General features: G+C 67.8%; 59 protein-coding genes and 1 pseudogene (1 of these 60 only partly in view). 31 read left to right on the top strand and 29 right to left on the bottom strand.

The genetic code is table 11. The annotated features are described in order from the left end of the window. On the bottom strand, positions 1-509 hold the 5' portion of the coding sequence (locus tag ACWDMM_RS16995) for an EXLDI protein (protein WP_195080966.1). The gene continues 22 nt to the left of window position 1, outside the view; only the first 509 of its 531 coding nucleotides appear in the window; it begins with the start codon at positions 507-509; its stop codon lies off the left edge, out of view. 137 nt (positions 510-646) lie between these two features. On the opposite strand from ACWDMM_RS16995, the gene ACWDMM_RS16990 reads away from it, so the two are divergent. The 6 genes from ACWDMM_RS16990 (at position 647) to ACWDMM_RS16965 (ending at position 6,336) form a co-directional block, all read left to right on the top strand. Continuing rightward, positions 647-2,335 carry a thiamine pyrophosphate-binding protein gene (locus ACWDMM_RS16990; RefSeq protein ID WP_449938256.1) on the top strand — a complete coding sequence of 563 codons (1,689 nt, stop codon included), beginning with the start codon at positions 647-649 and terminating at the stop codon, positions 2,333-2,335. 48 nt (positions 2,336-2,383) lie between these two features. Next, complete coding sequence (locus tag ACWDMM_RS16985; protein WP_357109700.1) at positions 2,384-3,043, top strand: SRPBCC family protein; 660 nt, start codon at positions 2,384-2,386, stop codon at positions 3,041-3,043. A 28-nt stretch (positions 3,044-3,071) separates the two neighbouring features. Beyond that, the gene (locus ACWDMM_RS16980) at positions 3,072-4,085 is read left to right on the top strand and encodes a 3-oxoacyl-ACP synthase III family protein (protein ID WP_449938408.1); all 1,014 of its coding nucleotides are present in this window, start codon (positions 3,072-3,074) and stop codon (positions 4,083-4,085) included. Continuing rightward, positions 4,082-5,131 carry an aminotransferase class I/II-fold pyridoxal phosphate-dependent enzyme gene (locus tag ACWDMM_RS16975; protein WP_449938253.1) on the top strand — a complete coding sequence of 350 codons (1,050 nt, stop codon included), beginning with the start codon at positions 4,082-4,084 and terminating at the stop codon, positions 5,129-5,131. Before ACWDMM_RS16980 ends, ACWDMM_RS16975 begins: the two co-directional genes overlap by 4 nt. A 344-nt stretch (positions 5,132-5,475) precedes the next feature. Then, positions 5,476-5,895, top strand: a complete 420-nt coding sequence (locus ACWDMM_RS16970) for a hypothetical protein (RefSeq protein ID WP_449938250.1) — start codon at positions 5,476-5,478, stop codon at positions 5,893-5,895. A 60-nt stretch (positions 5,896-5,955) separates the two neighbouring features. Continuing rightward, positions 5,956-6,336: a hypothetical protein gene (locus ACWDMM_RS16965; RefSeq protein WP_449938247.1), complete on the top strand. Its 381-nt coding sequence runs from the start codon at positions 5,956-5,958 to the stop codon at positions 6,334-6,336. A gap of 115 nt (positions 6,337-6,451) precedes the next feature. On the opposite strand, the gene ACWDMM_RS16960 is transcribed toward ACWDMM_RS16965, so the two are convergent. Continuing rightward, positions 6,452-6,859 (bottom strand): SdpI family protein, encoded by a 408-nt coding sequence (locus ACWDMM_RS16960; protein ID WP_195044020.1) that lies wholly within the window; start codon positions 6,857-6,859, stop codon positions 6,452-6,454. A 163-nt stretch (positions 6,860-7,022) separates the two neighbouring features. Here ACWDMM_RS16960 and leuS point away from each other — a divergent pair, with 163 nt between their 5' ends. Next, on the top strand, positions 7,023-9,869 hold the full coding sequence (gene leuS / locus ACWDMM_RS16955) for a leucine--tRNA ligase (RefSeq protein WP_195080972.1): 2,847 nt from the start codon (positions 7,023-7,025) through the stop codon (positions 9,867-9,869). Positions 9,870-10,093: 224 nt separating this feature from the next. Here the strand turns inward: leuS and ACWDMM_RS16950 are convergent, their stop codons facing one another. Continuing rightward, positions 10,094-10,783: an SDR family oxidoreductase gene (locus tag ACWDMM_RS16950; protein ID WP_449938243.1), complete on the bottom strand. Its 690-nt coding sequence runs from the start codon at positions 10,781-10,783 to the stop codon at positions 10,094-10,096. Positions 10,784-11,011: 228 nt separating this feature from the next. Here ACWDMM_RS16950 and ggh point away from each other — a divergent pair, with 228 nt between their 5' ends. Further along, positions 11,012-12,349 carry a glucosylglycerate hydrolase gene (gene ggh / locus ACWDMM_RS16945; protein ID WP_195080974.1) on the top strand — a complete coding sequence of 446 codons (1,338 nt, stop codon included), beginning with the start codon at positions 11,012-11,014 and terminating at the stop codon, positions 12,347-12,349. Between the two features lie 73 nt (positions 12,350-12,422). Continuing rightward, positions 12,423-13,160, top strand: coding sequence for a glycoside hydrolase family 25 protein (locus ACWDMM_RS16940; RefSeq protein WP_195080975.1), 738 nt, complete (start codon positions 12,423-12,425; stop codon positions 13,158-13,160). Positions 13,161-13,264: 104 nt separating this feature from the next. Here the strand turns inward: ACWDMM_RS16940 and ACWDMM_RS16935 are convergent, their stop codons facing one another. The 5 genes from ACWDMM_RS16935 to ACWDMM_RS16915 form a co-directional block, all read right to left on the bottom strand. Next, a complete protein-coding gene (locus tag ACWDMM_RS16935; RefSeq protein ID WP_357109716.1) occupies positions 13,265-15,331 on the bottom strand; it encodes a PhoX family protein in 2,067 nt (688 codons plus the stop codon). A gap of 227 nt (positions 15,332-15,558) precedes the next feature. Next, positions 15,559-16,359, bottom strand: coding sequence for a hypothetical protein (locus ACWDMM_RS16930; protein WP_195080977.1), 801 nt, complete (start codon positions 16,357-16,359; stop codon positions 15,559-15,561). 92 nt (positions 16,360-16,451) lie between these two features. Beyond that, complete coding sequence (locus ACWDMM_RS16925; protein WP_357109719.1) at positions 16,452-16,982, bottom strand: lipoprotein LpqH; 531 nt, start codon at positions 16,980-16,982, stop codon at positions 16,452-16,454. A 389-nt stretch (positions 16,983-17,371) separates the two neighbouring features. Beyond that, on the bottom strand, positions 17,372-17,575 hold the full coding sequence (locus ACWDMM_RS16920) for a DUF397 domain-containing protein (RefSeq protein WP_280412159.1): 204 nt from the start codon (positions 17,573-17,575) through the stop codon (positions 17,372-17,374). Beyond that, a complete protein-coding gene (locus ACWDMM_RS16915) occupies positions 17,572-18,456 on the bottom strand; it encodes a DUF5753 domain-containing protein (protein WP_449938236.1) in 885 nt (294 codons plus the stop codon). The genes ACWDMM_RS16920 and ACWDMM_RS16915 overlap by 4 nt, the downstream gene beginning before the upstream one ends. A gap of 253 nt (positions 18,457-18,709) precedes the next feature. Between ACWDMM_RS16915 and ACWDMM_RS16910 the strand changes: the two genes are divergently transcribed. The 6 genes from ACWDMM_RS16910 (at position 18,710) to ACWDMM_RS16885 (ending at position 22,767) form a co-directional block, all read left to right on the top strand. Next, complete coding sequence (locus ACWDMM_RS16910) at positions 18,710-19,189, top strand: DNA-directed RNA polymerase subunit beta (RefSeq protein WP_449938234.1); 480 nt, start codon at positions 18,710-18,712, stop codon at positions 19,187-19,189. Between the two features lie 4 nt (positions 19,190-19,193). Continuing rightward, the gene (locus tag ACWDMM_RS16905) at positions 19,194-19,415 is read left to right on the top strand and encodes a hypothetical protein (protein WP_195080981.1); all 222 of its coding nucleotides are present in this window, start codon (positions 19,194-19,196) and stop codon (positions 19,413-19,415) included. Positions 19,416-19,500: 85 nt separating this feature from the next. Then, entirely contained in the window at positions 19,501-20,037 is a 537-nt protein-coding gene (locus tag ACWDMM_RS16900) for a hypothetical protein (RefSeq protein WP_195080982.1), read from the top strand. A gap of 420 nt (positions 20,038-20,457) precedes the next feature. Next, positions 20,458-20,934, top strand: a complete 477-nt coding sequence (locus ACWDMM_RS16895; protein ID WP_449938230.1) for a hypothetical protein — start codon at positions 20,458-20,460, stop codon at positions 20,932-20,934. A gap of 4 nt (positions 20,935-20,938) precedes the next feature. Further along, positions 20,939-21,526, top strand: coding sequence for a hypothetical protein (locus ACWDMM_RS16890; protein WP_357109734.1), 588 nt, complete (start codon positions 20,939-20,941; stop codon positions 21,524-21,526). Between the two features lie 236 nt (positions 21,527-21,762). Then, positions 21,763-22,767, top strand: a complete 1,005-nt coding sequence (locus ACWDMM_RS16885) for a serine/threonine protein phosphatase (protein WP_449938227.1) — start codon at positions 21,763-21,765, stop codon at positions 22,765-22,767. A 134-nt stretch (positions 22,768-22,901) separates the two neighbouring features. Here the strand turns inward: ACWDMM_RS16885 and ACWDMM_RS16880 are convergent, their stop codons facing one another. The 4 genes from ACWDMM_RS16880 to ACWDMM_RS16865 form a co-directional block, all read right to left on the bottom strand. Beyond that, positions 22,902-23,450 carry an Imm21 family immunity protein gene (locus tag ACWDMM_RS16880; RefSeq protein ID WP_449938224.1) on the bottom strand — a complete coding sequence of 183 codons (549 nt, stop codon included), beginning with the start codon at positions 23,448-23,450 and terminating at the stop codon, positions 22,902-22,904. 113 nt (positions 23,451-23,563) lie between these two features. Next, positions 23,564-23,968: a hypothetical protein gene (locus ACWDMM_RS16875; RefSeq protein WP_357109743.1), complete on the bottom strand. Its 405-nt coding sequence runs from the start codon at positions 23,966-23,968 to the stop codon at positions 23,564-23,566. Between the two features lie 57 nt (positions 23,969-24,025). Further along, on the bottom strand, positions 24,026-24,826 hold the full coding sequence (locus ACWDMM_RS16870) for a MerR family transcriptional regulator (RefSeq protein ID WP_357109746.1): 801 nt from the start codon (positions 24,824-24,826) through the stop codon (positions 24,026-24,028). Next, on the bottom strand, positions 24,819-25,355 hold the full coding sequence (locus ACWDMM_RS16865) for a VOC family protein (protein WP_195080988.1): 537 nt from the start codon (positions 25,353-25,355) through the stop codon (positions 24,819-24,821). The genes ACWDMM_RS16870 and ACWDMM_RS16865 overlap by 8 nt, the downstream gene beginning before the upstream one ends. A gap of 251 nt (positions 25,356-25,606) precedes the next feature. On the opposite strand from ACWDMM_RS16865, the gene ACWDMM_RS16860 reads away from it, so the two are divergent. Further along, on the top strand, positions 25,607-26,638 hold the full coding sequence (locus tag ACWDMM_RS16860; RefSeq protein WP_195080989.1) for a fused (3R)-hydroxyacyl-ACP dehydratase subunits HadA/HadB: 1,032 nt from the start codon (positions 25,607-25,609) through the stop codon (positions 26,636-26,638). A gap of 418 nt (positions 26,639-27,056) precedes the next feature. Here the strand turns inward: ACWDMM_RS16860 and ACWDMM_RS16855 are convergent, their stop codons facing one another. Further along, positions 27,057-27,314 carry a hypothetical protein gene (locus tag ACWDMM_RS16855; protein WP_195080990.1) on the bottom strand — a complete coding sequence of 86 codons (258 nt, stop codon included), beginning with the start codon at positions 27,312-27,314 and terminating at the stop codon, positions 27,057-27,059. 31 nt (positions 27,315-27,345) lie between these two features. Between ACWDMM_RS16855 and ACWDMM_RS16850 the strand changes: the two genes are divergently transcribed. Continuing rightward, positions 27,346-27,498 carry a hypothetical protein gene (locus ACWDMM_RS16850; protein ID WP_195080991.1) on the top strand — a complete coding sequence of 51 codons (153 nt, stop codon included), beginning with the start codon at positions 27,346-27,348 and terminating at the stop codon, positions 27,496-27,498. Here the strand turns inward: ACWDMM_RS16850 and ACWDMM_RS16845 are convergent, their stop codons facing one another. The 4 genes and pseudogenes from ACWDMM_RS16845 to ACWDMM_RS16830 form a co-directional block, all read right to left on the bottom strand. After that, positions 27,499-28,227 (bottom strand): hypothetical protein, encoded by a 729-nt coding sequence (locus ACWDMM_RS16845; protein ID WP_449938218.1) that lies wholly within the window; start codon positions 28,225-28,227, stop codon positions 27,499-27,501. It lies immediately after the preceding gene. A gap of 91 nt (positions 28,228-28,318) precedes the next feature. Then, complete coding sequence (locus tag ACWDMM_RS16840; protein ID WP_195080993.1) at positions 28,319-28,762, bottom strand: hypothetical protein; 444 nt, start codon at positions 28,760-28,762, stop codon at positions 28,319-28,321. Positions 28,763-28,993: 231 nt separating this feature from the next. Beyond that, entirely contained in the window at positions 28,994-29,311 is a 318-nt protein-coding gene (locus ACWDMM_RS16835) for an Lrp/AsnC family transcriptional regulator (protein ID WP_323124628.1), read from the bottom strand. A gap of 9 nt (positions 29,312-29,320) precedes the next feature. Then, positions 29,321-29,446, bottom strand: a pseudogene (locus tag ACWDMM_RS16830) (Lrp/AsnC family transcriptional regulator); the annotation flags it as partial. A gap of 136 nt (positions 29,447-29,582) precedes the next feature. On the opposite strand from ACWDMM_RS16830, the gene ACWDMM_RS16825 reads away from it, so the two are divergent. After that, complete coding sequence (locus ACWDMM_RS16825) at positions 29,583-30,539, top strand: DMT family transporter (protein WP_449938215.1); 957 nt, start codon at positions 29,583-29,585, stop codon at positions 30,537-30,539. Positions 30,540-30,578: 39 nt separating this feature from the next. Here ACWDMM_RS16825 and ACWDMM_RS16820 read toward each other — a convergent pair whose 3' ends face one another. Beyond that, entirely contained in the window at positions 30,579-30,941 is a 363-nt protein-coding gene (locus tag ACWDMM_RS16820) for a hypothetical protein (RefSeq protein WP_357109759.1), read from the bottom strand. A gap of 153 nt (positions 30,942-31,094) precedes the next feature. Here ACWDMM_RS16820 and ACWDMM_RS16815 point away from each other — a divergent pair, with 153 nt between their 5' ends. The 5 genes from ACWDMM_RS16815 (at position 31,095) to ACWDMM_RS16795 (ending at position 36,682) form a co-directional block, all read left to right on the top strand. Then, entirely contained in the window at positions 31,095-32,438 is a 1,344-nt protein-coding gene (locus ACWDMM_RS16815) for a hypothetical protein (protein ID WP_357109797.1), read from the top strand. After that, positions 32,438-33,454: a hypothetical protein gene (locus ACWDMM_RS16810; protein ID WP_449938212.1), complete on the top strand. Its 1,017-nt coding sequence runs from the start codon at positions 32,438-32,440 to the stop codon at positions 33,452-33,454. The genes ACWDMM_RS16815 and ACWDMM_RS16810 overlap by 1 nt, the downstream gene beginning before the upstream one ends. A 1-nt stretch (position 33,455) precedes the next feature. After that, on the top strand, positions 33,456-34,976 hold the full coding sequence (locus ACWDMM_RS16805; RefSeq protein ID WP_357109763.1) for a tetratricopeptide repeat protein: 1,521 nt from the start codon (positions 33,456-33,458) through the stop codon (positions 34,974-34,976). Continuing rightward, positions 34,973-36,229 (top strand): CHAT domain-containing protein, encoded by a 1,257-nt coding sequence (locus ACWDMM_RS16800; protein WP_449938210.1) that lies wholly within the window; start codon positions 34,973-34,975, stop codon positions 36,227-36,229. The genes ACWDMM_RS16805 and ACWDMM_RS16800 overlap by 4 nt, the downstream gene beginning before the upstream one ends. Positions 36,230-36,439: 210 nt before the next feature. Further along, positions 36,440-36,682 carry a hypothetical protein gene (locus tag ACWDMM_RS16795; protein ID WP_195080999.1) on the top strand — a complete coding sequence of 81 codons (243 nt, stop codon included), beginning with the start codon at positions 36,440-36,442 and terminating at the stop codon, positions 36,680-36,682. Here the strand turns inward: ACWDMM_RS16795 and ACWDMM_RS16790 are convergent. From ACWDMM_RS16790 to ACWDMM_RS16765, 6 genes are all read right to left on the bottom strand, one after another. Then, complete coding sequence (locus tag ACWDMM_RS16790) at positions 36,679-37,089, bottom strand: nitroreductase family deazaflavin-dependent oxidoreductase (protein WP_323124621.1); 411 nt, start codon at positions 37,087-37,089, stop codon at positions 36,679-36,681. The two genes, ACWDMM_RS16795 and ACWDMM_RS16790, sit on opposite strands and share 4 nt — an antisense overlap. 98 nt (positions 37,090-37,187) lie before the next feature. Next, the gene (locus ACWDMM_RS16785; protein WP_449938207.1) at positions 37,188-38,027 is read right to left on the bottom strand and encodes an alpha/beta fold hydrolase; all 840 of its coding nucleotides are present in this window, start codon (positions 38,025-38,027) and stop codon (positions 37,188-37,190) included. 33 nt (positions 38,028-38,060) lie between these two features. Further along, the gene (locus tag ACWDMM_RS16780) at positions 38,061-38,357 is read right to left on the bottom strand and encodes a hypothetical protein (RefSeq protein WP_067796121.1); all 297 of its coding nucleotides are present in this window, start codon (positions 38,355-38,357) and stop codon (positions 38,061-38,063) included. A gap of 99 nt (positions 38,358-38,456) precedes the next feature. Further along, a complete protein-coding gene (locus ACWDMM_RS16775) occupies positions 38,457-39,182 on the bottom strand; it encodes an amino acid ABC transporter ATP-binding protein (protein ID WP_195081002.1) in 726 nt (241 codons plus the stop codon). Next, a complete protein-coding gene (locus ACWDMM_RS16770; RefSeq protein ID WP_195081003.1) occupies positions 39,183-40,979 on the bottom strand; it encodes an ABC transporter substrate-binding protein/permease in 1,797 nt (598 codons plus the stop codon). Between the two features lie 143 nt (positions 40,980-41,122). Beyond that, positions 41,123-41,917, bottom strand: a complete 795-nt coding sequence (locus ACWDMM_RS16765; RefSeq protein ID WP_195081004.1) for an LLM class F420-dependent oxidoreductase — start codon at positions 41,915-41,917, stop codon at positions 41,123-41,125. Positions 41,918-42,034: 117 nt separating this feature from the next. On the opposite strand from ACWDMM_RS16765, the gene ACWDMM_RS16760 reads away from it, so the two are divergent. The 3 genes from ACWDMM_RS16760 to ACWDMM_RS16750 all read left to right on the top strand — a co-directional run bounded on the left by ACWDMM_RS16760 (position 42,035) and on the right by ACWDMM_RS16750 (position 45,595). Continuing rightward, the gene (locus ACWDMM_RS16760) at positions 42,035-43,321 is read left to right on the top strand and encodes a PucR family transcriptional regulator (RefSeq protein WP_449938203.1); all 1,287 of its coding nucleotides are present in this window, start codon (positions 42,035-42,037) and stop codon (positions 43,319-43,321) included. 124 nt (positions 43,322-43,445) lie between these two features. Continuing rightward, on the top strand, positions 43,446-44,432 hold the full coding sequence (locus ACWDMM_RS16755; protein ID WP_195081006.1) for a phosphotriesterase family protein: 987 nt from the start codon (positions 43,446-43,448) through the stop codon (positions 44,430-44,432). Positions 44,433-44,512: 80 nt separating this feature from the next. After that, on the top strand, positions 44,513-45,595 hold the full coding sequence (locus ACWDMM_RS16750) for an ABC transporter ATP-binding protein (RefSeq protein WP_195081007.1): 1,083 nt from the start codon (positions 44,513-44,515) through the stop codon (positions 45,593-45,595). Positions 45,596-45,610: 15 nt separating this feature from the next. Here the strand turns inward: ACWDMM_RS16750 and ACWDMM_RS16745 are convergent, their stop codons facing one another. Continuing rightward, positions 45,611-46,141 carry a winged helix-turn-helix transcriptional regulator gene (locus tag ACWDMM_RS16745; RefSeq protein WP_195081055.1) on the bottom strand — a complete coding sequence of 177 codons (531 nt, stop codon included), beginning with the start codon at positions 46,139-46,141 and terminating at the stop codon, positions 45,611-45,613. Positions 46,142-46,240: 99 nt separating this feature from the next. On the opposite strand from ACWDMM_RS16745, the gene ACWDMM_RS16740 reads away from it, so the two are divergent. Beyond that, on the top strand, positions 46,241-47,413 hold the full coding sequence (locus tag ACWDMM_RS16740; protein WP_449938201.1) for a thiolase family protein: 1,173 nt from the start codon (positions 46,241-46,243) through the stop codon (positions 47,411-47,413). A 99-nt stretch (positions 47,414-47,512) separates the two neighbouring features. Here the strand turns inward: ACWDMM_RS16740 and ACWDMM_RS16735 are convergent, their stop codons facing one another. Beyond that, on the bottom strand, positions 47,513-47,851 hold the full coding sequence (locus ACWDMM_RS16735) for a hypothetical protein (protein ID WP_195081009.1): 339 nt from the start codon (positions 47,849-47,851) through the stop codon (positions 47,513-47,515). A 36-nt stretch (positions 47,852-47,887) separates the two neighbouring features. After that, a complete protein-coding gene (locus ACWDMM_RS16730; RefSeq protein WP_195081010.1) occupies positions 47,888-48,286 on the bottom strand; it encodes a hypothetical protein in 399 nt (132 codons plus the stop codon). A 106-nt stretch (positions 48,287-48,392) separates the two neighbouring features. Between ACWDMM_RS16730 and ACWDMM_RS16725 the strand changes: the two genes are divergently transcribed. Then, positions 48,393-49,367, top strand: coding sequence for an o-succinylbenzoate synthase (locus ACWDMM_RS16725; protein WP_449938198.1), 975 nt, complete (start codon positions 48,393-48,395; stop codon positions 49,365-49,367). A gap of 113 nt (positions 49,368-49,480) precedes the next feature. Here ACWDMM_RS16725 and ACWDMM_RS16720 read toward each other — a convergent pair whose 3' ends face one another. After that, complete coding sequence (locus tag ACWDMM_RS16720; protein WP_195081012.1) at positions 49,481-49,993, bottom strand: TIGR04338 family metallohydrolase; 513 nt, start codon at positions 49,991-49,993, stop codon at positions 49,481-49,483. Positions 49,994-50,105: 112 nt separating this feature from the next. Beyond that, entirely contained in the window at positions 50,106-50,951 is an 846-nt protein-coding gene (locus tag ACWDMM_RS16715; protein WP_195081013.1) for a DUF2786 domain-containing protein, read from the bottom strand. A 122-nt stretch (positions 50,952-51,073) separates the two neighbouring features. Between ACWDMM_RS16715 and ACWDMM_RS16710 the strand changes: the two genes are divergently transcribed. The 3 genes from ACWDMM_RS16710 to ACWDMM_RS16700 are packed head-to-tail and all read left to right on the top strand — an operon-like array spanning position 51,074 to position 54,338. Further along, a complete protein-coding gene (locus tag ACWDMM_RS16710) occupies positions 51,074-52,375 on the top strand; it encodes an ABC transporter substrate-binding protein (protein WP_195081014.1) in 1,302 nt (433 codons plus the stop codon). A gap of 44 nt (positions 52,376-52,419) precedes the next feature. Further along, complete coding sequence (locus ACWDMM_RS16705; RefSeq protein ID WP_195081015.1) at positions 52,420-53,445, top strand: carbohydrate ABC transporter permease; 1,026 nt, start codon at positions 52,420-52,422, stop codon at positions 53,443-53,445. Further along, positions 53,445-54,338 (top strand): carbohydrate ABC transporter permease, encoded by an 894-nt coding sequence (locus ACWDMM_RS16700; RefSeq protein WP_323124623.1) that lies wholly within the window; start codon positions 53,445-53,447, stop codon positions 54,336-54,338. The genes ACWDMM_RS16705 and ACWDMM_RS16700 overlap by 1 nt, the downstream gene beginning before the upstream one ends. Positions 54,339-54,471 lie beyond the last annotated feature (133 nt).

Raw genomic sequence — 54,471 nt, 5'->3', positions numbered from 1 at the left:
TTCGGCCCTTCGGCCACGTCGGCCACCCGCCGGTAGAGCTTGTCGGGCAGTCGGCCCTTCAGCTCGTCGAGCGAATCCACCACGACGAAGACGAAGTCACCCCAGTCCTGCTGCCCGACGCCGAGCAAGCGGCGCCAGCTCTTCGGATCGCGCCAGTCCTTGAGCCAATTCGTGCCCACCTCGGCGGGGTATTCATCCCAATTCGAATACTGGGCGTGCATCACGAATTTGCCCTTACGGCTGCGATAGACCTGGACGTGCTCGATCCGCGTATCGTTTACCTCGTGCCACTCCCCGAGCAGAGTGCCGGAGAAGCGGACCTGTCGCACACCGTCGCGACCGACCTTGAGCACGATCTCGTCATAGCCCTCCAGCCGGCCCTCCTCGAGTTCGATGAACCGGCGCAGCGCCGTGACCACCGCCCCCGAGAGGTTGCCGCCGACCAACTCCTGCGCGCGCTGGAAGAGCGGGAGGTCGTCATCGGCAACGTAGATCGTCTTGTTGGGCATGACCCAACTATACGTAGATGTATACGTACACGCAAGATCGGTCGCCGCCTCTTCTGATCCGCCGTTGAACCGATCGGCGACCGCAGCCGTATCACTCGTGTACGCAGTCGAGGTTTCGTCAGCGGAAAGGAGTGCCGATGCGGACTCGAGTCGTGGACCATCTGGTGCGAACGGTTTCGGCGCTGGGCGTGCGCCACATCTTCGGCGTGGACGGCGCCAATATCGAAGACCTGTACGACGCGATCTTCGACGCGCGGGACCGGATCACCGGGGTGGTCGCGAAACACGAGTTCTCGGCGGCCACCATGGCCGACGGGTACGCCCGCGGCACGGGCGGGCTCGGCGTGGTCGCCGCGACCTCCGGCGGTGGCGCGATGAACCTCGTCGCCGGGCTCGCCGAATCGTTCGCCTCGCGGGTACCGGTACTCGCCCTGGTCGGGCAGCCCCCGACCGGGCTGGAGGGCAACGGAGCCTTCCAGGACACCAGCGGGCGCGCGGGCGCCATCGACGCGGTCCGTCTCTTCGGCGCGGTCAGCACCTATTGCGCACGGGTGGAAACCGCGGCCGACCTGGCGGATCGGCTGGACAGAGCGGTGCTGGCCGCCCGTCGAGGCGGTCCGGCGGTGCTGTTGCTGCCCAAAGACGTGCAGCAGGCGGACGCGGGCCCGATCGCGCCGCTCTGTCCGGCCCCTAGGGCGCATCGGTCCGACTCGGCCGGGCTCGCTCGCGTCCGCGTCGCGCTCACCACGGCACGGCACACCGGGAAGATCGTGATCATCGCCGGTGATCAGGTCGCGCGCGACGACGCGCGCGCCGAGCTGGCCCGCCTGGCCACCGCCCTGGACGCCGCGGTGGGCGTCGCGCCGGATGCGAAGGACGCCTACGACAACTCCGATCCGGCCTTCTGCGGCGTCGCGGGCACCATGGGTCACCCGGAACTGGCGGCGGCCATCCGGTCCTCGGCGCTGTGCCTGCTGGTGGGCACCCGATTGCCGGTCACCGCACGTGCCGGCGCGGAGAGCGCGCTCGCCGACCGAACCGTCGCGAGCATCGGCAGCGCGCCGCCTTACCTGCCCGCCATCCACGCGACCAGCACCGATCTGGCGCGGACGCTCGCCGAACTCGCCGACGAACTGGACGACGGCGGCACCGGAGCCGAACGCGTGCGCGCGGCGCAACCGCTGACATCGATGCGGGTGCCCGGCTCCTCCGGTCCCGGTCTGCGGTACCGGGACGTGGTCGAGACGATCGAGGCCGCGTTGCCGGAGGGCACCGACGTGTTCGCCGACGCGGGGAACACCGGCGCTTCGGTCGTGCACCACCTCCAGGTACCGCGCGACGGGCGGTTCGTGGTGGCCCTGGGCATGGGCGGGATGGGATACGCCTTCGGCGCGGGCATCGGGTCCGCGTTCGCGCGGCACGCCCGAACCGGCGGCGTCCGGCGGACGGTGGTCATCGCCGGGGACGGCTCCTTCTACATGCACGGCATGGAGTTGCACACCGCGATCGAGCACGGCCTGCCGGTCACCTTCGTCGTGCTGAACAACAACGCGCACGCCATGTGCCTGACCAGGGAACAGCTGTATTACCGGGACCGCTACACCTTCAACCGATTCCGCCCGGCCGACCTCGGCGCCGGCATCGCCGCGATGTTCCCCGGCCTGCCCGCGTTCTCCGCGCGCACCGGCGGCGAGCTCGCCGCCGCGCTGCGAAGCTGCCTGGAATCCGAAGGGCCGTCGTTCCTCGCGATCGAATGCGATCCCGATGAGATTCCGCCGTTCCTGCCCTTCCTGACCACCGTGGAGCAATCCCGCGATCACCGATGAACGCCCCCGCGGCGGCGCCCGCCGACGCCCACCCGAAGGAGTAACACCGTGACCACCAGTTCCCTCCCCGCCCTCAGCGACATCCCGCAGGAGGCCGTGCCGGGCGTGCTCCGCATCGAGAACTCCGACAAGGACGCGACCACGCCGATCATCATGGACATGCTGCGGTCGGTGTATCCGCACGACCAGATCTACGGCGAATTCTGTCCGGTGCAGGCGTACATCGACGCGCCGCCGCGCGAGGTCTACGAATACCTCGCCGACACCAGGTCGCTGGAGGAGTGGACCTACAGCCTGCGCGGGTTCGTGGAGACCGAGGAACCCGGACTCTGGCTGGCCCACGACCGCCTCGGCTCGGAGACCAAGATCTTCACCCGCACCGTCGCCAACCCCGACGCCATGACCGTTGACTACCACTGTGCCTGGGACCAGGGGAAACACCTGTGGATGATCTACCTGCTGCGCGTCGTCGACGCGCAGGTGGTGTTCCACAAGCCCGGTTCGGTGGTGCTGTGGATGAACTGCAAGCACCCGTTCTACGACGCCAACCCCTACCCGGAGACCGCGCCGCCGCAGCGGCCGGTGTGGGTCGGCGACTTCTGGGAGATGTTCTCCGCGGGGCATCAGCTGGAGATGGAGAACCTCAAAGCCATTTGCGAGTACCGGGCCGCGCACGGCCTGCCCGTCAAGCCCGACTGGATGAAGTGAGACGCACGTGATCCCCACGCAACAACATCTGCCGCAGGTCAGTCTCGTCGACGTGGCCTCGTATCTGCCCGGAGAGCCGGTCGGCACCGAGTACTTCACCCAGTTCGCGCGCTCGGACCGGATGGCGAAGAACGTGATGTTCCGCGCGCCCAAGGGCCGCCACCACGTCGCGCGCGACGAGACCGCGGTGGACATGGTCGAGCGCGCCGTCGCACCGCTGATCGAACGCAACGGCGCCGACGCGATCGCCGAGGTCGACATCCTGATCACGCACACCCAACTGCCGGACAATCCGGTGCTCGGCTGCGGGCCGGAAGTGGCGCGACGGCTCGGCATTCGTCCGTCGTACGTCTACGACGTGCACAACGGCGGGTGCGCGGCGTTCGTGCACATGATGGCGATGGCCCGCATGATCCTGCAGACCACGCCCGCCCGCACCGCGCTGATCGCGGCGACCCAGAACTGCGCTGGACCGGTGTTCACCCAGACCGAGATTTGCAAGCTGGCGCAGGCTCCGGTGCCCGGCGACGGCTGCGGGGTCGGACTGCTCCGCAAGGACGACAGCGCGCCGATCCTCGACATCGAATGCCGGACCTATCCCGAATTCGCGGGAGACATGGACTTCTCCACCAACGGCGAGCGCAAGTACTGGGAGCCGGGCGAGGGACAGGGATGCGTCAGCTTCACCGAATCCAAGGTCACAAAGGTGTTCGCCAGGGGTAATCGGCTGGTGCCGGAAGTCGCCCTCGCGGTGTGCGATCGGATCGGTGTGCGGGGACGCGACGTGGACACGTTCGTCACCAATCAGCCGAACCGGCTGTTCCTGCGCAACTGGCACGACGCGCTGGAGTTGCCGCCGGACCGCCACCCCGACACCTTCGACTCCTGCGGGAACCTGTTCGCCGCGGGCATCCCGGTGACCCTGGACGTGGAGAACCGGGCCGGGCGGCTGCCCAACGGATCGCTGGTGCTGATGGCGGCGTTCGCGCACGCGGGCGACTTCGCGGGCGCGGCCGCCGTCCGCTGGGGAGCCGCGCGATGAGCGTGCACGTCGTCGACGGCACGCGGCCCTCCCGCAGGCACCGCGCGCCGCGGGTGCTACCGCGCTTCGACCTCACCCTGAGCGAGAACCCGTTCCCGCCGCTGCCCTCGGTGCTGCGGGCGGTGCACATGACGCTGGCCCAGGCCAACCGGTACCCGGAGTTCCTGCCGCATCGCCTGCCGCTGCTGATCGCGCGGCACCTCGGTGTGCGGGCGGATCAGGTGGTGGTCGGGTCGGGGGCGACCGGCGTGGCGCTGCAAATTCTGCAGACCCTGACCACGCCGGGAGCAGAGATCGTCTACAGCGCCCCGACCTTCGACGGGTATCCGATCATGGCCGAGATGACCGGCGTCACCGCGGTGCCGGTGCCGCTGGATGCGGCGGGGAACCAGGACCTGCGGGCGATGCGGCGGGCCGTCGACCGGCGCACCGCGCTGATCGTGGTGTGCCGTCCGCACAATCCCACCGGAACGGTCGTCCCGGCCGACGAGCTGAAGGCGTTCCTGTCCGACGTGCCCAGCCGGGTTCCGGTGGTTCTGGACGAGGCGTACGTCGAATTCCTGGGCGCCACCGAGTACGCCGACCCGCGGGCGTTGATCGCGAAGCATTCCAACCTTGTTGTGCTGCGGACTTTTTCGAAGGCGTACGGTTTGGCCGGGCTGCGCATCGGCTACGCCTTCGGTCGAACCGAGTTGATCGCGCGGATCGGCAAGCTGCAACTGCCCTTCGGGACGAGCGCGGCGGCGGTGGCCGCGGTCGCCGCCTCCTACGCCGCCGAACCCGAACTCGCCGCGCGCACCCTGCGCATCACCGAAGCGCGAGACGCACTGCGCGGCGCACTGCTGGCCCGTGGCTACGCGATTCCGGAGAGCCACGCCAACTTCCTGTACGTTCCCGGCCCCGGCGCGACCACGGCCCTGCGCCGCGCGGGCATAGCCGCCAAGTACTACGCCGACGGCAGCGCCCGCATCGCCGTCGGCGACCCGTCGTCCGACCATGCGGTGCTCCGGGCCCTGACCGCTGACGGCTCCGGAAGCTTCATCTGACCCGGCATCGCACACATCGCCGCCACGCTGCGGGCGGCGGGTTGGTTCATCCGAACAGGGCCTGCCACACCGCTGTTCGACGGTGCGGAAGGTCCCGCCTGCGCCGATCGCCCGAAGCGTCGGTGCGGCCGGGCAGCCGAACGGTCGTATTCCCCGCTATCAATGCTGGGAATTGCGGCAGTGGGGTGGTGACGCGCCGCACCGATACGGTTACCGGGCCACGGCATCGAACGGCACGTCCGGCGGGTCACCGTGGCATCGGCGAGAACAACCATCCTCGCTGAGATCGCTCACAGCAGCGGCCAGTGGGCGTGGTCGCGCGATGAACTATCGGAACGAGGAGAATGCTCGCCATAAAGCTGCTCGTGTGGGGCTTGGTCGCGGGGCTGCTCAGCACTGCCGCGATGGCGGTCTTCTACTCGAACCCGTGGGTGGTCCGCGTCCATACCCACCACCGGAAGACCACCCTCGCCGGGCCGGGTGAACACCCTCTGCCACGGAGTTTCACCGCGAATTTCCTGGGCACGCAGCTCGAGGCGTACGTCATGACCATCGGATACGCCTGGTTGCACCCGCTGCTGCCGATGAACGGACCGACCGGAGCCATCGCACTGGCCGCGCTCTTCGCGGCATTACGCGTCTGCGCGCCGGTGTGGGCACTGTGGATGCGGCGCGCCTATGCCCACGGCTACCTCGCCGTGGAAGTCGCCGCCGGAGTCCTCAGCAGCCTCGTCGTCACGCTCGCCCTCTACGTGCTCATGTGACGCGATCTATGCGCGCCGTTTCTGCCGGAATCCCGCGGAGGGAGATGGTTCGATCGAGGCGTGTGGTCCGAATTCGAGGTGAACGCGCCGCCCGCCCGTGGGACGGCCAGCCGGGTCCTGTTCCGGTTCACGCTGGGACGGCGAGCGGTCATACTGCGCCAGACGCGCATCGAGCCGCGTGGCAGCAGCGGGTGGCACTACCACGACGGGACGTTGTTCGTCCTGGTCGCGCGGGGGACGCTGGATCATCCCGGTGCGGACTGCGCGCCGGTCACCTACCGGCGCTGGCGGGTGTTCCGCGAACCCAGCGGGCCGCGCTACCCGCATGTGGCGCGCAACCTCGGCACGGTGCCGGTTTTGCTGTGCGTGCTCTACTGCACGCCGCTCGGCAGTCCGCTGTCCCGCAGCGTCCCGCCGCCGGAGTGCGCGGACGCGCGATGACCAGACTCCGTTCGCGGGCTCGCAGGCATCGCGGAGTGCGGGGACACGGGGTGACCGGCTTCAGCTCGCGGCCCGACAGGGCGTCGCGACGTGCGCGCGGGCGGGGTGATCGGCCTCAGCTCGCGGGCTGGCAGGCGTCGCGCAGCGAGCAGGCGCCGCAGGAGTTGCCGCAACCACCGGTCTGCGGCGGTGGAGCGATGGCTTCGGCCGCCTGGGCGGCGGCGTTCGCGCCCGCGCCGAGGGTGAACAGCGCGACGACGGCGGCGCAGGCCGCGACCGCCAGCGCGATGAAGCCGTCCGCGGCCAGCCCGACCAGACCGCCGGCGAACAGCAGCGCCCCGGCCGCGATCGAGGTGGGAGCGGCGACGCGGTTGGCGACGCGGAAGGTCTCGTCCGTCGACAGCGCGGCCTCGGTGTGGACACCGAAGAAACGATTGCGGGGCAATCGGCCGGTCAGCCCGAGTGCTCCGGTTGCGACGGCCACCACAGCCAGCACGAACAGGACGAGAGCGACGACGAACACTCATGCAGGCTAGCGCATCGGCGCCGCGCGCCCTCCGACGGGCGGCGACCCGGCGAACCCGGCCGCAACCGCAGGCCAGCCCGATTTTCGGTCCTGCCGACGCGACGTTCTACCCTGATAGACGAAGTTTGTCGGGGATCGGCGACCACAAGAAGGCAGGACCGTGCAAGACACACGTGCAACCGAAAGCGATGTACCTGAGCACCGGTACAACGCGGAGCTTGCCGGCCGCATCGAGCGCCGGTGGCAGCGGACGTGGGACGAACGCGGAACCTTCCATGCGCCGAACCCGGTCGGGCCGCTGTCCGGCCCGACGCCGCCGGACAAGCTGTTCATCCAGGACATGTTCCCGTACCCGTCCGGCGCGGGCCTGCACGTCGGGCATCCGCTCGGCTACATCGCCACGGACGTGTTCGCCCGCTACCACCGCATGCACGGGCGCAACGTGCTGCACGCCCTCGGCTACGACGCCTTCGGCCTGCCCGCCGAGCAGTACGCGGTGCAGACCGGCGCGCACCCGCGCGACACCACCGAGTCCAACATCGCCACGATGCAGCGCCAGCTGGACCGCCTCGGGCTCGGCCACGACCGGCGGCGCTCGTTCGCGACCACGGATCCGGAGTACTACCGCTGGACGCAGTGGATCTTCCTGCGGATCTACAACGCCTGGTACGACACGGAGCTGAACCGGGCCCGCCCGATCGCCGAGCTGGAAGCCGAGTTCGCGTCGGGTGCGCGGGCCGTGCCCGAGGGCAAGTCCTGGGACGCGATGCAGGCCGCCGAGCGGAACGCGCTGCTGGACTCGTATCGCCTGGTCTATCAGACCGATTCGATGGTCAACTGGTGCCCCGGCCTGGGGACCGTGCTGGCCAACGAGGAAGTCACCGCCGACGGCCGCAGTGAACGCGGCAACTTCCCGGTGTTCCGTAAGCGGCTGCGGCAGTGGATGATGCGCATCACCGCCTACTCCGATCGCCTGGTCGACGACCTGGAGCGGCTGGACTGGCCGGAGAACGTCAAGGCCATGCAGCGCAATTGGATCGGGCGATCTCGCGGCGCGCAGGTGAAGTTCGACGCCGACGGCGAGCAGATCGAGGTCTTCACCACCCGCCCCGACACCCTGTTCGGCGCCACCTACGTGGTGCTCGCGCCGGAACACGAACTGGTCGACAAACTGACCGCCGCCGCCTGGCCGGCCGGAACCGACCCCAGGTGGACCAACGAGGGGGCCGCCACACCGGCCGAGGCCGTAGCGGCCTACCGCAAGTCGATCGCGGCCAAGTCCGACTTGGAGCGCCAGGAGAACAAGGAGAAGACCGGCGTCTTCCTGGGCAATTACGCGATCAACCCGGCCAACGGCGCGGCCGTGCCGATCTTCATCGCCGACTATGTGCTCAGCGGCTACGGCACCGGCGCCATCATGGCCGTCCCCGGGCACGACCATCGCGACTGGGAATTCGCGTCCGTGCTCGGCCTGCCGATCGTCGAGGTGATCAGCGGCGGCGACCTGGAGCAGGGCGCCCACGCGGGCGAAGGCACGCTGGTGAACTCGGACTACCTCGACGGCATGTCCGTCGAGGAGGCGAAAGCGGCGATGATCGCCCGGCTAGAGGCCGACGGCCACGGCAAGGGCACCATCCAGTACAAGCTGCGCGACTGGTTGTTCGCCCGCCAGCGCTACTGGGGCGAGCCGTTCCCCATCGTGTACGACGAGCAGGGCGCGCCCCACGCGCTGCCGGAATCCATGCTGCCGGTGCTGCTGCCCGAACTGGACGATTTCGCCCCGGTGACCTTCGATCCCGACGACGCGAATTCCGAACCCTCCCCGCCGCTGGCCAAGGCGAGCGACTGGGTGGAAGTCGAACTGGATCTCGGCGACGGACCGAAGCGCTACCGCCGCGACACCAACGTCATGCCGCAGTGGGCTGGCAGCTCCTGGTACGAGATCCGCTACGCCGACCCGACCAACACGCAGACGTTCTGCGCCAAGGAGAACGAGGCGTACTGGCTCGGCCCGCGCACCGATGTCGGCGGGCCGAACGATCCGGGCGGCGTCGACCTGTACGTCGGCGGTGTCGAGCACGCGGTGCTGCACCTGCTCTACGCCCGGTTCTGGCAGAAGGTGCTGTTCGACCTGGGTGACGTGTCCGCGAGCGAGCCCTATCGGCGGCTGTTCAACCAGGGCTACATCCAGGCGCACGCCTACACCGACGAGCGCGGCGCGTACGTGCCCGCCGCCGAGGTCGTCGAGCGCGACGGCAAGTTCTTCTGGACCGACGCCGCCGGCGCCGAGATCCAGGTGCGCCAGGAGTACGGCAAGATCGGCAAGTCGCTGAAGAACGCCATCTCCCCCGACGAGATGTGCGATCTGTACGGCGCCGACACCTTCCGCTTCTACGAGATGGCGATGGGTCCGCTGGACACCTCACGCCCGTGGGCGACCAAGGACGTCGTCGGCGCGCACCGGTTCCTGCAGCGCGTGTGGCGTCTGGTGGTGAACGAGGAGACCGGCGCGGTGCGGGTCACCGACGCGGCCGCGAGCGAGGAGACGCTGCGCCTGCTGCACAAGACGATCGCAGGCGTGGACGAGGATTTCGCCGCGCTGCGCGACAACACGGCGGGCGCCAAGCTGATCGAGCTGACCAACCACCTGACCAAGAGCTACCCCGACGGCGCGCCGCGCTCGGTGGTGGAGCCGCTGGTGCTGATGCTGGCGCCGCTGGCCCCGCACATCGCCGAGGAGCTGTGGGAACGTCTGGGCCACACCGGCTCGCTGGCGCACGGCCCCTTCCCGGTGGCCGATCCCGCACTGCTGGTGGAGGAGTCGGTGGAGTACCCGATCCAGGTGAACGGCAAGGTGCGCAGCCGGATTCAGGTGGCGGCCGACGCGGACAACGCGGCGATCGAGGCGGCCGCGCTGGCCGACGAGAAAATCGCCGCGCTACTCAACGGAGCCGCGCCGCGCAAACTGATCGTCGTCCCGGGCCGCTTGGTGAACATCGTCGCCTGACGCGTCGGCGCGTGTGACCGTGGACTGGTTGCGCTCTTCGGCCGAGATCGATACGGCCGGAGCGCGACCCCGGCGACGTGCGCGCCGACAGCCGTGCGCACGGTTCGGCCGAGAGAGCGCCCGCCGGTGTGACCGCGATCAGGACGGCCGCAGCACACCCTGACGGGCTACGCGCCGACGGGCGAACATTTCGGCTACGTGAGCGCCCGCCGGTGCATCAGCGATCAGTACGGCCGCAGGACAACCTCGGTGGGATGCGCGTCGCGCGGTGTGTCGATGGCGGTGCGCACCGTGTACGCCACGGTCTCCGGTGTGAGGAAGTCTTCGGCCCGGTATTCGCGGCCCTCGCCCGCGATGATCGCCCGCTGCATATCGGTGTCGATGCGGCCGGGATGGATCGAGGTGACCCGCAGCTGTGGCTCCTCTTGGCGCAACGCGTCGCCGAAGGCGCGCAGTCCGAACTTGCTCGCCGCGTAGGAGGCCCAGCCCGCGTTGGCGCGCAGCCCCGCACCCGAGTTGATCAGCACCACGTGACCCTGGCCTTCCCGCAGCGCGGGCAGCAGCAGCCGGGTGAGTTCGGCGACCGCGATAACATTGGCTTCCAATGTGTTTCGCCACTGCTCGACTGTGGATTCCGCGATCGTGCCGAGATCGGCGATGCCCGCGTTGTGCACCAGCACATTCAGGCTCCGGATCGGCGCGACAGCCTCGGCGAGGGCGGCGTAGTCGGTCAACTCGACCGGCCAGCCCCGCGCGCCGGGCAACTCGGCGAGGATGCCACGCAGCGACTGCGCCGATCGCGCACCGAGCAGCAGATCGTGGGTCGGCGCGAGTTCCCTGGCGATCGCGGCGCCGAGGCCGCGACTGGCGCCGGTGATCAACGCGGTCGGTTTCGAGGACGCGACGGAACTCATGGGCCCCACCGTAACCGGCTGGGCGAAGAAGGCGTAAAAACCCGTAGCACTGGACGAACGACTAGCGCTGCGGGCCGCATCGGGGCGAGAATCTCGGGCAGCGAATCACGGACGGGGCGTGCGAAAGTGAGAACCGCCGAACACGAAGCGGCCACAGGCCGATCGGATGGTGATGAAACGGACACCGCTGAGCGGGCATATCTGCGGGTGACATCGCAGAATAAGGGGATGGCGCATCCGGGCTTCACCCCCACCCAGCTCGCGGCCCGCGCTGCCTACCTGCTGCGCGGTAACGACCTGGGCACCATGACCAGCGCGGCGCCCCGGCTGTACCCGCACATGTGGAGCTGGGACGCGGCGTTCGTCGCGGTCGGCCTCGCGCCGTTGAGCGTGGAGCGCGCCGTGATCGAGCTGGACACCCTGCTGTCCGCGCAGTGGAAGAACGGCATGATCCCGCACATCGTCTTCGCCAACGGCGTGGACGGTTACTTCCCCGGCCCGGCCCGCTGGGAATGCCGCAAGCTGGCGGCCAACGCGCCGGACGGTCCGGACACCTCCGGGATCACCCAGCCGCCCGTGCACGCCATCGCGGTGCAGCGCATCCTGGATCATTCGCGCAGGCACGGCCGCAGCACCAGGTCGGTGGCCGAGGAGTTCCTCAATCGGCGCTGGCCGGATCTGGTGCGCTGGCACCGGTGGCTGGCGCACGCTCGCGACCCCAAGGAGACCGGCCGCATCACGCTGTACCACGGCTGGGAGTCCGGGATGGACAACTCGCCGCGCTGGGATCGCGCCTACGAGCACGTGGTCCCCGGCGACCTGCCGCCCTATCGCCGCGAGGACGTGCTGGTGGTCTCCGATCCGACCCAGCGCCCGACCGACCGGGAGTACGACCGCTACCTGTGGCTGGTCGAGCAGATGCGCCGAGCCGGTTACGACGACTATCAGCTCGCCTCGACCATGAGCTTCGCCGTCGAGGACGTGTTCGTCACCGGGATCTTCGCGCTGGCCTGCGAGGTCCTGGCCAATATCGGCGAGGAGTACAAGCAACCGCACGCCGACGTGCGCGATCTCTACGCGTGGGCCGACCGGTTCCGCGCGGGAGTCGTGGCGACGACCGACGCGCGCACCGGCGCGGCCCGCGACTTCGACGTGCGGTTGCAGCGCTGGATCAACACCGAGACGCTTTCGATGTTCGCGCCGCTGCTGTGCGGCGGTCTGCCCCGCGACACCGAGCGCGCGCTGCTGCGCCTGTTCGAGGGTCCGCGCTTCTGCGGTCACCCGGATCTGCGCTACGCGCTGCCGCCCTCCACCTCGCCGGTGTCCAAGGATTTCCGTTCCCGCGAGTACTGGCGTGGGCCGGTGTGGCCGGTGATGAGCTGGCTGTTCTCGTGGGTCTTCGCCCGGCGCGGTTGGGCCGAGCGTTCCTTCATGCTGCGCGCCGAGGGCCTGCGCCAAGCCAGCGACGGCAGCTTCGCGGAGTACTACGAGCCGTTCACCGGGGAACCGCTCGGCAGTATGCAGCAATCTTGGACGGCGGCGTCGGTGCTGGATTGGCTGGGGTGAGAGCACAGAAGAGTTCTGACACCCCAGCTGTCACACTGGTAACGGCCAGAGCGAATGGCTATCGTCCTCCGGCATGGGCATCTGGAGGTCGACCACCCGCCGCGGCGCGGCGCTGTCACTGCTCACGCTGTCCGGCGTTCTCGTCGCCACGCTACCGGCGACCGCGACGCCGACCGGTCCGGACGTCTCTTCCTGGCAGCACACCGACGGCACCCTGATCGACTGGTTCGCCGTCAAACGTTCCGGCCACGACTTCGCGATGGTCAAGGCCACCGAGGGGCTGAACTACATCAACCCGTACTTCGTGCCCGACAGCCTGCTGATGCGCGCGGCCGGAATGGCGCGGGGCACCTACCACTACGCCAGGCCCAACCTGCCGCCCGAACCGCAGGCCGCGCTGTACGCGGCGGTGGTGCTGGGCCAGAACGGGCCGCTCGATCTGCCGCCGGTGCTGGATCTCGAGGTCACCGGCGGTCTCGCCCCGGCCGCCCTGATCGACTGGACCCGCCGCTACCTGAACACCGTGGAAACGCTCACCGGCCGCGTCCCGATCGTCTACACCTATCCCGTCTTCTGGCGCACCGCGATGGCCGACACCCACGAGTTCGCCCAGTACCCCCTGTGGATCGCCGACTATCGCGGCAACTCGCAACCCGAGGTCCCCGGCGGCTGGTCCACTTGGACGTTCTGGCAGACCACCGACAGCGGCGCGATTCCGGGCATCGAGGGCCGCGTCGACCTCAACGTCTACAGCGGCGCCCAAGGCGGTTTCGCCGGCTACGCCAACATGGGCGGCACCGGCAGCGGATAGGAGTGAGGCCGCTACCCGCCCAGTCGGGTAGCGGCCTCACTCGCGGGGAGAGCCGCGGAGAGTGGCCGTGGTTGCAGGGGGGCCGGAGCGCCGCGGCTGCGGTATCAGACCCCGATGCGGCCGCCTGCCTTCTTCCAGACCGCCACGACCGAGGGGCGCGGCTGGGCCGTGCCGCCGTCGGGCCAGTGCGACAACGGGTTGTCCGGGGTGGCATCGTCGGCTTCGCCGGGATGCTGCACGCACACCATGACCCGTGCCTCGCTGACCACCGGGCCGCAGGTCTCCGCACCGCGCGGAACGGTGAGGAACTGCTTGGTCTGGCCGCGATTCGGGCCGTCGAGCACCACGGAGAACAATCCGTCGTTCGACTTCAGCGCGTTGCCGTCGGTGGCGATCCACAGGTTGCCGTACGGATCGAAGGCCAGGTTGTCCGGGCAGGAGATCGGACTCACCTTGGACTTGTCGTAACCGGCGAAGTAGGTGTCGGCCGCCGCGGGATCGCCGCAGACCAGCAGCAGCGACCAGGTGAACGTGGTGCCGGTGTGGTTGTCATCGATCTCCAGGATCTGGCCGTTCTTGTTCAGCTTGCGCGGATTCGCCTCGTCCGGCCCCTGCTTTCCTTCCGCGCCGCGGTTGTCGTTGTTGGTCAGCGCCACGTACACCTTGCCGGTGTAGGGGCTGGCCTCGAAGTCCTCCGGGCGGTCCATCTTGGTGGCGCCCACCTTGTCGGCTGCCAGGCGGGTGAACACCGCCACCTCTTCCGCGCTCATACCGTCGACCAGCGACTTGCCCTTGCCGTCCGCGCCGGTCTCCAGCAGTGGAATCCACTGGCCGGTGCCGGTGAAGCCCTTCTCGGACGGCTCGGCGCCGGTGCCGTCGATCTTGTCCGCGTGATCGCCCGTGAGCTTGGCGACATACAGCGTGCCCGCGTCCAGGATGGTCAGGTTGTGCCGCATGCTCGCCGCTCCGGTGCCCGGCTGGATCTTGCGCGAGGACACGAACTTGTACATGTATTCGAACTTCTCGTCGTCACCGGTATAGGAGACGACGTCGCCGTTCTTCGTGACATAGATGGTGGCGGCCTCGTGCTTCACCCGGCCCATCGCGGTGTGCTTGATCGGCGTCGAGTTCGGGTCCCACGGATCGACCTCGACGACGTACCCGAAGCGGTTGGCCTCGTTGGGTTCCTGCGCCAGGTCGAAACGCTTGTCCGCGCGCTCCCACAGGTTGGCGGTCTTGCCCGCGGCGAAACCGTAGCGCTTCAGGCGCGCCGCGGCGGCGGGCTCGGTCACCTTGTCGGCGTTGGCGAAGTAGCCGTGGAAGTTCTCCTCACCCGACAGCACGGTGCCCCACGGCGTCAGGCCGCCGGAGCAGTTGGCGAAGGTGCCGAACACCTTGGTGCCGGTCGGATCGGCCGAGGTCTTCACGAATTCGCTGCCCGCGGCGGGACCGGTCAGCTTGAACTCGGTGGTCGCGGTGATCCTGCGGTTGTACTTGCCGAAGACGGGAACCAGCTTGCCGGAGCCGGATTCGCCCTTGACCTCGACCACGCTCAAGCCGTGCGCGGCCATGGTGACCGCGATCTGCTCGTCGGTCGGCGCGTCCTTGTTGTAGCCGCGGAACATGTGCGGGCTGGTGGTGTACTCGTGATTGACCACCAGCAGGTAGCCGTTGGCCTTGCCCTCGATCGGCAGCAGAGCGGCGAAGTCGTTGTTGTAGCCGAACTGCCTTGCCTGCGCGGCGGCGGTCTGCTTGTCGAAGTCGAAAGCGGGCGCGTCCGGGAACAGCGGATCGCCCCAGCGGATCACGACGGCCTGCTCATAGCCGTCCGGGATCACCACGGCGTCTTCTTTGTTCGGCGCGACGGCCGCGAAGTCGGTGCCGGTTCCGGGCGGCCCCGCGGGCGAGGTGGAGCCTACGGTGGTCGGCTCATCGTCGTCACCGCAGGCCGCGAGGACGCTGCCCGCGCCGACCGCGAGCACGGCGGCCGCGCCGCCCTTGATCAGTCCGCGCCGGTTCAGCGAGCTGACGATGTCACCGAAGTAGGCGCCCGAAGAAGTGTTCGGCGCCTCGTGGAAGCACGCGTTCGCGCACTTGTACTCACATGTCACGGCAGCGCGCGACGACTGTCCGTCGTGCTTCACGAAAAGGGCGAGTGGCTGAAGACTCACGGTGACTCCTGGGTTGGGCCGATGGCCGCACGGTAAACCATCCGGACCATCCGGAAGGGACGACAAAGTGAACAACCGCCCAACTAGGTAACCCTCGAATTGCCGAACCGCCAGGCCTGGGAACAGACGAAAGCCGCGCCGATTCGATGATCTCGAATCGGCGCGGCGTCGGTGTCGAAAGGTGGCTGCCTCGTTTTCGGTGAAACCGGCCCGGACCGGCTCACCCATCAGGCGTTCACCGGAAGGGCGATGACGACCTCGCTCTCGTTCTCCGGCAGGTAGTGCGCCCGCACGACGCGACCCACCTGCACCTGCCCGACGCTGGCGGGGGCGAGGAACTTCGTCACCCGGGTGGAGAAGCTCGACCCGTCCGGGCGGGTGACCACCAGGCCGAGCCCGACCTCGGAGTGCCCGTCGCGGATGTTGCCGGTGACCGACAGCGACTGCACCACCGCCTGGGTGGCGATGCCGCGCTCGGCGATGTCGAGCTTGTGCCGCGTGGTGATGCCCTTGCGGATCAGGGACTCGTTCATCGCGTTCTGCGCGGCGGAGGCGTCGCCGGACAGGTCGACCTCGACCCGGTCGGTGCGGCCGGGAAGGTAGCGCACGGGCAGCACCACCCCGGCGCGCAGCAGGGCCAGCTCGGTGAACGGCACGATCATCTTCGCGGAGGAGTGGAAGATCTTGCCGTCCGCGCCTTCGACGCTGAATTCGACATGGACCTGCGGCTGGTCGTTGACCGTGACGCCGGTCTGCCGCACCGATCGGACGGTGCCGAGGCCGGTGAGTCCGTCGCGGAATTCCGCGCTGTTGCGGCCGGTCAGCGCGCTCATGATGCCTTCGCCGGTGAACGCGAAGACCATGGGGACCAGGGTGAGCGCGATGATCGGCAGCGCCATCTCGAAGCCGAGCCAACCCATTCCGGCGGGCTCCCATTCGCTGGTGGGCACGTAGGTGACGGCGTGGTAGACGTAGTAGCCGATCGCGGCGGCGCCGAGAGCGAGGGCGATCAGACGGATCTTGTTCATGACGTTTCCTTTTGGTGTTCGAGAGATTCGCCGCGCCCCGTCATCCCGGATAGTCCGGGATGACGGGGGCGGATCGGGGTGCATTGCGGCGATCAGGCGCCGACGATGGACGAGCAGGCGAAGGTGATGTCGAACTTGGAGGTCTTCGGCCCGGCCAGCGGGTTGGTCAGGTCGGGGGCGCCGACGCCCTCGCCGGTGACCTTGAACGTGTTGCCGTCCTTGACGACCTTCGCGGAGCCGCCCGGCATGCCGTTGCCGAAGCCCACCGCGTAAGGCAGGCCGTTGTCGCCGCCCTTGCTGCCCGCGATCGCGACCGCCTGCACGGTGTTCGAGTCGGTGATGGTCGCGCTCACCGAGAGGTTGCCGTAGGCGGAGTTCGCCGTGTCGGTCAGCGCGAGCGCCAGCGTGCCGCCCTGCTTGGCGCAGGTGGTGTCGAACTTCGCGTCGAAGGTCTTGCCGTCGACCGAAGCGACCGACTTCCCCGCCGGAGCGGCCGGCTGCGCCGAGGACGGCGCGGGCGCGGCGGGCGAGCTGCCCTTGCTGTCACCGCATCCGGTGAGCACGGCCACCGCGGCGGCGGCGGCGAAAGCGGCGGCGGCGATGCGGAGCGAAGTGGCGTTCATGGTCTGTGTCCTTGTCGTTCGAGGGGCGAAGCCCCTGGTCCTGTTCTCCGGCCCTCCTGTTGGGCCGTTGAGAAAAAGGTACGAACGATTCGCCCCCTACCGATCCCAGGTTTTCCGCGTTTTCGCTGGTAGAGGACTCGCACCCCCACGCAACCCCCGCCCAGCCGCCCTCGAACGCGACGGCACCAAGCCACCCGGCCCTGCCGTCGAGTGGCACATGGCTGTGGCATTTCGCGAGAAGAGGTCTCCACCGTGTGCCGCTGATCTTGATGTGCGCCGGTCTTGCTTGGCGGCTGCCTCGGTCGCGACTGTTCGATCGACAGGTACAACGAGAACGGCCCGGCCCCCTGTCCCAAGGACAGCGGGCCGGGCCGTGGTGATCGCCAGTGCTACGGGCGCTTGAACTCGCCGTCGTTCACGCCGGCGGTGAAGGCGTCCCACTCACCGGGGGTGAACACCAGCGCCGGGCCGGTCGGATTCTTCGAGTCGCGGACGCCGACCATGCCGCCTTCGAGGTGCGCGACCTCGACGCAATCCTTAGTCCCACTACGGGTGCTCTTGAACCACACCGCGCCGGATAGATCAACGTTCACCGTTCATACTCCTTCGCAACCTGGAGGACGAGATTTCGGCTGGCAGCCTGATCGAGTGCCAGGCGGTCCAGCTCGGCTGTGACCTGACGGTACTGCCGCACCTCGTCGGTTTTCTCAAGGTACAGGTCCCCGATGAAGCCTTGGAGGTAGACCACCGGGGGCATGGTGAGATCCGCGGTGGTGTGCCGTGGGAACTCGAGGAGGACGAAGGAACCGATCAGGAGCGCGCGGTAGATGCCGGTCGAGGTCGGCACGACGCGTATGGAAATGTTTGCCGACTGACCTCCGTCCGCGAGATGCAGAAGTTGTTCAGTCATGACCGAGGTACTTCCCGCAGTGCGACGAAGGGCGGACTCGTCAACGAACACATCCATGGCGAGCGGGTTCTTCTTGGCAGTCAGCCGCGACCGACGCTTCCGGCCGACCTCCAAGTGCCGCTCGACGTCTTCCACTGGCATGTTCGGATACTCGGCCCAGATGATCGCTCGTCGGTAGTCGTCGGTTTGCAGCAGGTCCGGCAAGACGGTGGTCTGGTACGACGTGATCCGGTTGGCGGCGTCCTCTAGGCCGACGAATAGCCCGAAGTCTTTCGGGATCGTGTCATCGGCAAACGCCTGCCACCAGCCTTTTGCGCCCTTGGTTTCCTTCACCAGCTCTAGGACAACCTGAGTCTCCTTCTCGGTGGCGTTGTAGAGCTGACACAGTCGCTCGATCAGGACCGGGTTGAAGCGGACGGGTTGACCCGTCTCCATCTTCCAGATCGTTGATCGAGCCGAGGCGATCGCAGCAGCTGCGGCCTCTCTCGTGATGTCGGCGCGCTCGCGCAGCGTCTCCAGCTGCATGCCGAGCATGCGCCGCGCGATTGTGGAATCCGTTGCCATCTCGACCTTTCGGAGTGCGTTGCAACTCGAACAAGGATGCAACAACAACTAAAACAGCGCCGGATTTTTGGAAACGTTCGCGCTGAAATCGTCGCAGCAAGCAGGGTTGTGGGTGTCTCCTTGGTAGCGCGCCCGGTGGCGTGAGCAGGTGACGGCGATCTTCCACTCACGTTCCCGACGCCGGTCACTCCCCAGCCTGGGTGGCCGGGCCGGGCGCACCTAACCCGCCTTCGATGTGAGTTGAGGTCTGCCGATGGATGAAGGAGCGTTCGGGGACACACCGCTGTCCCGCTGCATGTTCTATCGCAGGGATTGCGGTTTCAATGCCGTGATCGATCCGCCGGAACTCGGCCGGATCGTGATGCGCGCCGGGTCGGTGTGGGCGGTGACCATGCCCAGCAGGTTGGGCCGAGCGGTGAAAGCGCACATGCAGAGCGGCGGCGGCGCGCTCGGACCCATTGTCGCGCATCCGCGTTCGGGTCGCTGGACGTTCCTTGTCCGTCCCGACATCGAAGACGACGACGTCAAGCTGTTCGCCGAGATGTTCCGCCGGGACGTGAGCATCGCGCGCGAGGGAGCCGTCATCGCGCTTCCCTCCCCTAGCCCGAACGGCTCCATCCGGCAATGGGTTGTTCCGGCTCGCAACGCTTTCCTTCCGTCCGGCCTTGCTGTCGTCGAGGCCGTACGGGCGTGGTCCGAAGTGGTTCCCCAGGCCCCGCGCTATGGCCGGTAGCGCAATGCTGCCTGTGCTCATCGCCTTCGGGGTCGTCTCGTGGCTCGCGATCTGCTTCTTCGTGAGCACGGCGATCCTCGAGTACCGCGTCACCCGCGCGGAAAAGCTCTATCTGGAACTCGCAGCGAATCGATCAGTTCCATCCGATGCCGATATCGAGCGCTTATGTGACCTCACCGAACCGCGCCGCGATCCGTGGGTGCGCCCGGATCTGATCTCGGCGTAAGCGGCCGTCGCTCCACCGCAACAGGCACATAACTCCGCAGTTCTCTCGCGGCTCCACGCCGCCGTCTCGTGGGAGGTGTTCACCAATGGCCGTCGAGGGCGATGCCGAGATCGACGCCGAGTCCAACGGGCCGTGCTACGACACCAACGTTCTCGCCCGGACCCTTTCCTGGTTGGACCACAACAACCCGCACTGGCCGATGCAGAGCTACGAGGCCGCGCGCACGGCCTACCACCATCACCAAGACTGCCCACCGATGACGTGCGCCACCTACATTGCGGCGCTCTACAAAATCAGGAAATGGACTGCTGTCGAGAACGATTCCGATGTCCCTCGGCAGCGAGTGATCATGCAAACCACGCGATCCACCGCACGGCGCGAATACAAACCGGCCCTCGACAACACCCGGGAACAACTGTCACCCCACCCGGAGCAGCCGGACGTACGCCTGGCGGTAGTGATCGACGGCCACCGCCTGGACTTCGCCGCCTGCCTCACCTCCGCCCTATGGTTCCTCCAAGAACAGCACCGGCGACGATTCGTCGACTCCGTAGAGGTGATCCCCGGCGACACAACCGGCTTACGCCGCTTGCCGAACGAAAGACTCTACGACGGACCCTGAATCAGTGGTACACCCGGCAACAGCTCAGCATGACCGAGCAGTTCCTCGCCTGCGGTGTCCACAGTGCCCACCGTTGAAGATTGCCGCGACGGCGCTGGCCGCGCTCGGACAGATTAGAAGCCTTCGTCAGCTGCCTTGCCAGGCTGATGGATGCCGCAGGTCAGAGCGATCGCACGCGGGTCGGTTCAGCGAAGCGCCGTCCGACGGACATTGCTGCGCGGGCCGGTTGCGGAGCCGTCCACGGCGAACGCGTGACGCATAAATTACGTTGTGCTGGAACCGATCGCGATCTGCGTGCGTCCAAAGATATCGACTGCCTTTATTCACAGGCCGGGGGGGTGTCTCGTACTCGGGGTGACGCGTATCCGGTGCCGGGATAGGCGAGTCGATTCATGTTTCGACGAAGCAGGGGGATATCCCATGAAGGTTCGCAATGACCAATCAGCTGCGCCGACAAGCCGAGTCGGTCGAACGCTTCTCTTCGCAGCGACACTGGCGATCGCTATGATCGCGAGCGTGCTGACCTCCGGTTCCGCACAAGCGTCGTATCAGCCGTGCACCAACTACAGAGTCACCACCCAATGGGGCCGAGTCGAAGTCGACACCAGGCCGAAGGACAGAGACCCCATCGGCAACATCGCATGGGCCATGTTCCTCAACAACATCGCCGACATCCCGGGCAGGTACGACTACCAGATATTGGTCAACGGCAGGGCCATCGAGACGGACAACAGGTTCAAGGACGACAACTTTCACATGTCCATCCCAAGGTATTTGGATGGGCGTTATCGGTATGAGTCTGGGGATGAAATCCAGGTCATCGCCTCTCACGCCGCGGGCAAGAACCTGTACGTGACCCCCATCAACCGCTGCACCGTCCCCTACACGGCAGGATAGTTACATGGGTCAGGAAATTTCGAGGCGAGGCGCCGACCTGCTGGCGGCCGACATCGAGTCGGCTCTCGGCTTCGAGGTACACATCGATGAAACGATCCCTGAGCGCCTTCGCCGACTACCTGATCCACCGGGGTGGCGTATCGAGTTCACCGTCCCCGACTTGAGCGTCGTGGTCGGCACCACGCCCGTCGAGAGCACACCCAACGGTGTGGCGTGCAGACTGGCGCGGGAAGTCCACGACGACATCCTGTCCCGCAGTGGAAAGATCTGGCCCGCCGACCCCGCGGGTGGGGACCAGCCGTTGCTCCCCACTCTCGACGGATGGCGTGGGCCGGGTGGCTTGATACCGTTCGGGCAGGTCAAGACAGCCAAGGATCCTGATCCCAGCCTCGACGGCGTGGTCCGATGGTGGCTGCCCGACACCTACGACGGACTCATCGCCAGCCACTCCGGCGACGTATGGTTCTCCTTCTGGCAATACCAGGGCGACGAACAACTCATCACGCCGGGCATGCCGGTGACATGGGTCGTCGGCGAAGGCGGGCACGGAAAGTACCGCAAGGCAGACGAAGTCCGGCCGGCTCAACCGTAGCCCAGTGTTCGGTCGGTATGCCGCCGACTGCGAGGGCAGACCAGCGAGAACGAGGCTTTTCGGCCTGGATATGGGCGACTTCACGCGATCGTCGCAACCTCCCGATCAGGAGGTTGCGACGAGCGTGTTGCTTTCGCAAGAGCGTGGAGTTTCCGTGATCAGGTTGTGCTGGACGGCCGGTATCTCGGGGCCTACGGCTACCCAGGTAGAACCCGGGCCGGTGCCACAATCGTGTAATGACAGCCGCCAGAATGGCCCTCCATCAACGGCTTTCGGTGTCCCTGGCTTCGCGCAGCGATGCCGAACTCGCTGAGCTCGTAGACACCGGTCGAGTCACGAGCCTGGGTGTGGGCGGCGGTACGGCGGTCATCGATGTCGACGGTGCGCCGGTGTTCACCAAGCGAATCCCCCTGACCGACCGGGAGCTCGCCGAGCCGGGTTCCACAGCGAACCTCTTCGACGTGCCGCTGTTCTGCCAGTACGGCATCGGCGGCCCAGGCTTCAGTGCATGGCGGGAGCTGGCCGCGAACATCATCGTCACCGACGGCGTTCTGGCCGGAGAGACGCAGTCGTTCCCGGTGCTCTACCACTGGCGGGTGCTGCCCGGCCGGTCGCCGGTCGCTGACGAACACGCCGACATCGAGGCGGTGGTCGCCGCCCAGGGCGGCTACCCGGCCGTGCGAGCCAGGCTCGAAGCGCTGGCCGCCGCACCGTCCAGCCTCGTGCTGTTCTGCGAATACATCGCCCACCCGATAGCGGACATGCTGCGAGAGGACCCGGCTGGCAAGGCCGCCACAGTCGAGCGGCAGTTCTCCGAAATCGTGGCGTTCCTGCGCGATCGAGAGTTGCTGCACATGGACTGGCACTTCGGCAACTTACGCACCGACATGAAGCGCATCTATCTCAGCGACTTCGGGCTGGCCACCTCTCCCCGATTCGACCTGTCGGCCGCCGAGCGCGACTTCGTAGCACGCCACGCCACCCATGACGCCAGCTACGCCGCCATGCGCCTCGTGAACTGGCTGGTGACGGATGTCTGCGGTGTACCGATGCCGTCCAGCGGCGGCCCCGTCGCCCGCAACGAGTACGTCCTCCAGTGCGCCGCCGGCCACATCCCGGATGACGTGCCACCAGCCGTGGCCGCGATCCTGACCCGCCACGCACCCGCCGCCGCGAAGATGAACGCCTTTTTCTGGAAACTGTGCGACGGCGACATACACGCCGAGTATCCCGGTGTGTGAAGCTCTGGCGACCTTTCTACGTCTTTCGCTTTTCCCTCTACGAGCACCCTTCGGCGACCACGACACCGCCTCCGCGCTTTCGCCCTGTCCCCGCGTGAGCATGGGATATTGACACGATCTGCGGATCAGCAAGGTCAGGCAACCTCCGTTCCGGTGGTGTCGTCGAGGTGCTTGTCGACGGTTGGCTGGAGCTGAGTGAGGATCATCCAGTTGTTCGGGTTCTTGATGTAGGTTGCCCGGACTCGGTAACGCCCTGGATCGAGGGCGATGTGGAGCTGGTTGTCGAGTTCGATCTCAGTTCCCGGCCAGGCCGAGTCGAAAAGCACGACGGATTCTCGTATCTCCCAGATGAGGTCTTCGCCTTGATCCCATGTGATGTGTTCTTGTAATGCTTGCTGCGCTGCGGCGACGAGTTCTGCTTCGGAGTCTGCCGCTGCCCATCGCAGGAACGTCCGCTCGGCTGGGAGATATGTCGTGCGAGCGGGTTGGTCTCCAAGGACCAATGCCTGCTGCGAGCCGACTGTGACCAGGCCGATGTACCCCTCAACCGAGCAGGCTCGGCCGTAGTCGCCCCACGTTTCTACGGGTCCGTCCATGTCGGCTGTGCCGCCCCAGTGGCCAAGTTCTGATTCGGGGGCGATCAGCAGGGGGCCTCCAGCGGACTCGACCCAGGTGTAAAGCATGACGGCTCACTCTTTGTTCGTTTGTCTGTCGGTTTCTCGTACCTGTCATTGTCAACTAGTTGGATCCTCCATGGCCGACTCCTGACCTCATGATCCGCCGAAAAACGGAGCGGTTACCGAGGGACAACGATGACCTGGTTGGGATCGTCGTAGAGAATCCGGCCTGGATCATCCGATTCCAGACGAGTCCATGCGACGCCGTGGAAGTCCAGTATCGCGAGGTAGCCGCCCACGCGGGCGAGGAACTGGGTGGCAGAGGACTTGAACCATGCTTCTGCCCTGGGGTGGCGGGTTCGATCGTAGGGCGAGGGATCGAGGCGTCCGGGGTCGATGAGATATGCCTGATACCAGGCATTTTCGCGTCGACGGAAGTGTTCCTGCTCAGCATTGAGGCAGCCGGACCATGCCAAACCGTTGACCAACGCGAAAACGCCCGGATAGCGGCCGTTCCGGTTCGGCGCCGCCGCTTGATATCGGACGAATGCCGTCTCGGTATCGCTCGAGTCGGATGACTGCACGAGTTCAGCAGACCAGGCGATAACGGTGGGGGCAAAGTATCGGCCGGGCGCACCGCCCTACTGCCAGGTCGCGGTATCGGGGTCGATGCCGTGGGCGCGCGCGCTGGCGTCGATGATTCGACGGAACCACGGGGCAAGACCGGCTCGGATGCCGTCGTAGTGGGCGGCGAATCCCGGATCGGCCTCGTACCTGCGGCCGAGACAGACCTGCATCTGCCTGGTGAGGGGAAAGTACGAAGCGAAAACCTCACGGTGTCGCTCGACGAGTTGATTCGCTTCCGGGCTCCCAGGTGTGACACCGGCGTCCATCGCGTCCCCGAGGGCGCGGTCGAACTCGGCAACGGTGTCCGCGATGGCCTGCCATTCCTCCGGACCGCGCGAGGCCGCGTGTTCGGCGTACTGCTGCCATTGCGTCGTGTCTCCGTAACGCTCACGCGCTCGGGCGGGCCAGTCGGGGTCCCACTGGGGGCCGAAGATCGCGGCCTGCTGCTCGGCGGTAAGCAGCAGGCCGCGCTCGTGGGCGTCGATCATCCGGTCCAGTCCGGCGCTGAGTCGCTGGAGGCGGTCGATCCGTTCGGCGACCTGAGCACGCTGCGCGCGCAACGCGCCGGGCACGTCCGCGGTCGAGTCGTCCAGGATGGCCCGAATCCGGTCCAGCCCGAGACCGAGCTCACGGTAGACGACGATGCGGTGCAGTCGTTGCAGATCACCAGCGGTGTAGAGCCGATACCCGGCAACCGTGCGCAGCGACGGCCGCGCCAGACCGATCTCATCCCAGTGGTGCAGCGCGCGGACCGTCACGCCCAAACGCGCCGAGACCTGACCGACAGTCAGGCCATCGGTATCGGCATCAGGCATGCTCACCATTGTCACCGCGACCGGCGTCCGGTGGCCTGATCCCGACGGCCTCGAGGTCCCGCGCCTCCTGACTGTCCGGATCGAAGGGTTTCGCGGCGGTGAAAACGATCCGTGCGTTCTCAGGGGTTATCACCATCACGTCGCGGGTGTTCCAGGGAGTATCCCGGGGGCCATCGACCGAGTTCGGACGCAACGCACGGCAAGCCTCGACAAGAGAATCGACCTGGTTGAGCACGCACGCGAAACTGAAGCTCACCGCCGGTGGCTGCTCCGGAACGTTCTCGGCAGGGACGAGAAGTACGTCCTGAAAAGCCCATCGGCGCAGATGCACAACGCTGCCGGGAATACTGAACAGCTCGAAGAATCCGAGGCCACGAGTCCAGAAATCCACCGACACCGCCAAATCGCTCGTGGGGATCGTCGCGAACGCGGGCATTCCATAGATGCCACGGAACGGCTCCGGCGCGACCGCATCCGGACCGGGAGTGGGGACGGGGCTCATCTCGAACGCGTTGTAGTAGTCACTCATGCACCCCACCTTCCAGCCTCACGCAACGTAAGGGTCAAGCCGCCGGGCAGGGAACATCGCACTCGTAGGGGCGGCGGAACTAGACCGATAGATTCCTGGCTTCCCGGGCGTAGCAGCCATGCCCCGCCGACAGCCCGGGCATGATAACCACGTTGGCGGCAGCCATCCCCGATGCGGATGTGGAAGGGTGAGTCCACTTAAGAATTCGATTCGGTCGATATCCGGTTCGAGTCCAAGGAGCGAGGAGCGGCTTGGTGGAAGCAACGTTCGATGTGGCTGATTTGGTGGGGTATCGCTATCGAGTGGATGACTACTACGAAGTGGGCCGGGAGAAGATCCGCGAGTACGCGCGTGCTGTCCAGGATTTCCATCCGGCACACTGGAGCGAGGACGCTGCCTGCGAGTTCGGGTACGCCGGTTTGGTCGCGCCGACCACGTTCATCTCGACGGCAGCGATGCTGGCCAACCGTAAGCTCTTCGAGACAGTCATCAGCGGCTACGACGTCTTCGTGCAAACCGATCAAGTGTTCGAGGCGTACAAGCCGGTGCTCACCGGCGACCGGTTGATCAGCGATGTCGAACTCACCTCTGTTCGCCGCATAGCAGGCAAAGACCTGCTCACCGTCACCAACACTTTCGCCGACCAGACCGGCGAGGTGGTGCAGATCATGCATACGACCGTCGTCGGTATCACCGGTGAGGAAGTCGACGCAGGCATCAGTGCCGCGATCGAACGCGTGATCATGCACGGTATCGATGTGCCCTCGCGAACCGCGGCCGCGGCCGGGCAGAGTGCGACGAACCCGGTTCCGCAAACCAGCCCACGCCTCTCCACGATCTCGCGCACGCGTGTCCCGCATACCGCGATCCGATTCGAGGACGTCGCTATCGGCTCCGAGCTTCCTGCTCGGATCGTGTCGCTGACGCGGGGCGATCTGGTGAATTACGCAGGAGTCTCCGGTGACGCGAACCCGATCCACTGGCACGACGGGGTCGCCGCGCTGGCGAATCTCCCTGATGTGATCGCACACGGCATGCTCACCATGGGCCTCGGGGCAGGATTCGTCACCGGTTGGCTCGGTGATCCGGGTGCGCTCACCAGGTACGGGGTACGGCTGTCGAATTACACAATCGTCGAAGCCGCCGCTGCCGGGAGCGTCGAGTTCACCGGGCGCGTCAAGTCGCTCGACCCCGGGACCAGGACCGCTGTCGTCGTCATCGTCGCGAAGTCCGCAGGACGCAAGGTCTTCGGCTTGGCCACGGCGGAGGTGCGCCTCGCGTAGGGCGACAAGCGGACCGGCTGGCCCGCGCCCGATCCGCGCGCAACAACTGACGGCCGCGGCCTCACAAGCGAGTCGGATCGATGACCCGGCCGAGCCCTCAGCACCCCTACTGACGCCGTAATTCGCCGATACCACCGTTGGTCACAGCCACTAGCGTCGTCGAAATTGGCCGACACACAGATGATCTGCCGACTTCCGTCGCCAACACCGCAATCCACGAGAGACGAACCGCGCTACCCCCTCGCCTGCCGCGACATGCAGGTGAAGATGCCAATTGTGCTGTTCGTCGCCGAGCGCGGTCAGAACCTGACAACTCCCGCCCCTGAGCCGCCCACGGCACCAGGATTACCCGCCAAACGGCGTCAACATCTACCGTCCTAGCCGGATGTCGGAGGTGTTCAGCAGGAGTGTGCGGGGTTCAGATGCCCGCGCTGCCGGTGGATGGGCGTGCCCGGCGCAGTTCGCAGGCCAGCCGGTCGGCGTCGGGCCGGTCCTCGCCGGAGCGGGCGCAGCCCTGCGAGGTGTAGCCCTGTCGGTCGTAACCCCAACGGTCATAACCGTAATGGTCATAACCCCAACGGTCGTAGCCCCAACGGTCGTAACCCCAGACATCGAAACCGTCGGGGCCGTAGGGGTCTTCTGGCTCAGCAGGTTTCGGCAATGACGGGGTCGTCACGGGCGGTTCGGTCGTTACCGGCGGAGCAGTGGTGACCGGCGGAGCAGTGGTGACCGGCGGAGTACTGGTCACCGGTGGGACAGTGGTGACCGGTGGGACAGTGGTCACCGGCGGAGCAGTGGTCACCGGCGGCACCGTCGTCACGGGCGCGGTGGTGACGGGTGCGGTAGCGCTCGGGCTTTGATCAGAAGTTGCGAATGCCGGTATGACAAGCGCGGCCGGAGCAAGCGCCACCGTCCCGGCGACTGCGGCCAGCAGGACCGACTGCCGAACGGTGCGCGAACTTCTCCTCCACTGCGACATAGTTGACCTCCAACGCGATATGAGCGCGCTCACCGCACCCGAGTCCCCTATCGGTCGAATGTCCAAAATCTGTTACATAGGAGTGACTTTCGCGCCCGTCATGTTTCAGGAGGCGTGAGCCCTCAGGGCCCCGGCCTGGTTCTGGCGAACGGAGTCGATCCGTGCGGGATTGATCCCGATACTGGTCGACGAGATGCTGGTAGAAGCTGTTCTCCGGCGCTTCCAGTGGGATGGCCCGCAGGCCGATCGTGACCTTCCGGCCGACCACCTTCGAGTATCCGTCTTGGTCGATGCCGAGATCCGCTACGACCGCTGATACCAGTTCGTCCAGTTCCTCGTCCGTCACATAGACGGCGAGACGGCATTCGACCGGGACGCGCGCCGGGTCGTACGCGTCGCCCCACGCGCGCTGAGCGAACTCGTCGACCGCCGTGACCGGCCCGAAGCTCGTGAAGCACGGGATACGGTTCACCTCGCGGATCCGATGGGTGCTTTCTTCGAGCGCCAGTGCGACGGGGTGGATTCCCTCATCGTGGAGGGCGCCCGGCCCGGTCGCGTCCGGCATCCCGAGTTCTACCGCGAACTCCCACACCTGATGTTCGTCGTCCACGTACAACAATCCCTGCTACTTCTTCGATGAGCTCTCGACGCGGCATCAACCGGAATTCGCGGCTGCTCCCCCGGACCAGTTGGCCGCTATCTCACCGGCCTTGGGTGGCGATGAACGCTTGTACGGCGTCGAGGAATTCCGGGCCGCCCACTACATAGCCGCCGACGGTTCCACCGATCAGTACGCCCACGGGGACGCTGACGCCCCAGATCAGGGGCATACACGCGCCCAAGAGGCCGCCCACGATCGCGCCGCCGACCACGCCGGGCAGGTTCTTGTCGATCTGCTCCTTGAGCCGGTCGTAGGAGCTGATGTCCTCCAGTTGCGCGATATCCGCCGGGGTCGATGTCAGGGTGCGGTCGTCCGCGCCGACGTGCTGGTAATTGACGCCATGATCCGAACCGGAAGTCGCGTCCCCCGCAATCACCGCGGCCGGCTGTTCCGTTACGACCGGTTCCGCATGAGCGGTGGCCGCGGCTATGCCCACGGTCGAGATGGCCATGAAAACGGCAGCGGTGATTTTCTCGAGCTTCATCTTCGAATCCCTCCACTCAGCTGCCCCTGATGGGCGGACCGAATCAGACCTTAGGCGTCGAAGTGGAAAGTGTGTGTAAGCCACACGCAGTTCGAAGTCACCGCGCCGCATTTGTGCACCGGCCCCAGCGCCGTTCAGTACAGCATTCAGCATGAGGTCAACAGTGGGGCCGACTCGATTCCGCGCCGAGCCCACCGTGTAGTCGCCGAGCGAGGGCTCGAGCGGGAGACTTCAAATCGGCTCGATGACGTTCTTCCGAAGGTGTCCGTAGACAACGGATGTACGTACGTCTGCGAGTTCCTTTCGCTCGGTGAGCTTGTCCAAGACCACCGAGTGCAGGTGGTCGGTGTCGCGAACAGCCACATGGAGCAGGAAGTCGTCTGCGCCTGTCAGCGTGAAGATTTCGATCACCTCGGGCATCTCCGTGACGAAGGCCTGGAACTGCTCGATGACCGCACGCGTCGGCGGTCGTATCCGTACGGCGATGATCGCCTGCAGCCCCCGGCCGAGCGAGGGGAGGTCTACTTCGGCGTGGTATCCGAGCAGCACGCCACGCTCCCGGAGGGAGCGAATCCGCTCCAAGCAGGTGGAGGGTGCGATGCCCAACTCCTGGGCCATGTCCCGGTTGGTGCGCCGACCGTCCAACTGCAGAAGCCGAAGTATCGCCGAATCTAGTTCATCCATATTCTGCCTCTCCGATGAAAATCCGAATTAAATTCGGACATACCTGTGTCCGTTCGGCAGAATGCTACCTTGGTCGCAATATCTCCGTTCATGATTCGTTTCCGTAGAAGCGGTCGAACAGAGGTCACGAGTTCGGATGAAAAGGGCAGTGGAAGTGGACGAGCGGCTGGCCAAGGTGTTGGCGATCTGTTCGGTCGTAGTGGCCGCGCTGTTGTGGAGCAGCTCGTACGCGGTGACCAAGCTGGTGCTGACAGAGGTCGGCCCGCTGAGCATCGGGGCCATCCGCTTCACCCTCGCCGCGGTACTGCTCGGGATCATCATGTTCCTGCGCCGCAACCCGGCCGTCAGACCCGATGCTCGCCAGCGGCGGCTGATCTACCTCAGCGGACTATTGGGCATTACGGCCTACTTCGTGCTGGAGAACATCGGCGTCGAGTTGTCGACGGCCTCCGACGCCTCTTTGATCGTGGCCACCTACCCACTGATGACCATGCTCCTGGAGCTGGTGGTCTTCCGGACCAGAATGCCGCCGCTGCGGGTCGGCGGCGTGCTGCTGGCCACCTCGGGGGTTTTCCTCATCGTTCGCAACGGGGCGGACGTCGGGGGCAGCGCTCGCTGGTCCGGCGACATTCTGCTGTTGCTCGGCGGACTGGTATGGGCCGGGTACAACATGCTGGGCAAGCATGCCGGGCGCGGGCAAGGCGCGGTGACCCTCACCTATTACCAGACCATGGCCGGCGCCACCGGCTTCCTGTTCGCCTCGCTACCGGAGATGAAGCATTGGCGGGTACCCGGCGCCACAGCCTCGGCGCTGCTCGTCTATCTGGCCGTTGCATGTTCGGTCGGCGCCTTTCTGCTCTACAACTACGGCCTCCGCCGGATGGCCTCGAGCGTCGCGGTGAACATCCTCAACCTGGTGCCGGTGTTCGGTGTGCTCGGCGCCGTGGTGATCAATGCGGAGACGGTCCGGCCGGCGCAGGTCTTCGGCGGCGTCGTCGTCATCGCCGGGGTGACACTCGGATTGGTCGAGCACCGTTCGCCCGCCGAGAAAGTCACAGTTGCCCGAACCGACCCGGCAACCGAGTGCGTGTGAAGGATGCGGGGGTACCGAAGCGCCCATGCACCTGTTGCCCTAGCCGCGATAAATCTCGACGTAAGCGTTGGTCGCCACCGCGACAACACCGGGACCCATTCCCGTGCATCCCGTGGTGACGCGCTGGCCGGTGGGTGTGAAGGGGTAGCTGAGCGCTTGGTAAGGACCGACACCGTACTGCGGGAACGGTCCGCTGGCGTAGAGCCCGAAGCAGTCGACATGCAGGACGTAGTTGCTTCCTCCGTCGGGTTGGCAAGTCGCCGACGCACCGAAGAGATCTCGCTCGACGACGCAATCCTGCGGCGCCGCTTGGGCGGTCCCGGAGCCGACGATTGCGGCGAAAGCCAGACCCGAAACTCCAGCGGCCGCGACACGTATGGCGGCGGTGAGAACATTCCTCATGAAAACTCCTCCTGTTACGGGGTTCTCTTCGACCTTCAGCGGCTGGACGTTACGGCTGTTGGTGCGACTTCCCCGATTCGTGCGATCGACACCGTGAACACGCCGGGACCAAGTCGCGGCCAATACACTGCACGCATGCGACGACCGCGCGCCATGGTGCTCGATGAGGTGTGGCGCAAGCTCGAGGGTGTCGAACCGCTCAGCGGCCCGCACGGGGGTCCGCTGCGCCGGACGGTGAAGCTCGTGCTCGACCCGTTGGTGATCCGGCCCGTGCAGCATCCGTCGTGCGCGGGGCCGATCCTGACGGCCGACGGCGCGGTGTTGCTGGAGGCGCGCATTCAGGCTGCGGCCGATGTGCTGCGCGCGACGGCGGCCTGGTTCACGGTGCTCAAGCAGGTGCGGCGGACGCTGCGGATCACCGAGGGGCACCCGCAGGATCTGTACTTCCAGCGCTGTTTCGAACTGGCGACCACCTCGGGCATGCCGGATCCGGCGCGGGCGCGCGCCGTCGCGGAGGACGCGTTGCGCGAGATCCACGAGTACACCGCGGGGCGCACCACGCAGGCGCTGAAGGAGTACCTCACCGACCACACCCGGGAACGAGAGCTGGCCGGGCTGCTCGATCTGGCCTGGCGGCGGCGTCCGCTCACCGGCCCTGCGGGTGCCGACCACGACGCGGAGGTGCGGGAACTGCTGGAAGCCTGCGCGGCGGCACGGCTCGGCGAGGACGCCGACGGACAGCCGACCCTGGGCCGGCTGGTCGCGGCCCACGCCGGTACGCACACGGGAATCCGGCTGTGGCAGGAGGAATCCGCTCAGGAATTGGGGTTGACGGCGCATCCGGTGCCGCTGCGCCCCGCGATCGGGTCTTCGGCCTCGAAATCGACCCTCGGGCTCCCGTTCGATCGCAGCGTCTACGAGCGGGTGTTCACCGTGTTGCAGGCGTCCACCGAACGCGCGGAGCTGCCGCCGATCCCCGAACTGGTCGACGCCGAGATCGCCCGCAGTTGCGCACCGTGGGCGCTGCTGGACGAGTCGCTGCGCGTGACGGCCACGGCGGGGGCCGCCCTGGCGACCGGCTTGGCGCCCATCGAGCACCGCCGCGGACCGTCGACCGGTCGGCCGCGTCTGCGTCCGGCCGGAACGGGCACAACGCCATCCAGGGCGCACCAGCTGGTCAACAGCCGTTGGCAGCGGGAAGCCTATGTGTTGCAAGCGCGGCGGCTGGTGGTCTCGGCCGAGCCGCCCACCGGTCCGCTGGCCGCCATCGCCGCGGAACTGATCACGCCGTGGCAGCCCTACCTGCGCCGATTGTGGGTCCGCCTGCACGGAAGGGATGTCAGGGAGTACGCGATCCACGATCCGGACGAGCTGTGGGATCTGCTCGACGGCGTGGCGCGTTCGGTCATCCTGGACCATCGCACACGGGTCAAGCGGGCGCTGAGCGTGCGGGCGGGCGCGGGTGAGCCGGACGCGGCGGAATCGAAGGCGAGCTGATGAGCACGACCGTACGCATCCGCCGCCGCGACGGCCTGTGGATCATCGCGCCGGACGACGCTCCGACCGTCGTGGACGACGCGGCCGGGGTGGACGTGCTGGTGCTCGAGGTGGCGGGCGGGCACTTGACCTGGAGCCTGCTCAGCGGGCAGGTGACACCGGCCGCGGTGCTCGATGACATAGCCCTCGCACAGGAATGGATCTGGGCGGTATACGGCGAGCAGGTGGCCGTCGCCCTCGACGAAACCACCGAAGGTGAATACGCGGTCCAGCCCGCCCTCCCCGACTTGTCCGCGCGCGCCTGGCGGCTCGGTTACGCCCGCTGGGCGGCGCGCTGGTGGCCCGCGTCGACGCTGGACGGCATCGCCCCGCTGGACGAAGGGCTGCTGGACGACGAGATAGCCACGCTGAGCGAGGAATGCGACCTGATCGTCGACGGCGCCGACGCGGTCGTCGAGGAGCGCACGACCACCGCCACGCTCGGCCGAGCGGAGGACTACGCGCTGGCCGCCGGACCGGCCACCGTCGCCGCCCCCGGTGCGCTCGTCTTGGCCAGGGGAACGGCGGGCTGGGACTGGCAGCGCTGCCCACCGGGCTTGCTCGACGCCTCGGAAAGCGCCGTGTCCTGGGAAGTGGTGCGCGCGGCCGGATCGACGATCGTGCGGGTGAGCGCGGTGGCCGCCCCGCTCTCGCCGGCGGATATCCCGGCGCACCTGCATCCCCGCGCCGCAATCCGCACTCCGGCCGACGCCGCCGACGTGCCGCTGATCCGCGACGGCGAACTCTGGGGGGCCGAGACCACGGCCCCTGCCGGTGCGGAAGCGGGCGTGACGGTGCACATCTACGTTCCCGGCGTCGGTGTGGACGAACCGGAGCCGGACGCTGCGGGCAAGCGCGCGCGGATTCGCGACCTGGTCACCTCGCGGTTGCACCGCACCGACGACGCGTCCGGCAACCCCGCCGACTCGCTTCTGCTGGCGGAAATCGCCGCCACAGCGTCGGATTCGGATTTCTGATATGCAGACTCCGGACGACGGCCGGGAATTGCTCGCCGCGGGCGCCGCCGCGTACACCCGCGGCGACCCGGCCGAGGCGAAACGCCTGTTCGAGGACGCCGCCGAACGAACCACCGGCGACATCAGGCTCGGCGCGATCATCAATGCCGCGAGCATGGCCGACGAACTCGGCGACCACGCCGCCTCGCTCGCCCTCTACCGTTCGGCGCTGGCCGAAATGCCGGGGCACGCACCGCGATTGCGCCCGAACGCCCTGGTCAACATGTCGCAGGCGCTGCAGCATCTCGGCGATCTCGACGCGGCGCAGGCGGCGCTGGAGCAGGCGCGGGCCTTGCTCGCCGACAACACCGACACCGATCTCGGCGTGCTGCGCGTGGCCTGCCTGCTCTCCCTGACCGCCGTCGCGTTGCATCGGCAGGACTGGGCCTACGCCGCCGAGCTGGCCACCGAATCACTGGAGGCGGCAAGACGTTTCGCACCGCAACTGGCCGGTCATCCGCTGATGAATCTCGCCGCCGCCTACTTCGAGACCGGACGCCGCGACCTGGCCGTGGATTTCGCGCGGCAGGCGCTGGCCGCGTTCGAGTCCGCGGGCGATCGCAACGCGGTCGCCGAGACCGAGCAGAATCTCGCCATCATGCTCGTCCGCCTCGAGCGATACGACGAGGCCGAGGCCCCGCTGCGCTCCAGTCAGGCGTATTTCGAGCAGGCCGGGTTGGGGCACCGAGCCGGGGTCGGCCTCAAGACCATGGGATTCCTCGCCGAGGGACGCGGCGATCTGGCGGGCGCGCACGAGTTCTACCAGCGGAGCTTGGCGTATTTCGGCGCGTCCGGAGCCGTTCTCGACGCCGCCGACCTGCGCATTCGCTCCGCCACCGTGGCATTCAAGTCCGGAAGGGCCGCAGAGTGCGAGCAGTTGCTGGCCGAGGCGTTCGCGATCTACGCCGAGCGTGGCCTCGGCCTGCACTGCGCCCAGCTCGATTTCTGGCACGCGACGCTGCTGGAAAGCGCGATCGACGCGACCGAGCCGCCGCAGGCGGAATTGCTCGCGCGCGCCGTCGGCATCGCCGTGCCCGCTGCCCTTGCCATCGACGCGGTGCGCCACACCTTGCCGAACGGCACGCAGCGCGAGCAGTGGAACCGGCAGATCGCCGACCCCGCCATGCGATTGGCGTTCCGCTTCGCCTACCTTTCCGGCAACGGCGTCCTCGTTGCCGATCTGATCGAAACGCAGTGTGCTGGGACGACTTTGGCGCTCGACCGCACCGAGCCGGAAACTCCCGCCCGGCTCCCGCTCGAGCTGTTGGACCCGCCGGAGGACTTCACCGATCACCCCGGCAGCGCCGCCCTGCAACTGGGGGCCGCCCTGGCGGAGGTCGCGGCCGGGGCGGGTCTGCCGGTCGCGCCGCCGCCGCGCCTGGCATCGGCCGTGGAAGGGCGGATCGCGCTCGCGCCGTTCATCGCCGCCGCCGAGCAGCGCTACGGCCGGGTGATCCGCGACGATCGGGTGCTGACGGTATGACGCGACCGACTGTGCTGGTCCGCATGGCGGACGCGGGAGACATCTACGTGTCGTGGCGATGGGTGGAGGAAAGCTATCCGCGCGGCGCGGGAATGCTTCCGCAAGAAGAGGCGATGCGGGCGGTGGAACTGCTCACCGACGCGTTGCCGCGGCCCGCCGAGCCGAGCGGTCTCGAGCGGGCGCTCACCACCGGCGCGTTCGCCGACTACGAGCGGGAATACGTCGTGGCACAGAAGCTTTCCCGCGCACTGCTGCCCTACGGCTTGGCCGCGCAGCTCTACGACCTGTGGCAGCGCGGTGTGCGGCCGCATATCCGGCTGCAACCGTCACCCCGGGTCGCCCAGGTGCCGTGGGAGATCATCGCGCCGGACCGCGATGTCCGGCTGATCGATATCGCCGACGTGAGCCTGCTGGCTCCGGCGAGCGTCGGGCAAGCGCCAGGCCGGGTCGCGCGCACCTGGACCGAGACCGCCGCGCTTCCGGTCGTCGCGGTGCTCGACCCGCGCATTCCCGGTTTCCGCGCCGATTCGACGCTCGGCTCGGTGCTGGGCCGGATGAGCGCCGAAGCCCCGCTCGCGCGACGAATGGCGAGTTACGCCGCGAACGACCGCTTGCGGCCCGCGGTATCGAACCCGGTCGAGGCCTTCCGCCGCACGGATGTCGATCGCGACTGGCTGGGCTCCGTTCTGCGTGAGGGCGCGAGCCGCTTGCTCTACGTCGGGCACGTCACTGCCGCCGCGCCCGAATCCGGCCGCAGCGAGGAGGCCGAACTGCACCTCGCCTGTGCCGCCGATGCCGTCGGCTTCGCCGAGCCATCCCGCACGCACCGGCCGTTCTCGGCCAAAGACCTGCTGCTCGGCACGCACACCCTCGACCCGCGACCGGTTGCCGGAGCACGGCTGTGGCCGATGCCGAGCCGGGTCGCGCTGGTCGCCTGTGAAAGTGGCGGCGATCTGCGGTTCAGCGAGGCACTCGGCCTCACCACCGCGATGATCACCGGCGGCGCTGAGCTGGTCACCGCGAGCCGGTGGCCGCTGCCCACCGATTTCGCCTTCCAGCGCATCGCGGGCGCACCGGCGCAGGCCGAGCCGCTCCAAGAGGCCGTCTGCGCCATCGACGCGGCGCACGAGCAGCCCGACCCGGTGACCGCCATCGCCGCATGGCAGCGCGACCGTTTCACCGCGTGGCGCGAGACCGGCCGGATCGAGCATTCGCCGGTGCTCTGGGCTGCCTTCGCCACCGTGTGCGCCTGAGTCGGGCAAATCATCCCGCGCGGTCTACATATAGCGGTCTACGTGCGACGATGCCGCACGAAAATGGGTAACGCAACTACTGCGCAAACCGACACCCAGCATCGAACGTGTGGATAAGCTCGAACGCCGTCACCCTCCACGATTCGCGATCAGGAGAAGCAGTTACACCAGTCGGATGACCGCCTCGACCGGCCGCTGAGGAGCCCACCAATGCGTTACTACGCCGTCTACGACAACGACGGAAACCTCGCCACCATCCTCGGACAACCTGACGACGCACCTCCGCTGCGCGCCACCGCATTCCACCGGGGGCAACGGCTCACCGAACTGGCCCTACCGGACGGGGCAGTAGACCCCGCCGACCCGGACAGCCTGACCGCTCTGCTCGACCTGGTCACGAACCGGCGAGTCGAGGCGACGGCAGGCCGCGCCGACACGGGCGCTCGCCGCTAGCCGGATGCCCGCGTGAGGGCGACCACCGGGATCACCCGGGATGTCTTCATCTCGTGTTCGGCGAAGAACGGATAGGTGTGCTTGAGCATCGCCCAGGTGCGGTCGCGGTCGTCGCCGGTCAACAGGGTGGCCAGCGCCGGGTAGCTCTCCTCGTCCAGCTCGACGGTGACGTGCGGGTCATCCCGCAGGTTCGCATACCAGTCGGGGTGTTTCGGCGCGCCGATGTTGGACGCGACGATGAGCAGGCGGTCGCCGTCGCGGTGGAACATCAGCGGGGTGGTGTAGGGGGCGCCGGATCTGCGGCCGATCGTGGTGAGCAGGATCAGACGGTCGCGCCGCATGCCATCGATCTCGCCACCCGCTCGGAACCGAGCGATGGTTCGTCGATTGACTTCCTTGACGTCCACGGTTCACCTCCCTTGCCTGTGGTGGACCAGGCTCAGCTTTCCCTCCGGCCGCACACCGTGTCCGGGAAACGCCGGGATCGGCGGCGGCACCGGCGCATTCACTCGCGATGGGCGAGCAGGTGCTGGATCAGCAGCCGGGTCAGCGCCTCCGGCGCCTCCTCGGGAATCCAGTGCGAGACGTCCTCGAGCATTTCGAACCGGTAGGGGCCCGAGACGTATTTCGCGGTGGCCAGCGCCGCGGTGGACCCGACGGTCGCGTCTTCGGTGCCCCACACGTACAGGGTGGGAACACACGCGGGGCCGGTGGGGCCGGCGAGATCCATGGCGCGATACCAGTTCAGCGCGGCGGTGAGCGCGCCGGGCCGCGAGAGCCTGCGCACGTAGTCCTCGACCCGTTCCTCCGAGATCTTCCACTCGAAGATCCGGCGCAGCGCGGCCCCTTCGTCGGCGAGCAAGGTCCGCTCCGCGGTGCGCGGTTGCCGCAGGGCGGTCAGATGCTGCGACCGCCGCGCTTGATCCTCGTCCTCGGCCATCGCCTGCTGGAGCGCGGCGGGATGCGGCTGCGACACCGCGCTGAACGTGCGCACCCGCTCGGGCAGCCGCGCCGCCACCGCCCACCCGACCCGCGCGCCGCAATCGTGGCCGATCAGGTCGAACCGCTCCCAGCCCAGCGCGTCGGCGATGGCCACCACATCGCAGGCCAGTTCCTCGAGCCGATAGTCGGCGGCTCGCTCGGGCCGCACCCCCGGTGAGTATCCGCGCTGATCGGGCGCGACGGCGCGGCATCCGCCACCGCCGAGCACGCCGAGCTGGAATTCCCACTCCCGCGCGTTCTGGGGAAACCCGTGCAGCAACAGCACTTCCCGCCCGCCGGGAGCGCCGGCGGCCAGGACGTCGAAGGTTCCCGCCCCGGTGCGAATCTCGAGTTCTTCGATCACCCGCCCGACTCTAGAACCGGGTACCGACGCGCGTCAGTGCTCGTCGAAATGGCCGTCGTGAGCGGCGTGGCGGTGGCCCTCGTGCACATAGTCGACGTGGTCGCCGTGCTGGACGGCCTCGTGGCCGCAGTTGGGGCCGTGCTGGTGCGGGTGATCGCGGCACTCGGTGTGCTCGGACCGCTCGCACTCGTCGTAGTGACCTTCGTGTTCGCGGTGCAGATGACCATCATGGGCGTAGTCGATGTGATCGCCGTGCTGGAACGCCGTGTGCCCGCAGCCGGGGCCGTGCACATGATCGTGGCCGGTGTGCTGGGCGTGTGCTGTGGTCATCGAATTTCCCTCTTTCCTGGCGCGGATAGCTGGAATCGTGATGACAAATACATTAGCAGATGCGCATCAATGAAATTGCCCTGCGTGTGCTGGCTCGTGTCAGAGCACCTGGGCGAGGAACCTGCGCAGGCGCGGAGTCTGCGCGTCGTCGAACAGCGCGTCGGGCGTGCCGGTCTCCACCACCTGCCCCTGATCCATGAAGACCACGCTGTCGGACACCGTGCGCGCGAAACCCATCTCGTGGGTCACCACGACCATAGACATACCGCCGGAGGCCAGGTCGGCCATCAGGCCGAGCACGCCCTTCACCAGCTCGGGGTCCAGCGCCGAGGTGGCCTCGTCGAAGAACATGATCTCCGGCCGCATGGCCAGCGCCCGCGCGATGGCGACGCGCTGCTGCTGCCCGCCGGACAGGTTCGCCGGACGCGAATCGGCCTTGTCGGCCAGACCCACGATCTCCAACTGCTCGACGGCCAGCGCCCGCGCCTCGTCCTTGGACAGGCCGCGCAGCTTGCGCGGACCGAGCGCGACGTTGTCCGCGACGGTCTTGTGCGGGAAGAGATTGAAATGCTGGAACACCATGCCGATGCGCTGACGCAACCGGTCCGGATTCTCGGTGAGCACGGACTTGCCGTCCAGCAGCACGTCGCCCTTGTCCGGCTCGTACAACCGGTTCAGCACCCGCAGCAGCGTCGACTTGCCCGATCCGGACGGCCCGATGACGGTGACGGTCTTGCCCGCGTCGACATGGATGTCGATGCCGCGCAGCACGTGGTTGTGCCCCAGCGTCAGATGCAGTCCGGTACCGGTGAGGGAGGCACTCATCTATCCGCGCCCTTCCGTGATCGTGGCCGCCTCGACCTGGTCGATCGGCCGGTCGGGTCGTCCGGTCCGCATCCGGCGGTCGATGTAGTTCACCAGGTGGGTGAGCGGGATGGTGAGCAGCAGGTAGACCAGCCCGGCGGCCACCAATGGCGAGAGATTGCCGGTCTGCGCGTTGAGATCGCGTCCGACGGCGAACAGCTCGCGCTGGGTGGCGAGCAGGCCGAGGAAGTAGATCAGCGAGGAATCCTTGATCAGGGCGATGAACTGGTTCATCAGGGCCGGGAGCACCCGGCGCACACCCTGCGGGATCACCACCAGCGTCATCGCCTGGCGGTAACCGAAGCCGATGGCGCGCGCCGCCTCCAGCTGTCCGGCCTCGACCGATTGGATGCCGGAGCGGAAGATCTCGCCGATGTAGGCCGAGGCGAGCAACGCCAGCGCGACCGCGCCGAGCCAGTACGGGTTGTTCCCGGTGAGGTTACGCACCACCGGACCGACGCCGAGGCCGATCAGCAGGATGATCACCACGGCGGGCAGGCCACGGAAGATGTCGGTGTACACCCGCGCGGGCCAGCGCAACCAACGGGTCCGCGAAATTCCCGCGACCGCGAGCAGCATGCCGATGACGGTGCCGAGGACACCGGAGACCACCGCCAGGATCAGCGTGTTGGGCAGCCCGGTCTTGAACAGATCGGGAAACGCCTTGCGATACAGCGACCAGTCGAAGAACGTGTCCTTCAGCTGCCGCAAAGTCGATTTCGGCGCGTTCTGCCCCGTCTCGTCCTTCTGCTTGCCCGCGGCGAGCGCGGCGAAATCCGGCAGCTGCGGCGCGGGCGCGGCCCGCGACCCCGGCTTCCAGCCCGGCGGCAGCTCCCGCGGCACCCACTCGGTGTAGAGCTTGGCGTAGGTGCCGTCCGCGATCACCGCGTCCAAGCCGCTGTTGAGCGCGTCGATCAGCGGCTGATTGTTCTTGGCGACCGCGTAGCCGACGAAATTGTCCAGGCTGAAGGTGTTCTGCGATACCGACGTCCCGTCGCCCGGCTTGATCGCGCCTTCGGCTTGGGCGGACGGGGCCACCCAGGCGTCCACCTGGCCGGACTTCAGGTTGGCGTAGGCGGTGTTGTAGTCGGGGAACTTCACCGGGTCCAGATGCAGCTGGTTCACCACGAACTCGTCCTGCACGGTGCCCTGCACCACCGCGATCCGCGTGCCACGGTTCAGATCGGCGAACCCCTTGATCGCGCTGCCGCTGGGCACCACAAGCGAGAAGTAGCCGAAGTCGTAGCCGTTGGTGAATCCGACCAGCTGGCGGCGCGCGTCGGTGGTGGTGATGTTGGACGAGCCGACGTCGAAACGGCCGCCCGACACCTGGGCCAGCAGCCCGGCGAACTCGGTGCCGGAGAACTCCACCTGGAGACCGAGCTTGGCGCCGATCGCCTTCAGCAGCTCGTTGTCGAAGCCGGTGAACGTGCCCTGCCGGTCGACGCAGATGCTCGGCGGCGCGTCCGAGAGCGTGCCGACGCTGAGCTTGCCCGGCGTGATCAGGCCGAGTCTCGAGACGTCGATCGAGGTCAGCGGCGCTGTGGTCGCGGTGGTGTAGCGGTCGCCGCCCGCGGCGGCAGAGGAGGCCAGGTTGGTCGGCGCGGCGGAGGCGGCGGCCGGGCCTGGCGGCGCGCAGAGGTTGCGCTCCGTGGCCGCGTCGTCGGAGCCGGAACCGCACGCCGTCGCGCTGAGACCGACGGCGAGCAAGAGCACGGCGATCAACGCACGAGACCGCACAGCGGGCAGAACAGCCATGACGGACAACCTTAACCACGAAAGTCCGCTAATCCACGGCTACCCCGAGGCCGGTAGCGCCGGAAGCCATGCCGCCGCGACGGGTCGAGGGTTTCGATCACGGTGATTCGAATGCCACGCCGCCGTCGCGCAACAGTCGGCGCTCAGGCCAGACCGCTCACCGGTTCCGGGTTGAGCTCGTCGCGCCATCGCACGGCTTTCGCGACCTCGCTCAGGTCGTAGTCCGGGCCGCTGGTCCCGATGGTGAAGGTGGTCACGCCCGCCTCGACGAAAGCGGAAGCCTTCTCCAGTCCCGGCCACTGCACCGAACGCTCGATGCGCGCTTGGTCGGTGCCGACGGCCGCGCAGTGCTCGGCGAGCACCTTGTTCTTGTGCGCGAGCACGTCCAGGTCGGCGAAGGTGTGCCACATGTCGGCGTACTGCGCGACGAGCCGCAAGGTCTTCTTCTCGCCACCGCCGCCGATCAGGATCGGCAGATCGCGGGTCGGGCGCGGATTGAGCTTCGGCAGCCGGGCGCTGATCCGGGCGAGGGTCTCCTTCAGCAGTTCCAGCCTGCTGCCAGGGGTGCCGAAATCGTAGCCGTACTCGTCGTAGTCCTTCTTGAACCAGCCCGCGCCGAGACCGAGGATGAGCCGTCCGCCGCTGATGTGGTCGACGGTGCGCGCCATGTCGGCCAGCAGGTCCGGATTGCGGTAGCCGCCGCCGGTGACCAGCGCGCCGATCTCCACCCGCTCGGTCTGCTCGGCGAACGCGCCCAGCATCGTCCAGCACTCGAAATGCGCGCCGTCGGGATCGCCGGTGAGCGGATAGAAGTGATCCCAGTTGAACACGATGTCGACGCCCGCGTCCTCGCATCGCAACACCGCGTCCCGGATGAGCCGGTACTCCGGCGCGTGCTGCGGCTGTAGCTGAACTCCGATCCGAACTGGACGACTCATGGCATTCTCCTCGTCGCTCGGTCCCGTCCCCGCCCCGAGGTTACCGGCGCGGCGGGGTTCCCGCAGGCCGCCGCACGGGTGCTTCCGGCGTGGGCCGACCGGCTAGGTTGGGACCCGATGCCGAGCCTGCGGATGGAGGTGTCGCCCGTGGCCGACGGCGAGGACGAGGTGGTTCGCGCGGTCGTCTCGACGATGCTGCGCGGGCGCGACCAGTTGATCGCCGAGCTCTCGGCGGTGATGCGCGCGCAGGTCGTCGCCCTCGACTCGGATGTCCGGTTGCGCGGCCTGTTCGAGGCGGGTACCACCGACAACCTGATGTCGGTGCTGGACTTCGTGCAGAACGACGCCGCCGAGCACGACGTGCACGCTCCGGCCAGGGCGCTGGTGTACGCGCGCACTCTCGCCCAGCGCGACGTCCCGCTCTCGGCGCTGATCCGGGCCTACCGCGTGGGGCACGCCGGGTTTCTCGACATCGCGATGCGCTACGCCGTGGAGCTGGGCGGCTCCGACAGCGCGGCGGCCATCATCCGGATGGTCCATCGCTCCGCGGTGTACATCGACCGGGTGTGCGAGCAGGTCGGCATCGCCTACGAACAGGAACGCGACCGGTGGGTCGGCAGCCGCGGCGGCCTGCGCCAGGAATGGGTGGCGCGGGTGCTCGACGGCTCGGCCGACGACATCGCCCAGGCGGAGCAAGTGCTGGGCTATCCCTTGTCGGGCCGTCACGTCGCGGTGAACGCCTGGACCGAACCGCAGCTTTCGGCGCGGGCCGCGGTGGATGTCCTCGATGCCGTGCGCGCGGCTCTGGTCCCGCTGCTCGGCCACCCGCGCCGGGCGCTGCTGGTGCCGACCGACGAACGCGAGGTCCGGCTGTGGTTCTCGATCGCCCGGGACACGACCATCGATGCCGAGGCCATCCAACGGGCCTTGTCCGCGCTGGCCTTACCGGTGCGCGTGGCGGTGGGCGGCTGCGGCAGCGGTGTCGCGGGATTCCGGCGCAGCCTGCGCCAAGCCGACCGGGTGCGCGAACTCGTGCTGCTGGCAGGTCCCGGCGCGCCCCGTGCGGTGTCGCACCAGCAGGTGGCCGCCGTCGCGCTGCTCGGCGCCGACATCGAGGAACTGCGCCAGTACGTCGCCGACTGCCTGGGTGAGCTCGCCACCGACAACCAGCGCAATCTCTGGCTGCGCGAAACCCTGCGCGTCTTCCTCGCCAACAACCGCAGCTACGCCGCGGCCGCCGAGGAACTGGCCGTGCACCGCAACACCGTCCAATACCGGGTGCGGCAGGCGCTCGACCTGACCGGCCACACCTTCGACGATCACGACCGCACGCTGCACCTGCACCTGGCGTTGCAGGCTGCCCGCTGGTTCGGACCGGCGGTGCTGCGACCGTGCCCGGCCTGACGCTGTCCTTTGTGCGGTCGGCACGAAAGTTGTACGAAGTTTCAGCACCCGCGAATATGGCCCACATCACATGCCGATTCGTACGATTTCCGCGAATGCGCAGCTCAGATGAGGAGAAACCGCCGTGTCAACGCTGGAAACCGTACGCGGACCGATCGATACCGCCGATCTCGGAGTGACGCTGATGCACGAGCACGTCTTCGTGCTCACCGGAGATGTCCAGCAGAACTATCCGGCCGAATGGGGCTCCGAGGACGAACGCATCGCCGATGCCGTCCGGCGGTTGCGGGTGGCCTACGACGCGGGAGTGCGCACGATCGTCGATCCGACGGTGGTCGGGCTGGGCCGCTACATACCGAGGATTCAGCGGATCGCCGAGCAGGTGCCGCTGAACCTGGTGGTCGCCACCGGTATCTACACCTATGGCGATGTCCCCTTCTTCTTCCACTACCGCGGCCCCGCGCTGAACGACATCGTCGGCGCGCAGGTGCCCGACCCGATGGTCGACATGTTCGTCGGCGATATCCGCGACGGGATCGCGGGCACCGGGGTCAAGGCGGGCATGCTCAAGTGCGCGATCGACAAGCAAGGGCCGACCGCGGGCGTCGAACGCGTGATGCGCGCGGTCGCGAAGGCCCATCTCGAGACCGGGGTGCCGATCACGGTGCACACCCATCCGGAGACGCGGTCCGGGCTCGACGTGAAGCGCGTGATGTGCGACGAGGAAGGCGTCGACCCCGGCCGCATCGTGCTCGGGCACAGCGGCGACACCACCGACTGCGATCACCTCGCCGAACTGGCCGACGCGGGCTTCGTGCTCGGCATGGACCGCTTCGGCATCAATCTCGACACCACCTTCGAAGCCCGCGCGGACACGCTGATCGAGATGGTGCGGCGCGGCTACACCGACCGCATGGTGCTGTCCCAGGACGCGAGCTGCTACATCGACTGGATCGAGCCCGCCGCCATGGCCGCCCTGCCGCAGTGGCACTACACCCACCTGTTCGAAGACGTGTTCCCCTACGTGCTCGAACGCGGTGTGACCGAGGAGCAGATCGACACCATGCTCGTCGACGTCCCGCGCGCGTTCTTCGAGGCGCGCACCCGCTGACGCGGCTCGCCCGATAGGATCGCCGGACCCTTGCTCGGATCGTCCGGCACGTTCCTGCCGGGATGGGATGTGAATTCGTCATGGCCACTGTGACCTTCGACAACGCGACGCGGCTCTACCCCGGCTCGACCGAACCCGCGGTGGATCGGCTGAACCTGGAGATCGAGGACGGCGAGTTCCTCGTCCTGGTCGGCCCCTCCGGCTGCGGGAAGTCCACCTCGCTGCGCATGCTCGCCGGGCTGGAGGAGGTCAACGGCGGACGCATCCTGATCGGCGCCAACGACGTCACCAACGCAGAGCCGAAGGAACGCGACATCGCCATGGTGTTCCAGAACTACGCGCTCTACCCGCACATGACCGTCGCGGAGAACATGGGCTTCGCGCTGAAATTGGCCAAGGTGGCCAAGGCGGAGAAGGAGAAGCGGGTGCTGGAGGCGGCCAAGTTGCTGGATCTGGAGCCCTTCCTGGATCGCAAGCCGAAGGCGCTGTCGGGCGGCCAGCGTCAGCGGGTGGCGATGGGCCGCGCGATCGTGCGCCAGCCCCAGGTGTTCCTGATGGACGAGCCGCTGTCGAACCTGGACGCCAAGCTGCGCGTGCAGACCCGCACCCAGATCGCTCAGTTGCAGCGCAGGCTCGGCACCACCACGGTGTACGTCACCCACGACCAGGTCGAGGCGATGACCATGGGCGATCGGGTCGCCGTGCTGAAGGACGGCCTGTTGCAGCAGTGCGCCACCCCGCGCGACCTCTACCGCGATCCGGCCAACGTGTTCGTCGCCGGGTTCATGGGCTCGCCCGCCATGAACCTGTTCACCCTTCCGGTCACCGACGGCCGGGTGGAACTGGGCGGGCACGCGATCGCGCTGCCGCGCACGGTGGCGGACGAGGCGGGCGGCACCGTGACGGTCGGCATCCGCCCGGAGCACTTCGAGCTGGGCAACGGCTCCGGCATCGAGATGGAGGTCGACGTGGTGGAGGAACTCGGTTCCGACGCCTACATCTACGGCCGCACCGTCGCCGAAGGCGGGACCGACGGCGCCGGGGAGACCATCGTCTCCCGCGCGGATTGGCGCAATCCGCCCGCGAAGGGCGCTCGGCTGCGGCTGTCCACCGCGCCGGAGCACATCTACTTCTTCGACACCGACGGGCGCAGGCTCAACTGAGCACGCCGCCGGGCATCAGTCCGTCGTGTCGGAGCGACGGCGTTCACGCCGCTGCCTGGCGTAGTCCTCGTTGAGCCGCACGCCCAGTTCCTCGAGTTCGATCTCGCGGCCGGACTCGCTGCGCACCTGCACCCGCACCGGAGCGCCGGTCGCCTCCTCGACCAAGAGCAGCGGAGCGGGTCCTGGCTGCAAGTAGGCGTCGCCCCACTGCATGAGCGCCAGCACGGCGGGCAGCAGATCGCGACCCATCCGGGTGAGCACGTATTCGTGCCTGGTGCGCTTGCCTTCCTCCTGGTACGGCCGTTTCGCCAGCAGGCCGGCTTCGGTGAGTTTGCGCAACTGGGCCGCGGCCGCCGCGTCGGTGATGCCGACCCGGCTGGCGAACCCGTCGAACCGACGAGTCCCGTAGTACGCCTCGCGCAGGATCAGCACCGCCGAGCGCGTGCCGATGAGGTCCATCGCTTTGGCGATCGAGCACTCGTCGGGCTTCCACGCGTTGAGATCGGCCAACGGTCCTTCCATCACTGCTGCCATGACCCACATCATACCCAGGCTGACTTGCGTCAACTATTGTCAGGTGTAGTCTGACTATGTGTTGATAGAGCCAGGCATGGCGGCCCGGCTCTCGGTCCGAAGGGAAGCACCATGAGAGACGCGGTGATCGTCGAAGCGGTACGCACGCCGATCGGCAAAGGGAAGCCGAACGGCGCGCTGCACGACGTCAATGCGGTTGATCTGCTGGCCCACAGCCTGCGGGAGGTGGTGAACCGCAGCGGCGTCGACCCCGCCCTGATCGATGACGTGATCGGCGGCGTGGTCACCCAGTTCGGCGAGCAGGGCGCGAACATGACGCGGCGGGCCGCGCTGGCCGCCGGGTATCCCGAATCGGTCCCGGCCACCACCGTCGACCGGCAGTGCGGCAGCAGCCAGCAGGCGATCCACTTCGCCGCGCAAGGCGTGATCGCGGGCGCCTACGACATCGTGGTCGCCGCGGGCGTGGAGTCGATGGGCCGGATTCCCATGGGCGCCAACTTGGTCGGTTCGGACGACATCTCCGGTGTCGGCTTCGCCGAGCGGTACCCGGAAGGACTCGTCCCGCAGGGCATCAGCGCGGAGCTGATCGCGGCGAAGTGGGGACTCACCCGCACCCAGCTCGACGAATTCGCGCTCGGCAGCCACGAGAAGGCCGCGCTCGCCACCAAGAACGGCCTGTTCGCGCGGGAACTCGCGCCGATCAACGGACTCGCCACCGACGAGGGCATCCGGGTCGGCAGCACGCTGGAGACGCTGGCCGCCCTGCGCCCGGCCTACTACGACCCGGCCATGGCCGCCCGCTTCCCGCAGATCGGCTGGGAGATCACCGCGGCGACCGCGAGCCAGGTCAGCGACGGCAGCGCGGCGGTGCTCATCATGACCAGCGAGCGCGCGAAGGAACTCGGGTTGAAGCCGCTGGCCCGGCTGCACAGCTTCGCGGTGGCCGGTGACGACCCGCTGCTGATGCTCACCGCGGTGATCCCGGCGACCAGGAAGGTGTTGCAGCGGGCCGGGTTACAGCTGTCCGACATCGACCTGATCGAGATCAACGAGGCGTTCTCGCCGGTGGTCCTGGCGTGGGCGCACGACACCGGGGCGGATCTGGCGAAGGTCAACGTCAACGGCGGGGCGATCGCGATCGGTCACCCGCTCGGCGCGTCCGGCGCCCGGTTGATGACCACGCTGGTCCACGCCATGCGGGACCGCGGCGCCCGCTACGGCCTGCAAACCATGTGTGAGGCAGGCGGTCTGGCGAACGCGACCATCGTGGAGCGGCTGAGCTGATCCGGTTCACCACCGGCGCTGCGTGTTCGTGACGGTTCGACGCGAGCACGCAGGCCGGTGGCGCGGCCTGTCCCGGACACGCTGTGTCGCAGCGGGCAGCTAGAACGAAACGAGTATCACCGCGATCAGGAAGCCGACCAGCCAGGATTCGAGGATCAGCGGCACCGCGATCAGCGGCGTCCAGGCGATCGGCCTGCGGTCGCGCACTTTTTCCAGAGCGGAGACGACCGCCGCGAGCACCGAAGCCGCGATGCCCGCCCAGGCGATGACTTGCGCCCACCACAGATATCCGGCGCCCCCGCCCTCGGGTCCGTCGCGCAAGAGCACTTCGTAGAGCGGGACGAAAGCGGCCATCACCCAGCCGAATCCGAGGACGACCACCGAACCCGCCGCCACGCGCAGGGCATCGGCCGTTCGCCGCCGCAGGTGCCACGCCATTGCATCAGCATGACTGCTCCACCTGCGCACGGCATCTCAAACGCCGGTGTAGACCTGGGAGGCCAGGGCGAGGCCGCCGGCGAACGACAGCACGATCAGCACCATCGCCAGCACCGGCCAATACCACATGTACCAGCGCTTGACCGCGGCCAGGATGAGCATCCCGGTCACGCCTGCGATCGCGATCGCCGTCCCGCCCCACGACACGGCGAAGGCCCAGCCGAGGTATTCGGTGCGGCAGTTGTCCTGACCGCACGGATCGGCGGCGAAGGCGAAGAAGACGGTGAAATAGGCGGCGGCCAGTCCGAGGACCACCGCGACGCAGTACAGCACGACGGCGAGCACGACGTCCCAGGTCCGCACCGGCCGCTGCCCGGCGGGCGGCCATGACGGCGTGCCGTGCGGCCGAGGCTGCGGAATGCCGGTGTGGATCATGACGCCAACGATCCCGTCTCACACGCCATGCCGGCTCCGGGAAACTACTCGAGTGTGCGTGCGCAATCCCCCGATCCGCCGTGGCGGCCGCATAAGCTGATCGGCGATGAGCGACTCCGCAGCGCAGAACGTCGTCTACGCCATTCCGATGCGCACCCGCTTCCGTGGCATCACGGTGCGCGAAGGGATGCTGATCCACGGGCCGCTCGGCTGGGGCGAATTCTGCCCGTTCCCCGAGTACGACGACCGGGAGGCCGCCGCGTGGCTGGCCACCGCTCTGGAGCAGGTGACGACCGGCTGGCCCGAGCCGGTGCGCGACCGGATACCGATCAATTGCACGGTGCCCGCCGTCGACCCGCAGCAGGCGCACGCGATCGTGGCCCGATCCGGCTGCCGCACCGCGAAGGTGAAGGTCGCCGACCACCCGGAATCGCTCGCCGAGGATCTGGCCAGGGTGGAGGCGGTGCGTGACGCGCTCGGCCGCAACGGCGCGATCCGGGTCGACGCCAACGCGGTTTGGGACGTCGGCACCGCGGTGCGCCACATTCGGCAGATCGACAAGGCCGCAGGTGGGCTGGAGTACGTGGAACAGCCCTGCCGCACGATCGAGGAACTCGCCGCTGTACGCCGCCGCGTGGACGTGCGCATCGCCGCCGACGAATCCATCCGCCGCGCCGAGGACCCGATGCGCGTCGCGGTCGCCGGTGCCGCCGATATCGCCGTCCTCAAATGCACGCCGCTCGGCGGAGTCCGCCGCGCCCTGCAAGTAGCCGAGGCGGCAGGGCTGCCCTGCGTGGTCTCGTCCGCTCTGGAAACCAGCGTCGGCCTGGCCGCACAGCTGGCGCTGGCGGGCGCGCTCCCCGAACTCGACTTCGCCTGTGGTCTGGGCACTTTGAGCCTGCTCACCGGTGACGTTACCCGCGGCTCGCTCCGGGCGGTCGACGGCTACCTCCCCGTCCTGCGCACCCCGCCCGAGCCGGAACCGGCACTGCTGGAAAGCCATCGCCACCCCGACGCCGACCGCACCGCCTGGTGGGAGGACCGCTTGGCCCGCGTCACCGCTTTGCTCCCGCACACCTAACGGCGCGAGCCCCACTGCTCGGCGTCCGCCCCCCTCGCGAGAGATGGAATCGACGCGCACAGAGCGCGCGACGCCCCGTAACCGGCTGTTCCTGCCCACACGGTCAGCCAGGCTCACCCGATGCGGACGCCGCAGCCGAGCATCGTCGCACGCAAGAGCAACGCCGCCTCGGGGCCGACGACGCCGTCCACGAGCTCCACATAGCGGTCGCAGAACTCCGGGCCGTGCGCGGCCACCGACCCCGCAGCGGGGTCCAGGTGATGCGCCAGTTCGTGCAGGATCACCAGTTCCCGCAGCGCCCAGGCCGTCCCGCCGGTGTGCAGCGGAACCGCGAGGACCGCGTCGGCCGCCTCGTAGTGCGCGGCAGTCGTCCCGGCGCGCGCACGAACGCGCACCGCCACCGCGGCCCGTTCCCAGCGCGCTCGAACCCAATTCAGCGCCAGCACCTTGTCCGTATAACTCTGCACCGATTCCACCGAGGCGAAGCGGCGCTCGATAGGCAGCGTGAGCTGCGAGCCATAGAGTTCGACGGTGCGCACGCCGTGCTCGTCCGCGCGATCGAACACACCGCGTACCAACTGCTCGGCGTCGTAGACCTTGGCGCGCTGGCTGTCGCGCACGGTCATCGAAGCGCGCCCGATCTAGCGGCGGCGCGCATCGACCGGATCGGGATTCCCGCCGGACACGCGCGGGCATGGTCGCTCGATCGTGCCCAGCAGCCCGCGATGTTCACGCTGGTCAACCGCCCTCTGAGGAGGTCAGCTTCCTACGGGGAGCGGGCAGTTCGGGAGAGGTGCCGATCCGGGCCGCCCGGCCCGCGCGATCCCCCGCCGCCCGCGCCGCCGCCGAATGCCCGGCCGACGCCTGCGGCCCGCGCCAGGTCCCGCGCGCCTCCGACGTCTTCGCGTAGAAGTCCGTGAGCTCGATCTCCTTGTTCCGCAGCGCCAGCGCCGTCCCGGCCGCGTCGGCGTCCCCCGGCACCACTTCGGCTTCGACCTCCGCCTTCACCTCCGACAGCCGCCTGCCGATCCGCGCGGCGAAGGCCATCTGGAAATTCAACCGCGCTGTCACACCCGCGACCGGCGCCTGCACCCTGCGCCGGACCTGTCGGCCCCAGCGCTTCTCCACCACGATCTTCTCGACGGTGGCCGATCGGTAAGCGCCCGACTTGATGTACTGGTCGGACGCGCGCACCATCTGCACGAGCAGACTGGCGTAGAGCGCCTCGCAGGTATCGATATCGGAGTCGAACCCGTAGGCGTACACCTGCGTCGAAGTCCGGGCGACGTCGCAGCGCACGTCGTTCGCGGCCGCGATGGCGACGAACAGCTGGACATAGGTGCGCAAACCGCGTTTGCCCGGCTCGCCGATCGGGATGATCCGCTGCACGGGCGTCGGCCTGCGCTCACGTCCGGCGATGTGCGCCCGCGCCACCGCGAGATCGATGGACGACTTCGTGGCCAGCCGCTGAGCCGCGGCGAGAAAGGCTTCGGCCTCGTGTTCGTTGTCGGTCGACTCGGCCTTGCGCAGCAGCCCACCGATGCGCGTGAGCATCCGATCGGGAACCGCGTTCGGCGAAGACATCGCGCCCCAGCCTAGTGGGCGACTTGCGGCCACTGTCCCGCACACCGGATCGACACCATGTATCTTGCCTTGTGCACCGGCAGGGTGTGCTGCCGCTCACGAACGATCCTGGAGTGTTTGCGATGGCTGTGAAGAAGGTGACGTCCCTACGTTCGTCGCTCGTACCGCGGGCCGCGGTGGCCCTCGCCTCGGTCGGGCTGCTGACCGCGACGTTCACCAGCGCCTGCTCCAGCGACAGCGGTGGCAGCCCGATCAGCCAGAACCTCACCGGACGCGGCCCGATCACCTACGTCGAGGGCAAGGACACCACCGAGACCGGCGCGGTCAAGCAGCTGATCGAGCGCTGGAACGCCGCGCACCCGGACGAGCCGGTGACGTTCAAGGAGCAGTCGAACGACGCCTCCCAGCAGTACGACGACCTGGTCGAGCACATGCGCTCCAAGCAGTCCAACTACGACGTGGTCGCCCTGGACGTGCCCTGGACCGCCGAGTTCGCCGCCAAAGGCTGGATCCAGCCGCTGAAGGACTCCTTCGCCATCGACACCAGCGCGCTGCTGTCCCCGCCGGTCGCCAGCGCGACCTACAACAACACGCTCTACGCCGCGCCCCGCAACACCAACGGCGGCCTGCTGTTCTACCGCAAGGACCTGGTGCCCAACCCGCCCAAGACCTGGAACGAGCTGCTGGCCCAGTGCCCGATCGCGCGCCAGCAGAACATCGGTTGCTACGCGGGCCAGTTCGCGCCCTACGAGGGACTGACCGTGAACGCGGCCGAGGTGATCAACGCCTACGGCGGCAGCTTCGTCGGCGCCGACGGCAAGACCCCCACGGTGAACAGCCCGCAGTCACGCGCCGGACTGAAGGTCCTGGTCGACGCCTACAACAACGGCGACATCCCCAAAGAGGCCATCACCTTCAAGGAGCCCGAGTCCAGCAACGCCTTCGCGCAGGGCAAGCTGATGTTCCTGCGCTCGTGGCCGTCCACCTTCGGTGACGTCGGCGGCGAGGCCTCCGCGGTGAAGGACAAGTTCGCGGTCGCCCCGCTGCCTGGCGAGAACGGCGTCGGCGCCTCCACCCTCGGCGGCTACAACGCGGCGATCAGCGCGTTCTCCAAGAACAAGGCCACCGCGCTGGACTTCCTGCGCTTCCTGATCAGCGAGGACGCGCAGCACATCGTCGCGGCGGGCGCGCTGCCGTCGGTGCGCGCGTCCATGTACGACGACCCGGCGCTGATCGCGAAGATGCCGTACCTGCCCGCGCTCAAGGATTCCATCGCCAGCGCGGTGCCCCGTCCGGTGACGCCGTTCTACCCCGCCGTGAGCAAGGCCATCCAGGACAACGCCTATGCTGCCTTGAACGGAACCAAGTCCGTCGACGACGCGATCACCGGTATGCAAAAGGGCATCGAGACCGCGGGATCGTGAGCGGTTGAACGCAACGGACCCGACGAACCCGCAGGAGAGAAACGGTGTCGGATCCTTCGGGAACGGCGACTAGCGTGCCGAAAGACGAATCAGTTCCGGCCAGGCGCGGCCCGGCCGCCAGGCTGGCCCTCGAGCTTCGCCGCTCCGGAAAAGCCTGGGTGTTCGTCACCCCCGTGCTGATCGCCCTCGCGGTCGTCATCGGCTATCCCGTGATCCGGGCGCTGTGGATGTCCTTCCAGAAGGACTCCGGGCTCGACCCGGCGACCGGCATGTTCGTCGAAGGCGGCAACGCCGGATTCGCCAACTACACGCACTGGCTGCTGCAACAGTGCCAGGTCGCGACCGGTGAGACGGTGCCGTGCCCGACCGGCAACCTCGGCTCGCAATTCTGGCTTGCCATCGGGGTCACGCTGTTGTTCACCGTCGTCACCGTCGCGCTGGAAGCCACACTCGGCCTCGGCATGGCCATGGTGATGGGCAAGACCTTCCGCGGCCGGGCGCTGCTGCGCGCCGCCGTGCTGATTCCGTGGGCCATCCCGACCGCCGTCACCGCGCGGCTGTGGGAGTTCATGTTCCAGTACGACGGGGTGGTCAACCGCGTGCTCGGCACGCACATCCTGTGGACCTCCGACCCGTGGCCCGCGCGGATCGCGGTGATCGCGGCCGACGTCTGGAAGACCACGCCGTTCATGGCGCTGCTGCTGCTGGCCGGTCTGCAAGTGATCCCGGCCGACGTGTACGAGGCGGCTCGGGTCGACGGCGCGTCGGCCTGGCAGCGGTTCACCCAGATCACGCTGCCGCTGCTGAAGCCGGCCCTGCTGGTCGCGGTGCTGTTCCGGACCATGGACGCGCTGCGGATGTACGACCTGCCCGCGATCATGACGCTGGGCAACCCGTCCACCCGCACGGTGTCGATCCTGGTGGTCGATCAGGTCCGGCAAGGCCCCAACAGCGCGGCCGCGTTGTCGACGATCACCTTCCTTTTGATCTTCGCCGTGGCGTTCGTGCTGGTGAAGATCCTGGGCGCGAACGCGGTTCGCACCCAGGAAGAACAGCGGGAGGCGCACTGATGTCCGTGCAGACAGCGGAGAAGGCCGTGACCGGGAAGCCCGCCGCGGCGCAGGTGCCGTGGACCAAGCGCCTCGGCTCCGTGCGCCTGTACCTCGGCGCGCTGATCGTGCTGGTCTGGGGCCTGGCGCCGTTCTACTGGATGGCGGTCACCGCGTTCCGCGATCCCGACTACACCTTCGACAACACCCCGTGGCCCACCCACATCACGCTGGAGAACTTCCGCAACGCGTTCGACACCAGCCGCGGCAACGACTTCGGCAAGGCGCTGATCAACAGCATCGTCATCGGCTCCATCACGACCGCGATCGCGTTGGTGATCGGCGTGCTGGCCGCATACGCCCTGGCGCGGCTGACCTTCCACGGCAAGTACGTGGTGTCCGGGCTGATCCTCAGCGCATCGATGTTCCCGGTGGTCGTGCTGGTGACCCCGCTGTTCCAGCTGTTCACCAATCTGGGCTGGATCGGCGAGTACCAGGCGATGATCATTCCGAACATCTCCTTCGTGCTGCCGATGACGGTCTACATCCTCGCGTCCTTCTTCGCCGAACTGCCTTGGGAACTCGAAGAAGCCGCGCGGATCGACGGCGCCACCAAGCTGCAGGCCTTCCGCTTGGTGATGCTGCCCTTGGCCGCTCCCGCCGTCTTCACCACCGCGATTCTCGCGTTCATCGCGGCGGTCAACGAATACCTGCTGGCCCGTTTGCTTTCCAGCGACAAGACCGAACCGGTCACCGTCGCCATCGCCCGCTTCTCCGGCAACAATCCGCTGGTGCAGCCGTACGCGGCGATCATGGCGGCGGGCACCATCGTCACGATCCCGCTGGTCATCATGGTCCTGATCTTCCAGCGCCGGATCATCTCCGGCCTCACCGCGGGCGGCGTGAAGAGCTGAGTTGTTTGGCAGCGCCTGCGGCGCTGCGTGTTCGCGGCCCCTTCATGGCTCGCGTTTGCGCGACCGCCGCTTGCTCCTTCGTCGCGTACGCGGCGGCCGCGCAAACGCGAGCCGGGCCGCGAACGGAGCACGC

Source organism: Nocardia sp. NPDC003726 (genome assembly GCF_053586955.1).
The sequence above is the reverse complement of the archived record's forward strand: the minus strand, read 5'-3'. Positions and strand labels throughout refer to the sequence as shown.

Coding starts and splice junctions, on each gene's coding strand:
- ACWDMM_RS16990 (WP_449938256.1), top strand. CDS start 647: ATGCGGACTCGAGTCGTGGACCATCTGGTGCGAACGGTTTCGGCGCTG.
- ACWDMM_RS16975 (WP_449938253.1), top strand. CDS start 4,082: ATGAGCGTGCACGTCGTCGACGGCACGCGGCCCTCCCGCAGGCACCGC.
- ACWDMM_RS16970 (WP_449938250.1), top strand. CDS start 5,476: ATGCTCGCCATAAAGCTGCTCGTGTGGGGCTTGGTCGCGGGGCTGCTC.
- ACWDMM_RS16950 (WP_449938243.1), bottom strand. CDS start 10,783: ATGAGTTCCGTCGCGTCCTCGAAACCGACCGCGTTGATCACCGGCGCC.
- ggh (WP_195080974.1), top strand. CDS start 11,012: ATGGCGCATCCGGGCTTCACCCCCACCCAGCTCGCGGCCCGCGCTGCC.
- ACWDMM_RS16940 (WP_195080975.1), top strand. CDS start 12,423: ATGGGCATCTGGAGGTCGACCACCCGCCGCGGCGCGGCGCTGTCACTG.
- ACWDMM_RS16930 (WP_195080977.1), bottom strand. CDS start 16,359: ATGAACAAGATCCGTCTGATCGCCCTCGCTCTCGGCGCCGCCGCGATC.
- ACWDMM_RS16925 (WP_357109719.1), bottom strand. CDS start 16,982: ATGAACGCCACTTCGCTCCGCATCGCCGCCGCCGCTTTCGCCGCCGCC.
- ACWDMM_RS16915 (WP_449938236.1), bottom strand. CDS start 18,456: ATGGCAACGGATTCCACAATCGCGCGGCGCATGCTCGGCATGCAGCTG.
- ACWDMM_RS16910 (WP_449938234.1), top strand. CDS start 18,710: ATGGATGAAGGAGCGTTCGGGGACACACCGCTGTCCCGCTGCATGTTC.
- ACWDMM_RS16905 (WP_195080981.1), top strand. CDS start 19,194: ATGCTGCCTGTGCTCATCGCCTTCGGGGTCGTCTCGTGGCTCGCGATC.
- ACWDMM_RS16900 (WP_195080982.1), top strand. CDS start 19,501: ATGGCCGTCGAGGGCGATGCCGAGATCGACGCCGAGTCCAACGGGCCG.
- ACWDMM_RS16895 (WP_449938230.1), top strand. CDS start 20,458: ATGAAGGTTCGCAATGACCAATCAGCTGCGCCGACAAGCCGAGTCGGT.
- ACWDMM_RS16890 (WP_357109734.1), top strand. CDS start 20,939: ATGGGTCAGGAAATTTCGAGGCGAGGCGCCGACCTGCTGGCGGCCGAC.
- ACWDMM_RS16885 (WP_449938227.1), top strand. CDS start 21,763: ATGACAGCCGCCAGAATGGCCCTCCATCAACGGCTTTCGGTGTCCCTG.
- ACWDMM_RS16880 (WP_449938224.1), bottom strand. CDS start 23,450: ATGCTTTACACCTGGGTCGAGTCCGCTGGAGGCCCCCTGCTGATCGCC.
- ACWDMM_RS16870 (WP_357109746.1), bottom strand. CDS start 24,826: ATGCCTGATGCCGATACCGATGGCCTGACTGTCGGTCAGGTCTCGGCG.
- ACWDMM_RS16865 (WP_195080988.1), bottom strand. CDS start 25,355: ATGAGTGACTACTACAACGCGTTCGAGATGAGCCCCGTCCCCACTCCC.
- ACWDMM_RS16840 (WP_195080993.1), bottom strand. CDS start 28,762: ATGAAGCTCGAGAAAATCACCGCTGCCGTTTTCATGGCCATCTCGACC.
- ACWDMM_RS16825 (WP_449938215.1), top strand. CDS start 29,583: ATGAAAAGGGCAGTGGAAGTGGACGAGCGGCTGGCCAAGGTGTTGGCG.
- ACWDMM_RS16820 (WP_357109759.1), bottom strand. CDS start 30,941: ATGAGGAATGTTCTCACCGCCGCCATACGTGTCGCGGCCGCTGGAGTT.
- ACWDMM_RS16815 (WP_357109797.1), top strand. CDS start 31,095: ATGGTGCTCGATGAGGTGTGGCGCAAGCTCGAGGGTGTCGAACCGCTC.
- ACWDMM_RS16810 (WP_449938212.1), top strand. CDS start 32,438: ATGAGCACGACCGTACGCATCCGCCGCCGCGACGGCCTGTGGATCATC.
- ACWDMM_RS16805 (WP_357109763.1), top strand. CDS start 33,456: ATGCAGACTCCGGACGACGGCCGGGAATTGCTCGCCGCGGGCGCCGCC.
- ACWDMM_RS16800 (WP_449938210.1), top strand. CDS start 34,973: ATGACGCGACCGACTGTGCTGGTCCGCATGGCGGACGCGGGAGACATC.
- ACWDMM_RS16795 (WP_195080999.1), top strand. CDS start 36,440: ATGCGTTACTACGCCGTCTACGACAACGACGGAAACCTCGCCACCATC.
- ACWDMM_RS16780 (WP_067796121.1), bottom strand. CDS start 38,357: ATGACCACAGCACACGCCCAGCACACCGGCCACGATCATGTGCACGGC.
- ACWDMM_RS16775 (WP_195081002.1), bottom strand. CDS start 39,182: ATGAGTGCCTCCCTCACCGGTACCGGACTGCATCTGACGCTGGGGCAC.
- ACWDMM_RS16770 (WP_195081003.1), bottom strand. CDS start 40,979: ATGGCTGTTCTGCCCGCTGTGCGGTCTCGTGCGTTGATCGCCGTGCTC.
- ACWDMM_RS16765 (WP_195081004.1), bottom strand. CDS start 41,917: ATGAGTCGTCCAGTTCGGATCGGAGTTCAGCTACAGCCGCAGCACGCG.
- ACWDMM_RS16760 (WP_449938203.1), top strand. CDS start 42,035: ATGCCGAGCCTGCGGATGGAGGTGTCGCCCGTGGCCGACGGCGAGGAC.
- ACWDMM_RS16750 (WP_195081007.1), top strand. CDS start 44,513: ATGGCCACTGTGACCTTCGACAACGCGACGCGGCTCTACCCCGGCTCG.
- ACWDMM_RS16745 (WP_195081055.1), bottom strand. CDS start 46,141: ATGATGTGGGTCATGGCAGCAGTGATGGAAGGACCGTTGGCCGATCTC.
- ACWDMM_RS16740 (WP_449938201.1), top strand. CDS start 46,241: ATGAGAGACGCGGTGATCGTCGAAGCGGTACGCACGCCGATCGGCAAA.
- ACWDMM_RS16735 (WP_195081009.1), bottom strand. CDS start 47,851: ATGGCGTGGCACCTGCGGCGGCGAACGGCCGATGCCCTGCGCGTGGCG.
- ACWDMM_RS16730 (WP_195081010.1), bottom strand. CDS start 48,286: ATGATCCACACCGGCATTCCGCAGCCTCGGCCGCACGGCACGCCGTCA.
- ACWDMM_RS16725 (WP_449938198.1), top strand. CDS start 48,393: ATGAGCGACTCCGCAGCGCAGAACGTCGTCTACGCCATTCCGATGCGC.
- ACWDMM_RS16720 (WP_195081012.1), bottom strand. CDS start 49,993: ATGACCGTGCGCGACAGCCAGCGCGCCAAGGTCTACGACGCCGAGCAG.
- ACWDMM_RS16715 (WP_195081013.1), bottom strand. CDS start 50,951: ATGTCTTCGCCGAACGCGGTTCCCGATCGGATGCTCACGCGCATCGGT.
- ACWDMM_RS16710 (WP_195081014.1), top strand. CDS start 51,074: ATGGCTGTGAAGAAGGTGACGTCCCTACGTTCGTCGCTCGTACCGCGG.
- ACWDMM_RS16700 (WP_323124623.1), top strand. CDS start 53,445: ATGTCCGTGCAGACAGCGGAGAAGGCCGTGACCGGGAAGCCCGCCGCG.